Below are 57,671 nucleotides of genomic sequence, written 5' to 3' on the forward strand. Positions count from 1 at the left end.
CCACGATTGTACTGATCGGTCACGATTTAACGACCATTACCCAATGGGCGACTCGAATTACCGTCATGTACTGCGGTCAGTCGGTTGAATCAGCAAACACAGCCAAAATCATTAAGGCTCCGAAGCATCCGTATACCTCTGCTTTACTTAAAGCGATGCCTGATTTTAATGATTGGATCCCACACAAGCAAAAACTGCAATCACTCCCAGGGTCTATCCCTCCATTGCAGCATCTGCCTATTGGCTGTCGTTTAGGCCCTCGTTGTCCTTATGCTCAAAAGCAGTGCGTAGAGATCCCACACACTAGACACATTAAAAGCCATAAGTTTAGCTGCCACTTTCCACTTAATACGGAGAAACATTCATGAGTGCGTTGCTTGAAGTCGATAACCTATCGAAGCTATTTGTCACGCGCTCCGGACTGTTTAAGCGCAAGATTAAAGAGGCAGTTAAGCCCGTTAGTTTTACTTTGGAACCTGGGCAAACTATCGGCTTTATTGGCCAGAATGGTTCAGGAAAATCAACCCTTGCGCGTATGTTGGCAGGCGTGGTTGAACCTAGTTCCGGAGAAATTCGAGTGAACGGTGAACGTTTAGAACACAAAGATTACTCAACACGTTGTAAGCTTATCCGCATGATTTTTCAAGATCCTAATACCTCGTTGAATCCACGCATTCAAATCGGTCGTATTTTGGAAGGACCTCTAAAGCGAAACACCAGCATGCCACCAGATGCGCGCATAAAACGGGTGAAGGATACTTTACTACGAGTCGGATTACTGCCTGAACACGCCTACTTCTATCCCCAAATGCTTGCTGCCGGTCAAAAGCAGCGCGTATGTTTGGCTCGTGCATTAATACTTCAACCATCGATTATCGTGGCCGATGAAGCGCTAAATGGTTTGGATATGGCGATGCGTTCACAGATCATCAACCTGTTCTTAGAACTGCAAGAAGAAATGGGCTTGTCATTTGTCTACGTATCTCAGCACATTGGTATTGTAAAGCACATCACAGATAAAGTGATGGTCATGCATGAAGGGGAGGTGGTGGAGTTTGGTGAGACGAACCAAGTTTTAACCAACCCGCAGCACCCGATCACACAACGCTTAGTTAATAGCCACTTTTACAAAGCGCCAACCCATTAGTATAGGTAAGCATTAGAAACGAAGAAGCCTGCAACATCGCAGGCTTTTTTTAGAACCTAGCGACGGCTTGCTTGTTTTCGCAGTTCAAAGTCAAACTCGTCCGGAAACAGCACTACGCCTTCTTCACTCTGGTTTGGGAAAATCACAACAGACAGCTCATCGTCCTCTAGACCTGAAGTCCAGCGACTGTGCCATTTGTTCAAAGAGATAGCTTCTGGCTGACACTCTTCCCAGTCGCCTGTCGCCCATTGCTGTGCAAACTCTTCGTTTGGCCACACTGGTACACAATCGTCATCTTCTGTGTTTAGCATCACGCAGCCGTGCTCATCTTTCAGAATCCACACCTTGCGGTTAGCTACAATCTCTTTCACACAGTATTTCAAGCGCTGCTCTTCGTTGTAGCGATTGATGGTGTCCATTTGCTCTTGGGTTAACGCTTCAGACATATTCATCTCCTATTCCCATAGAAAAATGCCCACCTATTGGCGGGCATTTACAGTATACGTTGGTAATAATGAAATTACACAAGCTCAGTTTGAAGCCAAGGCCAACCTTGCTTCTTACGGCTTAGTGTATTTTCCATCATTAGCATGCCGTCTTTCTCGTGCTTAACAAGTTTCTCAGCCCACTCACCTTTGTAAAGAAGACGAGTTTGAGCTGTAGTGATATCTGTTAGCATCACAGCAGCAAACGCTAGGTCGTCGTTTGCACAACGTACTTCAAGATCAGCTTCTAGTGCTTCGATCATGCCGTCAACTTGATCAAGAGTCGCAAGTTCAACCTGACCAACGACCACATCACGTCCGTTGAACGGGTAACCTTTAAGGTCTTTTTCAACAAGCTCAGCCGCTGATAGACCTTCAATGTTTGTCTTAGCAATTAGAAGATCTTTAGTGAATGCATCAACGTCTTGTACATCTGCGATAGCCGCTAGCTCAGCAACAGCATCTTTGTCTTTTTGAGTACAAGTTGGAGAAGCGAAACCTACTGTGTCAGAAAGGATAGCTGACATCATTAGCTTAGCGATTTGAGGCTTGATCTCGTGACCTTCAATTTTAAACATGTTGAATAGTACTGTGTTAGTACAGCCAACAGGCCAGATCCATGCTTCCATTGGGTTCACTGTCATCACGTCACCTAGACGGTGGTGGTCAACGATACCCGCGATTTCAGCTTCAGCGATGTCGTCTGGTGCTTGCGCTAGATCTGAGTAGTCTACTAGCCAAACAGTTTCGCCAGCAACTGAAGTACGCAGCTCAGGAACTTCTGCGCCAGCTACTTCTAGGATGTGCTGAGTTTCACGGTTAATTTCGCCCTGGCGAATTGGCATTGCTTCAACGCCACGCGCCTTTAGAAGTTCAGTTGCAACTAGTGCACTACAAATACTATCACTGTCTGGGTTCTTATGACCTACAACTAGAATCATGTTTCTTCCTATTCAAGTCAATTTGATGGCTTCCTAATAGGGTGAATTGCATAGTGAATTACACCGAGGAAGCGAGTTTGCTCACAAAGGTCGATACTTTACCTGATTTGGAGGAGTTTGACACGAAGAAAAGTAAACGTCACCGATTGTAAGGAATGTGGTACCTTTAAACGATACCACATTACGCCACTTCAAATTTACGCCGTCACGATCGCTCTGGCGTTTAACCCTTTATCAACACTGATTAACAGCAATTTACATGGTTCTTGGTTCAGTTTTTCACCTGTCCAAAAATCGTACCAATCTGTCGGCTGCTCAGCGATTAAGGTAAACTCTGTTGCGTCATTGTTCCCATAGTTAAATAAACAATGCAGATCATTCTTAGCAGTTAACGACAAAAACGCATGGTTCAGGCTTAATGCTGTGAACTTAGCTGCTTCTTGATTACGCCGCTGACGCAGCATCAGCTTAGATAGGGTTTTGCTTGCGAAAGGCGTAACTTCTGGTAATGGGTCACCTGAAAGCAACAAACCACCACAGGCCAGAAGTGCATTACGATGAAAATGATAATCTTCTCGTGAGGCAGCTTGATTCGGCAAGGAGACCAGTGTCACGCAATCTGGATCAATTTGCCACAGCTTACGATGTTGCCAGCTACGGAAAAAGGTTTCTTTGGCGATTTGCTCAAAACGGTGGTTATGACGCTCTACATCATCAGAAACACGCATCGCATCGACTAAGCCCAACGATGGCCACATTGGCGCATTACAGCCCAATAGCCAGGCATCCCCTGCCCCCTTAGCGATAGCTTCCATTCCCATACGGTAAGCTTCTACGCCAGTAACACCAGATTGACTACGCTTACCTTTTAGCGTGCCCCAGTAGTTTGCATCGAGTTTAAACAGCTCAACCCCCCACTCATCTCTCATCACAGACACAACGTGTGTGAGATGATCTTGAACTTCAGGATTTGAAGTATCAAGAATATACCAAGGCGTACATCGCCAGCCACTATATGTTACGTCTTCTGCTTTAAGTAATGAACCATCTTCATGTCGAACGAACCAATCTGGATGTGTCCTGAAGATCTCAGACTCAGGTTGAGCGATAAAAGGAGCCATCCAAATAGCGGGCTTTTTACCTTTTGTACGGATGTTCTGAATCAGCTCTTTCACCCCACCTGAAAACTTGTCAGATGGTGTTAACCAATCACCCATAAATACTTGGTAGCCATCATCTAGAAGAACCCATTCCAGATCTGCAAGGCTATCTTGCATACACTCAACGTTTTCTAGGACGTTATTTTCGGTCACCTCTGCATAATACGCATACCAAGAACACCAACCAATTGGCGCATCTTGAGTTACACCTTTACGTACTGGATGATGCGCTGTAATCATCTCACTGTACTCTTGATACAGGTGATACAACGAGTGACCACGCAAAACGGCTACCGACTCAAGCGTGTTGTTCTCCCACTCTGACACTTGCGTCTGTTCTCCGTCAATCGCTGCCGAAAGTACCCAATCTTCACCGATCTTCTGAACTTCAAAATAACCAGCAAAGCGACGACACGTGGTAAATCCAAACAAGGTATACCCTGATGCATCTTCAACAACCAAATAGTTGTAGTAACGCTTCGGCGCATGTGCAGGATAGATGCGATAAGCAGCGTTGTTGTCTGGACAACGGCCAATATCGATGGGTTGAGAAATGGTACCCGAGGTTTGGGCTAGCATTTGAAAACCGTCACCAATAACGGTTGCGCCATGCTCATAAAGGAAAGGCATTTCGAACAACACTTCACGGTTAGTGAAGGTTTTGTTGTGCACACCTGCAAACGAAAAGTGTGCTTGGTTACCAACCACTTCGATCTGGAGATCATGATCGAGTAACGTAATTTCGGTATTATTGGCAAATTGAAAGGTTTGCGCCATTGAGAATCTACTCACTATTATGATGTTGTTTTCTTCATTATCCTCCGCTTCTGTAATCCAATTCGTTATGAACATCACGAATCTATATTTGGTGATAGCAAACAACTCGGTTATTGAGAGAATTCTCATAAAGATTTTAGCTAAAAAAATACCAGCCCGAAGGCTGGTATTTCGTTTAAAACTTAGTAGGCAAATTATGCAACTTCAATTGGACCACCGAATGACGTCACTGGTGGAACTTTGCCAGTGAATTTCTCGAAGTCTACGATACAGGTGTTCGCAGAAGTCGCCTGAGCAAGCTCAGATGTACCAATATCCAATGTTAGTGTGTTTGGATCGCCATAAGTATCAATAGCGCCGACTTTTGCATTCAGAGGACCATACCATGCACCTTCTTGGATACGAACCACGCCACGTGGATAGTTGTCAGTAAGTACAGCACCAGCAAGAAGCTGACCACGATCGTTGAATACGCGTACCAAATCACCATCTTTGACGCCTTTTTCTTTGGCATCAAGAGGGTTGATGTATACCGGCTCACGGCCTTGAACTGTGTAAGTTGCACGAAACTCATCCGATTCACACATCTGAGAGTGCAAGCGCTTATCCGGGTGGCAAGATTGTAGCCAGAACGGATGCTTATCTGAACCAGGACCACCGTGTGAACGTTCGGTCTTTTCGAACCACATTGGGTATTCCTGACAGTGTTCGTAACCGTAACGACCGATCTTACGCGATGTAATCTCGATAAACCCAGAAGGTGTACCCAGTGGGTTAATTTCTGGATCTTCACGGAAGTCCGCATGGCGAACCCACGGCTTACCTTCACCAAAGTCGAGTACGCTCTGCTCCCAGAACTCCGCAAATTCTGGCATTTCAAACTTACCTTCGTTCGCTTTCTTACATTCGTTGTACAGGCTTTGGATCCACTCCATTTCGCTCATACCACGCGTGTATTCGTCACGACGGCCAAAGCGTTGAGTCAGTTCACTCATGATTTGGAAGTCTGGCTTAGATTGGAACAGAGGATCCACTAAGCGGTGCATTGCGATCAGACCTTTGTTCGAGTATGAACCGTAAACGTCGATATCGTTACGTTCCCACTGAGTACATGCCGGAAGCACGATGTCAGAGAAACGACATGTAGCAGTCCAAGCGAACTCAATCGTTACCACTGTTTGAAGCTTCTGGAATGCTTGCTTCATACGGTTACGATCTTGGTGATGACTCCACGGGTTACAACCCGAGATAACCATCATCTTGAAGTCAGGAAGTTTTACTTTACCACCGTTGTAACGGATCTCTTTACCTGGTTCCATCAAACAGTCGATCCAACGCGCTACTGGGATAGTGCGGCTGTAACCATTAAAGTCGTTGTTATCCCACTTCGGCTTCATACCTGTATCTAGGTTACGAGGGAAACCACCAGGGCCCGCGAAACCAGTCGAAGGAACACCGATACTTGAGTAGTGATGACCGTAAGAGATACCACCGCCAGGCAGACCAATCTGACCAACCATGGCAGCCAAAACTGCTGCTGCCCAGTATGGTTGTTCACCGTGCTCTTGACGCTGAATACACCACCCCATCAGGATTTGAGTACGACCGTTAACCAGCATGCGCGCGAATTCACGTATTTTATCCGCTTTAACGCCACAAATCTCTGCTGCCCACTCAGGCGTTTTAACGACTTTGTCTTTTGTCTCACCCTGAACGTACTTAATAAAGTCTTCAAAGCCTAGACAGTAAGTTTCGATAAACTTCTTATCGTATAGGTCTTCGTTGTACAGCACGTGCGCTACAGCAAGCATAAATGCTACGTCTGTTAACGGGTTGATGTAAAGGTGGTCAGTGTTCAGGTAGTTTTGCGTTTTGTTTTTAACCGGATCGACTGAGATTGCGTTGATCTCACCTTTCGCGATTTTTTCCTTCAATTGCTCTAAATATGCATAAGATTGGTGCGTTTCACAGTTCCAACCGACTTGGAGGTTTTTCACAGGATCATTAGCCCAGATAACAATATTATCTGCATGTTCCAAAATTTCAGACCAAGACGTGCCTTGTGCGTAAACTTCTGTTGAGCCAAGTATGTAAGGTAAAATGGTTTGACCTGCACCTGTCGAATAATCGCCGACTTTAGTGATGAAGTTGCCATGCATACCTACTGCGCGCTGCATGTGTGCCGTACAGTTGTTGAACGAACCCGTTTGGTTCCAGCCCGTCTGACCAGCATGTAGAGCCCATGGACCGTAATCTTTCTGAACACGTTCTAGCTCTCGGTAAAACAAGTCTAATGCTTCGTCCCAAGTCACACGGATGAAACGGTTGTTACCGCGCGTTTCTGCGCTGTACTTGTGTTTTTTCAACCAATCTAGACGAACCATTGGGTAACGAACACGTGATGGGCTGTAAATAATACCCTTGATGCCGTTTAACATTTCTGTTGGGTTCTTATCCAACTCTAGCGGTTTGATCTCTTGAACTTTACCTGCGTAAATATGGGCGCGGAATGCGCCCCAGTGAGAACCTGTTACTTTCCAAGTACCCGTGCTCTCTGCAGCACTAGCAGAAGCTGACGCTAACAGGCTAGGACCGATTACTGACGCTGCACTCGTTGTTGCTACGCCCTTAAGAAAACTTCTTCGTGTAATTGCCATCTAAAATTACTCCATCCGACGCGTATGTATTAATGGTGGCCTTCAGCAAAATCTGAAGAGTGCATCTGTAGATATTTCAAGATCAGTGCTTCACTGTCTGTATCTAGGTTAACGAACGCAAGCATACCGTCGAACATTCCAGGCCAAGTATTCGCATCGAAGTGCGCTTCAGCTGGTTGAGTGTGACATACTGAACAGTTTGTTTTGTATGCTTCTTGTGATTTTTCCCATACAGGCGTGATGTCGTTCAGCATAGATTCTTTCCTAATCCATACTTTCGCTGCCACTTTTTCCCAAGGAAGACCAGTCAGCTCATCCACTTTTTTCTCGCCAATAGTCACTACGTTGGTGTCTGTTGATGCATCTTTAAGTAGAGATGCAACTGCAATGTTCTTACCAAAATCAGCTTGAATTACACGACCAAAGCCTTTCGCTTTACGCCAGCCATCAATTTCGATTTCTGCGAAGTCGCCTTTATCAGCAATCACTTTCACGGTAGAGGCTGGGTTAAGAAGGCCTGCTTCTTTCTCGCCTTTGTCGTCGAAGTAAATTGGAAGGTGACGAACACTCACTAACGTTTGACCAACATCATAATTGGTGTTTGAAGCAAGAGCTTCTAGATCGCCAACAATACCGCCGATACTATCCATACCTGCAGGTAGGTTATGCGCGATACCTTTGTGACAATCCACACAGCTTTGATCTTTTTCTGCCGCTTGCTTCATTTGGATACGAGCAGTTGGAGACATTTGCTCGAAATCCATTGAATCATAGTTGTGGCAATCTTTACATTCTTGAGATTTGTTTGCAGAGAAACGATCCCATTCATGTTTTGCAAGTTCAATACGGCGTTCTTCAAAAACACCAGGTTCATCATAATTGCCGAAAATTTGTGCATAAACTTCTTTAGAAGCCTGCATCTTACGTGCAATTTTATCTGTCCAGTTATGTGGAACGTGACAATCAGGGCAAGTAGCACGAACACCAGAGTGGTTTTTCCAGTGAACCGTGTCTTGCAGTTCAACATACACGTTGTCACGCATTGTGTGGCAGCTTATACAGAATTCTTCCGTGTTGGTCGCTTCCAGAGCAGTGTTAAAACCACCCCAGAAAATCACACCAGCGATGAAACCGCCCATAGTCAGCACACCTAGGCTGATATGAACTGCCGGGCGCGTCATCGTACGCCACAGTTTAATGATTAATGATTTCATTATTTGCTCTCTTAAAATCTTTTCAAAAGTGTGGAAATGAGCTCAGTGGCTTACATGCCATGCGCACCAGGAGGCCCAAAGAAGAACACTTGCAGTGCCCAAACAATAAATCCGTAACCACCTACGAATGCCACACTTAGGATAGGAAAGAGAACAACCGCAATGAAGAGGAATGATTTCCACTCCAATGAGCGTTTTTCACCACTCTCAATTTTATTAACATCACTCATACATTTGCCTATTTTGTATCTAGTGTCATGAAAAGCCCACGCTAGCAAGCTTAAGTTTTTTACAATCTCTATTGGAAAATGTTAGACCATACTGATACTAAGGTTCAATTAAATCCGACCCTTCAAGCCTTGTTATTCAGTACTTTTTTGAGTTCATCCAAAGATGTGTTTGATTGATATTTCTTATTAACAAATGTTAATAAATGTGAAAATATAAGTCTTTTGCAGCCTTGTTAAAGATACAACACTTTCTCAACTTTGATTACATTGCAGTGGATTTTTTCGGGCCTCTAAATCGTTCTTTTTTCATCCAAACACAAACATATGTAATCAAAATGCTTCTGCAATGTAGCAATTACACTATAATTTCTCTGGCCGGAATTTATGAAATATCAAACCTTAGTAGTTCAGAAGCCAAACACAATCCATTATGATTTAGTGCATTGATTTAAGGAGGCTTTATGAATTCAGTAGTAGATATTGCATGGCTAGAACTCCTGCTTTTCAGTTCAATTCTATTGATTCCACTCGCCATTAACGTTCGCTATAAACTCGGGATTGCGAAAACAACGGCCATCAGTGTGATTCGCATGACCTTACAGCTCGTACTTGTTGGCATGTACTTAGAATATCTATTTCAGCTTAACAGTCTTCTTATTAACACATTATGGCTTGCGGTCATGATCGTGGTCGGTGCAAGCTCAATTATCGACAAAACAAACTTACCCAAATATCCGTTAATGCTTCCTCTAATTACGGCTTTAACGCTAAGTCTTCTGCCACTACTAATGATAACCACCATAGGGTTAATTAGACCTGAGCCCTTTTACAATGCCCAATACATTATCCCCCTTGCTGGCATGCTGCTAGGCAATAGCTTAAGCAGCAATATTGTTGCTCTACAAAACCTCTTCAGTGCTTTTGAACAACGTAAAAGTGAATACGAAGCTGCCATTTCCCTTGGTGCGACACCTAAGTATGCTTCCTTTCCCTTTGTTCAAGAGGCAATAAGAAAGTCTCTTGCACCAATACTCGCCTCCATGGCAACAACGGGCTTAGTCACCCTTCCCGGAATGATGACCGGACAAATTCTTGCTGGATCAAATCCTATGATTGCCATCAAATATCAACTGATCATCATGTTAGCCATTTTCGTCATGCTTTGCGTTTCAGTTGTGATTTGCCTCGAGATGACGCTGCATTATGTGCAGACCAAAGAAGGTCGAATAAAAGTGACGTTTATCAACAAAAATTAGCTTCTAAGCTGAACAAGAACTGAACACATAAGTCACTTATTTTATGAAATTTTCTCTGTTGAAAAAGATACTCACGATCTTTGAGACAGGTTATCCACAGAAAATGTGGATAACCATAAGAAGAGAGAGGCAACCAAAATCATAGTGGTTCAATTTGGTGCGTAATTTTTAGACATCAATCCGTCATGAATTGAACATTTACTCGCCATTTTTATGCTCTAGTCTCTATGTTAAGCACATAGGGAGCACTCAGTTATGAATAATATACTTAGCGTAGAAATGAGCTCAAAAGCCTCAGAGAATTCACTATTAGACTGGCGAATACAAGAGCCCGATCAGGTTACTCACCTTTGGATTCCAAGAGATGTTGGTGTCAATGAAGAATTGGAGTGACGGAATAAAACAAAGGCAAGCTCATTGGCTTGCCTTTGTTGAAAATTATTTCAGGTATTTGTCTTCATCACGCAGGTAGATCATCCAGTACCACATGCCAACAAAAACACCACCACCGATGATATTACCCAGTGTTACTGGCAACAGGTTATTCAATAGGAAACCTGTCATGTTCAAATCCGCGTAATTCGCAATATCTGCACCAGTGATTGTCCAGAACGCTTCTGGTGCAAAGTATTTAATACCAATCGCCATCGGAACCTGGAACATGTTCGCAATACAGTGTTCAAAACCTGCTGATACAAACATTGCAACTGGCAGAATCATTACTGCAATCTTGTCGGTTAGCGTACGACCACTGAATGTCATCCAAACGGCAATACAAACCAAAACGTTACACATTATACCCAATGCAACCGCTTGAATAAAACCATGATGCAATTTGTGCTGAGAAATCGCCATTGCATTTAAGCCTACTTGCCCGTTATCGAACATGTATTGCTTGGTTAGCAACATACACACTACAAGTAAAATCGCACCGACCATGTTACCAAAGTAAACAACAAACCAGTTCTTAACCAACGTTTGCCATGAAATTTTGCCACTGGCGCGGGCGACCAGAGTTAAAACTGAACTTGTGAACAGCTCGCCGCCTGTTACAACGACCAGAATAAGACCAAGACTAAAAGCCAGACCACCAATTAGGCGGGTGATGCCCCATGGTAAATCACCGGCTCCTGTTGTTACCGTGGTAAAGAAAATGAAAGCGATACCAATATGGATACCAGCAGAAATAGCCAGCAGAAAAGACTTCATTGGAGCTTTAGTCGCTTTGCCCACCCCCACTTCGGCCGCACGTTCAGCTGCCTGTGGTGGTAATAGAGAATCAAACTGATTGAAGTTCATAAAAGTGTAACATTTCGCAACAATTAACAAGGCGCGGATAATCGCTCCATTTCTAGACTTTTTCAAGGGCTATTTTCATGTTTACGAAAAATGTTGTTGATGTAAGTGCAATAGATAAAACTAAACCATGGGTTATTATCTTAATCATCACCAGTATTTAGTTAAAACGTTTACCACCGAATAAAGTTTCTGCTGTCTATGGTGTCGATAGCGCGGTAGTTAACACTTCTCATGCTTTTCTGTTGCTCATCTTTGTTTTTCCGTCTAGCTTGGATAAAAAAGAGCAAAGGAATTACCTATGAAATATTCAGCTGACCACATTACAGAGTTGAACCTACTTCTTCAATTCGACTTAAGCAGTGCAGCAACAGGCATTAAAGTACATAAAGATGCATCTGAAGAAGCGCAGGCGGCTGTCGCACGTCTATACGCTAAACAGTTATGTACGCAACCTGATGGTGGCTACCTTACTGATGAAGGTATCGAAGTCGCGGAACACGCAGACAAAATTATCCGCGTACTCTCGGCATAAACGTTGTCATCTAATCGCTAAAATGCCACCGGATTCGGTGGCATTTTTATTTTCCGCTATCGAATTGTGCGTATATTACGCCATGATCTTTTTCATTTTTCCATATGGTTGGAGCTTGTCATATGCCCAATTAAAGCCTGTTGTATAAAACAAGAAGAAAATCAGGAAGCCTGCTTCCAGCGCCAACGCCTGCAATAGCGTGATTTTCAAGAACCATGCAATCACTGGAATAGTAATGAAGATTAAGCCCCCCTCGAAGCCAATCGTGTGACCAATACGCATCGCCAAGCTTCTTTCTTCACGGTTAGAACCAAACCATTTATCAAAGTACAAATTGTAAATGTAATTCCAAACAACGGTGTATAAACTCAAACCTATACCCACCATCGCCAAATCACTCGATCCTTTCCCTGTAATTAAAGATGTAACCGGAACAATGATCGCCAAAGCAATCAGTTCAAATAATACAGCGTGAAAGATACGTTCGTTACGAGCCATGATGTTTTACCTAAATAGTCCTACTCAATGACGCGTAGCTTATCTACAATTAAGATAAGTAATAGTTAGATACTATCGGTAAAGACGATATGTTTACCATTGAACAACTGCAAGCATTTGTTGCGACCTCTGAAGTAGGCTCTTTTTCTGCAGCGGCACGTAAGCTCGGACGAGCTCAATCTGTCGTGAGCCAACATATTATGAACATGGAACTCGACTGTGGCGTTGATTTATTTGACCGAACAGGGCGCTACCCCAAGCTCACTGCAAAAGGTCATGAACTATTGCCTTACGCATTAGCGACCATTAGCCAACTCGACCGACTGAATAACAAGGCCGCTCAATTGTTTTCACCACAAGCGACTCAGTTCATCCTCGCCGTTGATGAGGGTATCCCGCTCACTAACCTTCCTCAAGCACTCAAAAATTTGGAACAACAATTTCCGTATATCCAAGTTGAATGCTTGACAGGCTCCAGCCCTGACATCATCGAGCTCGTAAAATCTGGCCGTGCAACGACGGGCATCATTCTCAGCGACCTGCAAATGCCACAAAATATTGACTTCTCAAATCTCGGCAATATTGGGTTTGACGTATTTATCTCTACAGAACACCCTTTAGCGACGCAGAAGATTCGCCATATCGACGAGTTAAAGCAGCATAGGCAATTGGTTATTCGTTCAAAAAGTTCTGATACTAGTGGCGTCAATCAGGCGCTGAGCCCCGAAATCTGGTACGCTGATAATTATTACATCTTATTAGAATTGGCAAATAAGGGGTTGGGCTGGTGCTTCCTTCCAAATCATTTGGTATCGCATTCACCCAATACATTAATCAAAATTGGTGAGCAATTCACTAAACTGGCATGGCAAGTCAACATCGATTTGATACAACACCAGAAATGGCACTCCGATCCCCTACACCAACAAGCCAGATTAGAATTACAAACCCTGTTTGAGTCGCAATAAGGGTCAAAAGTAGGAACAACCGATGGCAAATACTTTAATCTTAGGCGCAGGTTGGCTAGGAACGCCAATTGCACAAACATTAGTGGATCAAGGGCATCAAGTTACGGTGACGCGCCGTAGCCAAGCAAAACTGGACGAATTTCCCATTTCTTGCGTCAGCACTGCACTGCTAGATCTCAACGAATCAGATTCGGCACAGCAGCTCTCAGAACTCATCGCGCAATACCAGATCGAGTGCATTGTCGGCACCTTTCCTCCCGGCTTTCGTCAAGGCAATGGGGATGAATACGCTCTACAATGGGAACGCTTGGTTTCGGCAGCAAAAGAAAATGGCGTTGGCAAAGTCTTAATGGTCAGTTCCACCACTGTGTATCCAAATCTTGCCGTCGATATGAAAGAAGAAGACGCGACATTAGCCTTAGCAAAAAACAATGCGCATTTTTCTGACAACGCACGCATCATGCTGCAAGCCGAACAATACGTGATTGATTCCGGTATCGACTATGTCATCGTTCGTTGCAGTGGTCTGATTGGTTCCGATCGCCACCCTTCTCGCTTTGCCATGCGCCTTAAACAAGTCAGCAGCAATGCTCCAGCTAATATGTTGCATCAAGACGACGCAGTGGCAGCAACGGTTTTCGCTCTCAATAACATCGACAATGACGTCGTGAATGCCACGACACCTACTACCGTCAGCAAAGCCGAATTTTACCAAGCGGCAATTTCAAAAAATGATTTAGATATTGCCCTACCGCCAATCACAGACACGCCAGATAAGCGCATTCTCGCAGACAAGCTCATCGAGCTTGGTTACCAATTTCAGTTTAAATCAACATTGGATGCACTATGAAGCTTTATCAACACATCGAAATTTTGTGGGATTACATGCAGCTTAAGCATGACGTAAAACCTGCCGATTGCTTGTTTGTTATGTGTAGCAATGACCTACGCGTTGCTGAGTATGCTGCCAAGCTTTATCAGCAAAACCTTGCGCCATTGATTGTCTTTTCTGGTGGCGAAGGTCGCTTTACCGATGGCTTGTTTGAGAAGAGTGAAGCCGAAACCTTAGCTGAAGTCGCTAAGCTGGCTGGCGTACCAAGTGAAGCGATTTTAGTCGAGACACAATCCAGTAACAGTGGAGAGAACGTCCGCTTCACTGAGCAGCTATTGAAAGAAAAAGGGATTCAATGTGAGTCTCTGATTTTGGTTCAAAAGCCATTTATGGAAAGACGTGCCATCGCAACCTTTGAAAAACAGTGGCAGTCGTCTTACTCACAACTTCAAGTCACTTCCACCGCACATCCTTTCTTTGAGTACATCAATGAAGAGATGCCATTGATGATGGTGCTTGAAGCTTTGATGGAAGATTTTTCTCGCATAAAAACCTACCCAGAAAAAGGTTTTCAAACCGAGCAAGAAATTCCTGATCATGTTGAATACTCTTACCAAGCACTTCGAGAAATGTTTGAGTTTGGGCGAGCGTAATCCTTCGCTCAATCGCCAACAACCAGATAAGAGAAAACCACCGAATTCGGTGGTTTTCTCTTATCTAGATTCGCTTACTTACCAAGCGCTTCTTTGTAGTGCTGGCGACAAACGGATACGTAACGGTCGTTACCACCGATTGCGACTTGATCACCTTCTTTAATAGCAACGCCGTGTTCATCAGTACGGATAACCATGTTCGCTTTGCGGCCGCAGTGACAGATGGTTTTTAGCTCAACCAACTTGTCAGCCCAAGACAGCAGGTACTTACTGCCTTCAAAAAGTTCACCAAGAAAATCGGTACGAAGACCATAGCAAAGTACAGGGATATGCAGTTTATCAACCACTTCTGTTAGCTGGTAAACCTGCTCTTTCGATAAGAACTGACACTCATCAATAAGAATACAGTGACGCTTTTCGACTCCGTGTAACTTAGCAATCTCTTGATACAAGTTAGTATCTGGACGAAACAAATGCGCGTCTGATTGCAAACCGATACGAGAGCTCACTTTTCCTATACCGTAGCGATCGTCTAGTGCAGCAGTAAAAATCACTGGCGTCATACCGCGTTCTTGATAGTTAAAAGAAGATTGAAGAAGAGTTGTCGATTTACCCGCGTTCATTGCCGAGTAATAGAAATACATCTGAGCCACAGAGCACTACCTTCGTTAAAGTTTAGAATTTATAAAAGCTTGTAAAGAAAAGGGCTGAATCATCAGCCCCTTTTTAAGATTGAATCGTTATTTACGACGCCACGTTGTGCCTTCCGCCCCGTCTTCTAGAACGATGCCCATTTCAGTCAGTTTATCACGCGCCATGTCTGCGTTTGCCCAATCTTTTGATGCACGAGAATCGTTACGTAGTTTGATTAGCGCTTCGATTTCAGCCACTTCATCGTCGTTACCTGCGTCGCCTTTTAGGAACGCTTCTGGATCTTGATGAAGAATACCGATCACTTCAGCCAATTCACGCATCAGCGCACCTAGTTCGCTTGCTTTCTCTACGTTTTCTGTCTTCAGACGGTTTACTTCACGTGCCATGTCGAACAGTACTGAGTACGCTTCTGGCGTATTGAAGTCGTCGTTCATCGCGGCAGTAAAACGAGTCACGTATTCTTCACCACCCGCTGGTGCTGCGTTTAAATTGAGACCACGTAGAGACGTGTACAGACGCTCCAGAGCAGCGCGAGCTTGATGTAGGTTATCTTCGCTGTAATTCAGCTGGCTACGGTAGTGACCAGACATTAGGAAGTAGCGAACCGTCTCAGCATCGTAGTGACCAAGAACGTCACGGATAGTGAAGAAGTTACCTAGAGACTTAGACATTTTCTCACGGTCTACCATCACCATGCCGCTGTGCATCCATGTGTTCACGTATTGCGTGTCGTGTGCACAGCATGATTGCGCAATTTCGTTCTCGTGGTGTGGGAACTGAAGATCTGAGCCGCCGCCGTGAATATCGAAGTGGTTACCTAGAATTGAAGAGTTCATTGCAGAACACTCAATATGCCAACCTGGACGACCTGCTCCCCATGGCGATTCCCACGTTGGTTCACCTGGCTTAGACATCTTCCAAAGTACGAAATCTAGAGGGCTGCGTTTTGCTGTTTCGATATCAACACGTGCACCCGCTTGAAGTTGCTCTAGGTCTTGCTTAGAAAGCTTGCCGTACTCATCAAATTTGCCTACTTCAAACATTACATCGCCGTTATCTGCAACGTAGGCAAAACCGCGTTCAATTAGCTTCTCAACCAACTCGATGATTTCAGCGATAAACTGAGTAGCACGAGGCTCAACGTCAGGACGCTTCATGTTTAGCGCATCAAAGTCAGCGTGCATTTCGCCAATCAGACGCTCAGTCAGTGAATCGCAAGACTCTCCGTTTTCTGCTGCACGCTTGATGATTTTGTCATCAATGTCGGTAATGTTACGTACAAACGTTAGATCATAACCTAGGTAACGTAGGTAGCGAGAAACGACGTCAAAAGAAACAAACGTACGACCGTGACCGATATGACAGAGATCGTAGATGGTAACTCCACAGACATACATGCCAACTTTGCCAGCTGTAATTGGTTTGAATTCCTCTTTCTGTCTTGTGAGTGTGTTATATATCTTTAACATGATCTCTATCTATGATTGTGAATGAATGACAATTAAGCCGAGTATATCAACTCCAACCTTATTAGGTAATAGCAATTCACGGATAAAACGATAATCGGCTAAACTTCAAGCACAAAACGTTTATTTTCATGATCCTGAGTTTTGCATGCGTTATAACTTAGGCTAGAATCCCAACTTCAATACAACACAGTAAAGGAAAATAGCATGATCACCCTTCACACTAATTTTGGTGACATCAAGATTCAACTAAACGAAGAGAAAGCGCCAGAGACAAGCGCAAACTTCCTTCAGTACTGCCGCGACGGTTTCTACGACAACACTCTTTTCCACCGTGTTATTGACGGCTTCATGATCCAAGGTGGTGGTATGGAGTCTGGTCTACGTGAAAAAACTTCTCGTGCACCAATCAAGAACGAAGCAAACAATGGCCTAAGCAATAAAGTGGGTACACTTGCTATGGCACGTACTATGGAACCGCACTCCGCGAGCTCTCAGTTCTTCATCAACGTGAACAACAACACTTTCCTAGACTTCCGCAGTGAAAGCCTAGACGGTTGGGGTTACTGTGTATTCGGTGAAGTTGTTGAAGGCATGGACATCGTAAACAAGATCAAAGGCGTTAGCACTGGCTCTTACGGCATGCACCAAGACGTACCACTAGAAGATGTGGTAATCACTGGTACAACAATCGAAGAGTAATTCGCTCGGATTCGAACTAACAAATAAGTTTGTGGGGAGGCATCGCCTCCCCTTATTTTTATGACGACATTATTTATATCAGATCTACACCTCACGCCTGCTCGTCCGGACATTACGGAGTGCTTCGTCACGTTTATGAGATCGGAAGCGATCCATGCTGACGCACTGTATGTATTAGGCGATTTATTCGAATTTTGGGTTGGCGACGATGATAGAACGTCTTTTGCCGACCAAATCCGCTCTGAATTCAAAGCATTAACCCGTTCTGGTGTTTCCGTTTTTTTCATCCAAGGCAATCGTGATTTTCTGTTAGGCAAACGTTTTTGTGAAGAAACGGGTATCACCTTGTTAAGTGACGTTTGTACGATTGATCTCTATGGACGAAAGGTGGTAATCCTTCATGGGGATACGCTTTGTATCGACGACGTAAAATATCAAGAGTTTCGTAAAACCGTTCATAAGCCATGGCTACAATGGCTGTTTAATCGTATTCCTTGGTTCGTTAAGAAAAGAATTGTCGCTAAGGTTCAATCAGACATTCGAGACGACAAAAAAACCAAGTCTCTCGACATCATGGACGTTAACCAAGACGAAGTGGAGCGCGTTATGTCTCAAAACGGCGTCAACCTGATGATTCACGGTCATACTCACCGCCCGAATAGACATTATTTTGACAAAAATGGTGTTGAATATACGAGAATTGTTTTGGGTGACTGGTACACGCAGGGCTCTGTACTAAAAGCCCATGCCAATGAATTTGACCTTCAAACGCGACCTTTTAAGAAAGATTCAAACTAGAGCAAGTGTACAATTAACAGAATACCGTATAGGGCATAGATATTTTGCCAAAAATCGTTATTATCATATAACTTAGTTAAGTCAGAACATATCACCGCATTGAAGTATTCATACGTAGCTCGCCAACCGATACTGGATAGAGAAAAGCGTACCATCGGGTATGAGCTTCTCTTCCGTGACGGTCCGAAAAATACCTTTCCAGAAGTAGAACCTGAGCTAGCGACTAGTCGACTTCTTTCTGACCATTTCCTAACCACGCACTATAGTACTCTGGGTGATAAGCTCGGCTTTGTAAACTTCCCTTATCAAAGCTTGGTTAACCTAGTCCCTACTCTGTTTCCTAATGAATCCCTCGTGGTTGAAGTGTTGGAAGATTGCGAGCCAACAGATGAGTTACTTCATGCAATCAAACATCTACATGCTTCTGGCTATCGCGTTGCGTTAGATGACTTTGTTCCGACTAAAGCTTGGAAGCGTTTTTTACCTTATGTTGCGATCATCAAGTTCGATATTCGCTTAGTCCCTATCGAGAAGGCAGCGATTTACATTCAATCACTTGGCCACTTTGACATCCAGTTTTTAGCCGAGAAGGTTGAAACCTATGAAGAGTTTGAACAAGCGATGGACGCTGGCTTTAACTTCTTCCAAGGTTACTTCTTCAGTAAGCCTGAGATGATTCAGAAGAAGCGCCTTAGCCCGGCGTTTTTGACGGTTATTCAGCTGTGTAAAGAGATTGCAGACAAACCCATCAATTTTAATGAAGTCGAACGCCTGTTTTCTATCGATGTGACCTTGTCTTATAAGCTAATGACTTATGTAAACTCGGGTTACACGCTCACCACTAAGATTAAGTCTTTCCGTCAGGCGCTGGTTTATCTTGGTGAAGAACGTTTAAGACGCTTTATTTCTCTTGTCGCGATAGCTTCAGTGCACGAAGACAAACCGGACTTTTTGTACTCTTTGGCGATTCAGCGCGCGCGTATGTGTGAAATTTTGCTCAGCCAGATGAGCACTAAGCACGACCCAGGCCAAGCGTTTTTAACGGGAATGTTCTCACTATTAGATTCACTATTAGACCAACCGCTTTGCGATGTGATAAGTGACATTCCGGTTGATGAGGAAATCAAGCAAGCGCTCACAAGTCGCAAAGGCGTATTAGGCTATCTGCTCTCGATGATCATCGCCTATGAGAAAGCCGATTGGGAAACAACGGTAAAGTACTGTAGTGCTCTCAAACTGACTGAGCCGCAATTAGCCAAAGCGTTTAGCCAGTCCACTGCGTGGTCTCAAGAACTGCTTTCTCAACCAACTTAAGACGCTATAATAGCCCCTCAAATACCCGCCAACCTCACTTTTGTGAGGTTGCTTATTTTTACTGTTTAATTAAACGAGTTTCCCTTTATGGCTTCTTCTTGTCCTTGCGGCTCAAACCGCACCTACAAACAGTGTTGTGAAATTGCTCACAGCCACCACGCCGATGTCACGACACCAGAGCAATTAATGCGCTCACGTTACAGCGCGCATGTGTTAGGTTTGGTGGATTATGTCGTGAACACGTATCACCCAAGCTGCAACGCAGAAGAACAGCGTGAAGGCATTGCCCAGTCTATCGACAGCAACTGGTGCAAGCTTGAAGTGATAAAAACAGAAACCGGCAGTAATGAAAATGAAGGGTTTGTTGAGTTCAACGCTTATTTTAATGAAGACGGCAAACGCTACTGCATGACAGAGCGCTCACGCTTTGTGAAAGAAGACGGGCTTTGGTACTACATTGATGGCACATTCCCAAAAGAAGAGCCGGAACAAGATCCGCGTCTGAGCCAACCAGTGAGCAGCTTAAAAGTAGGTCGCAACGATCCATGTATCTGCGGAAGCGGTAAGAAATTTAAGAAGTGTTGTGGGTGATCGAAAGGTCCTAGATTCAAAAGACAGGCCCTAGGATCCTAGGGCCTAAAACCTCGTATTACGCGCAAACGTTGTCTTTGAGTTATAAGGAAAATACTTGTCATTCTGAACAGTGAGGAACGAACGAGATTCAGAATCTACTGTCCGAGTTTGACATCTCTAAGGCAATATACCGCAACTAAATAGCCCACTAATAGTTAGTAGATTCGGGATGCTCGCTTGAGCTCGTCCGGAATGACGCTATTAGGTTTGGTTAATGTGCTCCTGTAAGCGAAGCGCTCCGTATTCTGTATTCCAATAACTTTCTCAGAAACTAACAAAACAACCTGCACTCACCATATAGGCCCTAGGTGCTAGGACCTTTTTTCTCTTTATTTGTGACGCTCTTTCAGTTTGTTCACTACGTCATTCATCGACAAGCCTTGGTCTTGAAGCAGAACCATTAAGTGGTAAATCAAGTCAGCAGATTCACACACTAGCTCCGCCTTATCGCCCGACGTCGCCGCAAGCGCGACTTCAACGCCTTCTTCGCCCACTTTTTGCGAAATACGCTTGGTGCCACGGGCATAAAGACTGGCAGTATAAGAGGAATCTGGGTCGGCGCTCTTGCGGGCAGCCAGTAGCTGCTCAAGTTGATGAAGCCACACCATTTGTGACTCCTCTTGAGGGGCCACATCCCAGCAAGTAGTGTTGCCCAAGTGACACGTAGGACCAATGGGATTCACTTTCACCAGTAGCGTATCGTTGTCGCAATCGAGCTGCAAGTTCACCAATTGCAGTACATTCCCTGAGGTCTCACCTTTGGTCCAAAGACGCTCTTTGGTGCGAGAGAAAAACGTCACTTGACCTGTTTCGCCCGTTTTTACCAGCGCATCTTGGTTCATGTAACCCATCATCAGCACCTGGCTTGATTGGAAATCTTGTATGATGGCAGGTACTAGGCCATCCACCTTTTCCCAGTTGATTCGCTCAGCTAGCGAACTTACTTCGGCGGCTTTCACATTCATAGTCGTACCTCAATGCCTTGTTGTTTCAAATACTGCTTCAGTTCACCAATATTGATGACTTGTTTGTGGAATACCGATGCGGCAAGCGCACCATCCACGTTTGCTTTTTGGTATGCTTCTGCAAAGTGATCCATCGCACCTGCACCACCCGAGGCAATCAACGGTACGTTACATACCTCACGCACCATATTCAGTTGTTCAATGTCGTAACCGTTACGCACACCATCTTGATTCATCATATTCAATACGATTTCACCAGCACCGCGCTTTTGCACTTCTTGCACCCAGTCACGCGTTTCCCATTGGGTCGCTTTGGTGCGTTCTTCATCACCAGTAAACTGGTAAACCTGATACTTGCCCGTCTCTTTGTCGTAGTATGAATCGATACCAACGACGATACACTGCACACCAAACTTGTCGGCAAGGTCAGTAATCAGCTGTGGGTTCGCCAATGCTGGTGAGTTGATAGACACCTTGTCTGCACCAAACTCAAGAATACGAGCTGCGTCTTCCGCTGATTTAATACCACCAGCAACACAGAACGGAATATCAATCACCTCTGCAACGCGAGCAACCCAACTTTTATCGACGACACGACCATCGCTTGAGGCGGTAATATCGTAGAAAACCAGTTCGTCAGCGCCTTCTTCCGCATAACGCTGTGCTAGAGGAACAATGTCGCCGATGATTTCGTGGTTACGGAATTGAACGCCCTTCACCACTTGCCCATCACGAACATCAAGACATGGAATTATTCGCTTTGCCAACATGCAAATGCCTCCTCTGCTGTGAACTGACCATCTAACAGCGCACGACCGACAATCACACCTTCTACACCGCTGCCTTTTAGCGCTTCGATATCTGCTAACGAGCCGATGCCACCTGAAGATTGGAATTGCACCTGTGGGTATTGTTTACATAGGTCGACGTAAAGCTCAACGTTTGAACCTTCTAGCGTACCGTCACGAGAAATGTCCGTGCAAAGCACGTGCTGTAGACCTACCGTTAGGTAATCATTGATCAGTGCTTCAATAGTCACGCCTGAATCTTCTTGCCAGCCTGAAATCGCCACTTTGCGTGTGCCGCCTTGGTCGATGTTGATGTCTAGCGCTAGAACGATTTTATCCGCACCATACTTTTCAATCCAACCTTTCACAAGTTCTGGCTGTTTGACTGCTGTAGAGCCCACAACTACGCGCTGTGCGCCTGCTTCAAGTAGATCCACAACGTCTTGCTCTGTTCGCACACCGCCACCGATTTGAATGTTCGCCGGTGTGCTCGCCAGTAGTTTTGTAATCAAATCAAGTTGACGCGCCGTTGTATCTTTCGCACCCGTCAGATCCACCAAGTGCAGCCAGTTCGCACCGGCTTGGTGGTACAAGTTGAACTGCTCTGCTGGGTCGACTTTGTATTCGGTTACTTGACCATAATCACCTTGATAAAGGCGAACCACCTGTCCTTCAATTAAATCAAGAGCTGGAATAATCACACTAAATTCCTTTTATAATTCTAAGAAGTTTTGAATAAGCTTCGCACCCGCTTTGGAAGAACGCTCAGGGTGGAATTGCACACCATAATAGTTGCCACTTTGTACTGCTGCGGTGAACGGATTGCCGTATTCACATTCTGCAATGGTGTAATCACCAACTGGCATAGCAAAGCTGTGTACAAAGTAGAAGTACTCACCTTCTTCGATACCATTGAACAGCGGATTACCTGCTTTTGCAGAGACGGTGTTCCACCCCATATGCGGCAGCGGTAAATCACCAGTTTGAAGTAGCTTCACTTCGCTATCGCAAAGTCCAAGGCACTCAACCGACTCGTCCGCATTCTGCCCTTTCTCTTGAGAAACTTTACCCAACAGTTGCATGCCTAAGCAGATGCCTAGCAGCGGCATTTCTACTTGTTTCACCAAGCTGATAAGTTCGCGCTCTTCTAAGTTCTTCATCGCTTCACTGGCGGTTCCCACTCCCGGTAGAAATAGCTTGTCAGCCGACAATACGATTTGCGGATCTTTAGAAATGGTTACGTCATAGCCTAAGCGTTCAATGGCAAACTTCACCGAAGAAACATTGGCACAGCCAGTATCGATAATGACAACTTTCTGTTCTATCACTGTTTTTCTCCTTGCTAACGTTAGCCTTATAGCACGCCTTTGCTGCTTGGTAGCTCGCTACCTTCTACTTTGATCGCTTGACGTAGAGTTCGGCCAAACGCTTTAAATAGGCTCTCAATGATGTGATGATCATTATCGCCAGCCGAAGAAAGGTGCAGCGTACACGCTAGGGTGTCAGTCAAAGAGCGGAAGAAGTGCACAACCATCTCTGTTGATAGACCACCGACCTGCTCACGACTAAACTGTGCATCGAACTTGAGATAAGGGCGACCAGACAGGTCTAGTGCACATTGTGCCAAACACTCATCCATCGGCAGGCTAAAGCCAAAGCGGCCAATACCGCGCTTGTCACCCAGAGCCTCTTTCAACGCTTGACCCAGCGCAAGAGCGGTATCTTCTACCGTGTGGTGATCATCAATGTGTAGGTCACCTTCCACTTTGCACACCATTTGGAATCCGCCGTGCGTGGCAATTTGATCCAGCATGTGGTCGAAGAAGCCAAGGCCGGTAGAGATATCGTTTCCACCTTGCTGATCAAGATTAACCGCAACTTTGATGTCCGTTTCTTTCGTGGTACGAATCACTTCAGCAACGCGCGCTTTAACCGTCAGATCTTTAAGGATCTGCTTCCAGCCCATGGTTTCTGGGTTGTATTGAATACCGCGAATCGCCATATTTTCTGCAAGTTGAAGATCAGTTTGTCGATCGCCAATCACGACTGAGTTTTGGAAATCAACTTTGCCACCTTGAAGGTACTCTTTCACCATACCCAATTTAGGTTTACGGCAAGCGCAGTTCTCTTCTTCAAAGTGAGGGCAAATCAGAATGTCATCAAACTTCACACCTTGAGATTCGAAGATCTCCATCATCATAGTGTGTGGCGCATCAAAGTCTTCTTGTGGGTAGCTATCTGTCCCCAAACCATCTTGGTTCGTTACCATCACTAGACGGTAACCCGCAGCTTGCAACGACAACAGGCTCGGGATAACAAATGGCTCTAGTTTTAGTTTGTCTAGGCGGTCGACTTGAAAATCAATCGGCGGCTCAACAATCAAGGTGCCGTCACGGTCGATAAATAGGATTTTTTGTTGTTTGCTCACTCGAACTTCCTTATTACTATTCTTTTGCGCCTCACTGTTTAGCGAGAGCGATTCATTCTGTCGCTACTTATGAGTAGTAGTTTCTAATAAATCCGAGTGTTTTTTCGCACTCGTCACGGTTACCTACGCTGATACGCACACAGTTTTCGATGGGCGAATTACGCAAGATAATTCCGGTGTCCCAAGCGGCTTTGAAAAGATCATCGCCATTTGGGAATTTCACCAATAGGTAGTTACCCCAGCCTTCAAACACTTCCAAATCTGGAAACATCGATAAACCAACATGCAAGTAAGCACGGTTTGCGTTGAGGTCAAGAACTTGGAATTTCGTTCGGGCTAAGCCCGCTTCTGACAATGCTTGAATCGCAATTTCAGCTACGGGAACTGGTACCGGGTATGGCGCGATAACTTTAAGAAGTACATTGATCAACTCTTCGTTCGCAAGCGTAAATCCACAACGTAAGCCAGCAAGCGCAAACGCTTTCGACAGAGTACGCAGAATCGCTAAGTTCGGGTATTGCGCGAGCAAATCCACCGTTGACGCTTCTGGGCAAAAATCGATGTACGCTTCGTCCATCACCACGATTGCACGATCTTTTGTCATCTCAAGCAGAGACACAATATCTTCACGTTTAACGAGGTTACCCGTTGGGTTGTTTGGCGAACAGACGAAAACCAGTTTGACCTTATCTAGGTTGGCTTCAATACCGACTAGATCCAGTTGCCAATCTGACGTTAGCGGTACGGTTTTACGCTCTACACCAATGGTTTCAGCACTAATTGCATACATGCCGTAAGTCGGTGGGCAGTATAAAATCGCATCTTCCCCTGGCTCACAGAATGCACGAACTAAGAGTTCAATGCCCTCATCCGCACCACGAGAAGTTAGCGTCTGCTCTGGTTTCACACCCGCATACGCTGCGTAAGCGGAAATCAATTCTTTAGGTTGGCATTCGCAGTAACGATTAAGACGAGCAAAATCTGTTTTGTACTCATTGTTGAAAGGTGATTCGTTCGCATTGAGCCATACGTCACCCGTTCCACCAATTCGGCGAGCCGATAAATAAGGCGTTAGCTGTTGGACTTGTTTACGCGCTAGTTTTTCCATCTTATTGTCCTCTTACTTACTTGCCTTATTTACTACGCGGGTTAATTTTTCAGTACGGATAGTCACCGCACGCTTGTGCGCATCAAGACCTTCCGCCTCAGCCATGGTTACCACCGTTGGCGCAAGGTTCTTTAGACCATCAGCAGACAGTTCTTGAACCGTCATACGTTTAGAGAAATCCGCCAAACCTAAGCTTGAGTAGGTACGCGTGTAACCATAAGTAGGAAGCACGTGGTTAGTACCTGACGCGTAATCACCTGCTGATTCAGGAGACCAATCGCCTAGGAAGATTGAACCTGCGTTATCTAATAGAGGTAGAAGCTCGCGAGGGGTCTTGGTCTGAACAATCAAGTGCTCAGGGCCGTAGTAATTTGAGATTGCAACAGCTTGAGTCAGAGACTCCGCAATGATGATTAGGCTGGAAGCCAGCGCCTGCTGTGCGATATCGGCACGAGAGAGTGCTTTAAGTTGGCGTTGAACCGCATCCGTCACTTGATCTGCAATCACTGGTGAAGGCGTCACAAGTACCACTTGGGAATCAGGACCGTGCTCCGCTTGGCTCAGCAGATCCGCGGCAATGAAGTCTGGGTCGGCCGTTTCATCCGCAATCACAAGCACTTCTGATGGACCTGCAGGCATATCAATCGCTGCGCCGCGGAAATCATTACTCACCTGACGTTTTGCTTCTGTCACGTAGGCGTTACCCGGACCAAAGATCTTATCAACTTTCGATACCGTCTCTGTGCCGTAAGCCATCGCCGCCACCGCTTGACCGCCACCGACGTTATACACTTCATCGATGCCACACAGTTTCGCTACATAAAGGATCTCGTCGGCAATTGGTGGTGGAGAGCAAAGCACCACTTTTCGACAACCTGCTATGTTTGCAGGAACACCCAGCATCAAAACCGTCGATGGTAATGGTGCGCTACCGCCAGGAATGTACAAACCCACTTTTTGAATTGGGCGCGTGACCTGCTCACAAAGTACACCTGGTTGAGTTTCTACTTTGATAGGCTGTGGCTTCTGTGCTTTGTGAAACTTCGAGATATTTTCATAGGCTTGCTCAAGCGCATTCTTCATTTTTTCAGGAAGACGCGCTGAAGCTTTATCAATGTCTTGAGCCGATAAACGAATAGACTCCGGCTTAACGCGGTCAAACTTCTCAGTCAACTCTACTAATGCAGCATCACCTTCATTACGAACTTTCGCGATGATTTCAGAAACTGCGGCAGTAATATTTGCGCCCTCTGTAATTGCTGGACGCTCCAGAATCGAATCCTGCTGTGTTTCGCTCAGCGATTGCCATACAACTGTTCTCATCACGATTACTCCATCATTTTTTCAATTGGTAGTACTAGGATTGAGCTCGCACCCAATTCTTTGAGCTGTTCCATCGTTTCCCAGAACAAGTTTTCAGTACTGACCAAGTGAACCGCCACTTTTTGCTTGTCTGCAGAGAGTGGTAAAACAGTCGGGTCTTCGGCTCCTGGTAACAGTGTCTTAATTTGGTCTAATTTATCAGCGGGAGCGTGTAGCATGATGTACTTCGACTCCTTCGCTTGCTGTACGCCTTGCATACGAGTCAGTAATTTTTCGATCAGTGCCACTTTATCTGCATCGAATTCGCCAGTACGTTGAATCAGTGTCGCTTTTGATTTGAAGATAATTTCAGCTTCTTTTAAACCGTTTGCTTCAAGCGTTGCACCGGTCGACACTAAATCTGCAATCGCGTCTGCTAGGCCAGCGCGAGGAGCAACTTCCACAGAACCGGTCAACATACATGTTGAGAACGATACACCAACTTCATCCATGTAAGCTTTTAGCAATTGTGGGTAAGTCGTTGCGATACGTTTCCCTGCTAAATCTTGCGGGCCGTTGTATTCTTCATCTTTGTCGATAGCGATAGACAAACGGCAGCCACCAAAATCAAGACGACGAAGTTGCACAAACTCGCTAGGCTCGCCTAATGCTTTACGGTCCAGACGAACTTCTTCAAGTTCATTTTCACCAATGAAGCCTAGGTCAACCACACCATCCATAATTAAACCAGGGATGTCATCATCGCGTACCAAAAGCAAATCAATTGGCATATTTTCTGAATGAACGACCAATCGCTCACCCATGACATTGAATTTAACACCACATTTTTTCAATAGAGCTTGGCTCTCTTTACTAAGGCGGCCTTTTTTCTGAATGGCAATTCTTAAGCGTTGTGTTTGCATTGCTTTATCCCTGTGCAAATTCGATATTTAAAATATTTTATAAATCAGCAAACTAAAAAACCCTCGGGAGAGTTGGGTCTCCCGAGGGTTTGAAATCTGTATGTACTTTGATTTTAACCTCCGGGAGTTTCCTGCCTCCCGGGTATGCGTGCATCTCCCGAAAGACTAGGCTGGGTGATGATGGTGATGAATATTCATTGCAAAATTACGCATACTTATTTAAGGCTCGATTGAGTTGCTTCGTTAATGACCACACTAACTAAGCTTGTTAATTTTTTCAATACTGAATTCAAACTTTTCTCAAATAATTTGCTAAACCACTAATTTTACGACCATTGGAGCGACATATTAACCCAGACTCTAAACAACTGAGCGCATTTGCAACGAGAGCATGTTAAAAAAAAACAAATCCATTAATTGATTCTAGAACAACCGGTTAGCGCCCAAGCGTATGTTAACTTGATAAATTCTCAAATATGATACAGCTACTCACTTTTGAGACAACCATTTCGCAACTACGCTTTGATTAGAACCAAAAAAGTGGCTAATCATGAAACTACATAAGAGTCGAACCAAAATAATTACGCAAAACATTGATGCCAATCCATTCACCTTGATTGGAAATAGTGCCTGTATCAACGAGCTAAGTAATATATTAAGGAAGTATGCGCAGTGTGATGCAGAGGTTCTTATCCAAGGTGAGACCGGTGTGGGTAAAGGGCTGTGCGCGAGAATCATCCACCAACTATCAAGTCGACGCTCATCACCTTTTGTGGAGGTAAACTGTGGGGCGATACCCAGCGGTCTTATCGCCTCGGAGCTATTTGGGCACGAGAAAGGGGCATTTACAGGTGCCATATCAGAACATGTTGGGTATATTCAAAAGGCGCACAAGGGAACGCTATTTTTAGATGAGATTGGAGACATGCCTCCTCAACTTCAAATTCATCTTCTGCACTTTCTTGAGAATAAACTGATCCACAAAGTGGGCGCTGATAAGAATATCCATGTGGATTGCCGAGTGATAGTCGCGAGTCACGTAGACCTGAAAAATGAGGTGGTTCAAGGCCAATTTCGAGAAGACCTATTTTATAGGCTCAATATTTTACCGCTAACAATTCCACCGTTAAGAGAACGCGGCAACGACATTCTGATCTTAGCCGAGTATTTTTTGAAAGACCTATCAAAAGGACAGATCAACAACATGTCCAATGAAGTTAAAGCAAAACTACAAAAACACCGATGGCCTGGTAACGTACGCGAACTCCGTAACGTAATTCAAAGGGCAATCGTGATGTGCGAAGATAATACTCTCCTAGTCACAGACTTAGGACTAGACAGTTGCGAGCGGCAATTACTCCCCTCTGTAGAGCAAGTCGACCTCGAATATTTGCTCCATGTAATAGAGGAAAACAAACACAATATAAGTGCAGCTGCGCGGGATTTAGGGATATCCCGAACAACCTTGTATCGCTTAATCAAAAAATACAATCTCAACGTCTGATCCTTTTAAATCGAGTCTGATTGCTACTGTAATACCCATTCGTCCCGTTCGGATATTATGCATACCGACACGTTTAATGCGATACAAAAGGTGCTTTCAATGGGCTGCACGTATCACTTTCAACCTATCTTGATATTGCATAAAAAAACTCCGCCAATTGAGCGGAGTTTTTATTTTAGTTCGCTATATCAAACAATCTAAGCATTCTGACATGATGTCATTTTTGACTTAGACAGCCAGGATAAAATCACACAAACGATAACGAACGTGATCGATGCTGCAATGAAAGAAATTACGGTAGAAGCCGTCATACCAAGCGTAATAAAGCCTACACAGGCAACAAGAGCAACTGACAGAGCATAAGGTAACTGTGTCGCCACGTGATCAATGTGATTACAACGTGCACCTGTAGAAGACAGAATGGTCGTATCAGAAATTGGCGAACAATGGTCACCAAATACCGCACCAGCGAGTACCGAACTCAACATAGGTAGCATAAGTGCGATGTCAGTCGCGCCCGCCATGTCACCTGCGATAGGCAGCATGATGCCAAAGGTACCCCACGACGTACCTGTAGAGAAAGCCATTAGGCCTGACAGCAAGAACAAGATAACCGGTAGCCAATGAGGATCAATATTACCCTGTGCCATCGTTGACAAGTAAGATCCGGTATTCATATCGCTGATAACCAAGCCGATCGTCCAAGCGAAGATAAGGATGAGAATCGCGCCGAACATTGACTTAGCACCAATCCAAAGCGTACGAGTAATCTCAACCATTGGTAAGCCTTGTTTCAATACAGTAAATAGAGCGACTGCAAGACCAAGTAAACTACCGTAAATAAGAGACATACCTACATCAGTGTTCTCAAACGCACCTAACAGCGCAAATTGTTTTCCATCTGCTGCCAGCGCTTGACCACCGGTGTAAAGCATTGAAGCGATCGTCGCCACAATAAGCGTCACGATAGGAAGTACTAGGTCAGATACCTTACCTCTTTCACTTTCGTGAATATCTAGCTCTTCATTAAGATCGTGCGCTTCTTGAATATCGTTCTCTTTATCTTTATCAAAACCACGACCTTGAGACGCTGCAATTTCATGCTCACGCATTTTGCCGATATCTAGACCAAACCACGCCACTGCAAATACCATGAGCAGTGCAAATACAGCGTAAAAGTTCATTGGGATAAGACGAACGTACGCACCAAGTGCTGAGTACTCCGTTACGCCGTGCGATACTAAAATACCACCGATGATCGTGATGATATAAGCCCCCCAACTTGAAGCTGGCATGATCACACACATAGGTGCAGCCGTTGAGTCTAGGATGTACGCGAGTTTAGCGCGTGAAACATAGAAGCGGTCTGTAACTGGACGAGAGATCGCACCAACAGCGAGACTGTTAAAGTAATCGTCGACAAAAATGAATACGCCTAGAAAGGCAGCAAGAAGTTTAGAGCCACGTTTACTTTTTACTCGAGTTTGCGCCCATTCAGCGAAAGCGCGAGTACCACCAGACAGGGTCAACAACGCCGTTGTCATACCTAACAAGATTAGGAAGCCAACAATACTCATATTCCAAGTATTGATACCACCGTCCTCAATAAAAACAGAAGAAACTTGGGCACTGACGTAGCCAGCGGTAGAGCCGATAGACCAGTCGTTAAGTAGAACCGCACCAAGTACGATACCTACACCGAGAGAAACTAAAACGCGTCGAGTCAAAATTGCCAGCGTCAGTGCAACAACAGGCGGTAATAACGAAACGGGAGAATGTGCAAAATCTATTAAATTCATGATCTTCAAAAACCAAAGTTTGGCTAGAGATCTACTGCAGACAAGACACGTTGTATATGACACGTGCTCATGTTGAACTTAGCGACAGGGAAGCGAACACTTCACCCAACCCTACAGTAGCGCTCCATAGTTTAATGTAAATATACTATGGCAGTGTTGTTCCTTTCAGATACAACCCCAGCAAGCAGTTTTGATAGGCTACTTACTTCGGCAATCTTCGCCTTCCACTATTATTCATTGGCATCACCCCAATAATAGCTACTCTTCGAGACTGCACCTCTACGGCAATAACAGACAGTTAACCATCAATTACACAAATCGACAACAAATTATCTGCAATATTGCATCAGGTAACGTCCATTGTACTCATGAAGCCCTCCAATGCAACACATCAAACTAAATTTAGTGGATAAAAAGTTGTCGTAACCGTTTATAAATCAGGAACCAACAAAGGATCAATGTGCACTGCAAGCACTTCAAGGATGATAATTATGAAACTTGACTACTAACTTTCGTCTGAGTTGCTATGAAGTTAAGCCAAAAATAAAAAACCGATACCATCTAATTAGTTGCCTCCTCACCATCAAAAATATTAATGGCAATTTCAATTCAAGCGACAAATAGAGTATCTACAAACCTAAAAGCTTATCGTATCTATAACAAAAAATCGGACTTCAACCTGTATTAAGATAAGCTTTAGTCTATTTAATTTCTCATCTATAATGAAACGATTAAAATTTTCATCAAAATAATAAATTAATATTTGCACATATTGAAAAGATAAAGTTAAATATAAGAACTCTATGCTATATTTCCAGTTTGGCATTTAATTTATCATTTTGATAACGAATGTCGAACCTCTCAACCTATTAATAGGAATCGTTATGTCAGAGCTGACTAAAACACTTCTAAATATCCGTAGCCTTCGTGCCTTTTCTCGTGAGCTGACTCTAGAACAATTGGAAGAAGCTCTAGATAAACTCACTATCGTTGTCCAAGAGCGTCAAGAAGCTGAAGAAGCTGACCGCGCAGCACAAGCTGAGCAAGAAGCAAAAATGGCAGCTATCGCAGAGCAAATCGCGAAAGACGGTATCGATGTTGAAGCACTTATTAGTGCACTAGCGGGTGAGACTAAAACTAAGATGAAAGCTAAGCGTGCTCCACGCCCAGCTAAGTACAAATACACCGATACTAACGGTGAAGAGAAAACTTGGACAGGCCAAGGCCGTACGCCTTCTGCAATTCAAGAGCTGCTTGATGCCGGCAAATCTCTAGACGACTTCTTAATCTAACTCAACCTTATTTAGGGCGGGTCAAGTGAATGTTTAAAGGCTTCAAATGGAAGCCTTTTTGCTTGCTTATCACTATAAGCAGATAAAAAAATGGCGCATTCAACATGCGCCATTTTTTTTGATATATGAAGTTCTCACACTAGGAATCGAATTAACGCTCCCAGTATGCTTCTTCTAAACTATCTTCACGCTCAGGCAAACCACGAGATAGACGTGGGGAATGCTGTACTAACACTTCATAACTTGCACGATTCGCGTATTTACATACTTGAGAGAATGAAGAATAGGTTAAATACTCATTATTGTGCTTGCTTGAGTTAGGCACATTTTCTTTATGATACTTATTTGCAGCCATATCATGCAAAACTGCGGACAGTGCCGCATCACCTGCACCATTGGTATTCTTAATTTTCTCTGGACCACCCATGTAAGGCGAAATGTGTGAATAAACTTTAATTGCATTCTCACACGATTCTTTCTTCGCTGGTCGACTAAATTCGTAACGATTGAACTCTGCGATAGAACCTGGAAGAAGTGGCAGTGAAGTTTCGCGCTTTGCACTATCTTCGGTGTAGCCTGCCATGAACAAGCCAACAGGGCCAGCGGTACAAAGTACCATGTCAGCCCAATCTAACGTCTTGTCAGATGCCGCTAGAGGATCAGACTCACCCGTTAGCGCTTCAGCTTCGTCTTCATTCATCGCGACAACAGAAACATGGTCACGAATAAATGCTTGCCAGAAAATCGGATCATCTTGAATTACAAACTTAGTTCCAAGCGTTAACACCACTGGTACATCGTATTTCTTCGCGTATTCAATCGCACGCATGGTTGCTTCCGGCATTGGATCGCCTTCTTTACAACGAACGAGATACGCTGTCAGGACAAGCGCTGATGCACTTTTGAAGATTTTCTCTGGGATGTTATCTGGATGAAGTTGGTTCATTTGACCTTCGCTGATTGCGAAAGTACGTTCACCGTCTTCAGTAATCAGAGCAAAACAACGACCGATTGCTCCTTGTACCCCTTGTAGATAGTTCAGATCCATACGGCTAGAGGTGTTACATAAGTAACGGTAACCATAGCTGCCGATCTTAATGTCCTGGCTCATTACGCCTAGAAGAGTCGAACGGTCATCCGCAAGCACAGAGTAATTATGTAGTGTGTTGCCAATTGTGCCACCCGCATACTCATTAGTAATGAGGTTCTCTTCTTTTAGCTGTTGGTATAGCGCTTCCGCGGTTGCGTCATCAATAACCAACGAGTGTCCTTTACTCAAACCGTACTTTTCAATCACATCCGTTGTAACTTTAGCTTCAATATCAACCAGAGTCTGATCAATACCGATGATGTGGGTGCGCGTCATCTTCTTGCTTTCTTGTGCTTGGCTCACCAATGGATCACGAGCATGAACAGGAAAATAGTGCTTCGATTTGCGTTGTCCAGGAAATTTCATATTGTTAGTCTGAGTAAGGGGATGAAAAGGAGAACGGATTCTATACCGCTAACAATAAAGCAGCAATAAAAGCAATTATAGCAAACGTTTGCCGCCTATTTTTTCTTTCTTGAGCGCTATTCGCCTTCCATGAAACTCAGGTCAGGAAGCTGATTAAGATGCTCTGTGTAGCGCTTTAGATTAAATTCACCGTCGTTTTTCATCACGTCAAAAACTTCAATCGACATCGCACACGCCATCATCGCTATCGCGTCCTCCCGGGGCGTACCTGTCATCATTAAGCGCATTAGGGTTTCTTTTACTTTTATTGGGTTACCATCTTCTAGTTGATTTTCGATGATTTCAATCAACTCGTCTTCTTGCATAAACTGGTTTTCTTCGGTCATTTAACTTTTCCTCTTGGATTTTTGGCAACTATGCCATATATAGCACTTCTATACTCGTGAAATTGCGAATTGGTGATGCTGTAGCAGAAAAATGCAGCAAAACGAAGTGTGATTTCGATCTCGGATCTGTCACCGGTCTGTGGATTCTGTTAGAATCTGCGTCCCGTTTATTTAAGTGGTGTTTAGTAATGTCTGATAACAGCCAAAAGAAAGTCATCGTCGGAATGTCCGGCGGCGTTGATTCATCTGTTTCTGCGTATCTTCTGAAGCAACAAGGCTACCAAGTGGAAGGCCTGTTCATGAAGAACTGGGAAGAAGATGACAACGAAGAATATTGCACAGCAGCAGAAGATCTTGCCGATGCTCAAGCAGTATGTGACAAGCTGGGCATCCATCTACACACCATCAACTTTGCTGCAGAATACTGGGACAATGTATTTGAGTACTTCCTTGCTGAATACAAAGCGGGCCGTACACCAAACCCAGATATTCTTTGTAACAAAGAAATTAAATTTAAAGCATTCCTGGAGTTCGCTGATGAAGTTCTGGATGCCGACTACATCGCAATGGGTCACTACGTACGTCGTTCTTTCCCTGAGAACGGTGAAAAGCCTCAGATGCTACGTGGTCTAGACGGCAACAAAGACCAGAGCTACTTCCTGTACACACTAAGTCACGAGCAAGTTGCACGTAGCCTATTCCCTGTCGGTGATTTGGAAAAACCAGAAGTACGACGCATCGCAGAAGAGCAAGACCTGATCACAGCGAAAAAGAAAGACTCAACGGGTATTTGTTTCATCGGTGAGCGTAAGTTCACAGAGTTCCTTGGCAAATACCTTCCAGCGCAACCTGGTAATATTGAAACACCAGAAGGTGAAGTGATCGGTCAGCACCAAGGTTTGATGTACCACACGCTTGGTCAGCGTAAAGGGCTTCACATTGGTGGCCGTAAAGGCGGCGGTGGCAATGAAGACCCATGGTTCGTTGGCGAGAAGGATTTGAAACGTAACGTTTTGATTGCGGTACAAGGTAAAGATCACCCAATGCTGAAGTCAGAAGGTCTACTTGCATCACAACTTCACTGGGTAGATCGTGAGCCAATTCGCGATGTTATGAAGTGCACAGTGAAAACACGTTACCGTCAGGAAGATATTCCTTGTACAATCATCCCTATCGATGATGAGAACATTAAAGTGATCTTTGACGAGCCACAAGTTGCTGTCACTCCAGGTCAATCAGCTGTGTTCTACAAAGATGACGTGTGCCTAGGTGGCGGCATCATCGAGCAACGCATTAAATATTCTCAAGCTTAGGAGTCGCTACGTGGCGAATACACTTTATGACCGTACTATTGCTTTCGCTGGCATCTGCCAAGCAGTTGCATTGGTTCAACAAGTTGCGCGAGACGGACATTGTGATCAAGATGCCTTTGAAACGTCAATCAATGCCATATTAAATACGAGCCCGGCAAACACTGTCGGTGTATTCGGTCGTGAAGCCAACCTCAAACTAGGGCTCGAATGCTTGGTAAAAGGAATTGATAGCACGCCATCGGGAAGTGAAGTCACTCGCTATATTATCAGTCTCATGGCATTAGAGCGTAAGTTAACAGGTCGCAACGACGCCATGTCACAACTTGGCGACCGCATCCAGATGGCTCAGCGTCAAACGGAGCATTTTGACTTACTCGACGACCAGATGATCAGCAACCTAGCAAGCATTTACTTGGATGTGGTGAGCCCTATCGGCCCTCGCATTCAAGTAACTGGTACTCCATCCGTGCTGCAGCAAACCTCTAATCAGCACAAAGTCCGTGCGTTGTTGTTATCAGGTATTCGCAGTGCCGTACTTTGGCGCCAAGTGGGTGGCAAACGTCGCCACTTAATTTTCGGCCGCAAAAAGATGGTCGAGCAGGCTCAGATACTTCTTGCTCGAATGTAAGATGGTTCCGAATAAGCAGCAGCTCGCGATAATCGCGAGCTCATTTTTTTGACTAAAACAAATCTCGCGCAAACGATTGCGCAATATTCGTGACAATTGCCATAGTGTTTGGTATAAAGCTCACGAAATTTAGAAACCCAATTCAGGAGAACATCATGGAACTGTCAGCATTGACTGCTGTTTCACCAGTAGACGGCCGTTACGGAAGCAAGACCATTGCGTTACGCGAAATTTTCAGTGAATACGGTTTATTGAAGTACCGTACTATCGTTGAGATCCGCTGGCTTCAAAAGCTTGCTGCTACTGCTGAAATTGCAGAAGTGCCAGCGTTTAGCGCAGAAGCAAATCAATTCCTAGACGACCTTGCTGCAAACTTCTCTGAAGAAGACGCGCTACGCATCAAAGAGATCGAGCGTACAACAAACCACGATGTTAAAGCGGTTGAGTACTTCTTAAAAGAAAAAGTCGCTGACGTTCCTGAGCTTCACGCAGTAAACGAGTTCTTCCACTTTGCATGTACTTCTGAAGACATCAACAACACTTCACACGCTCTTATGCTGAAAGAAGCGCGTGAGACCGTGATTCTTCCAGAAATTCGCAACTTAATCGACGCGATTAAAGCACTTGCTGTTGAATACCGCGACATCCCTCTTCTATCTCGTACACACGGTCAGCCAGCGTCCCCATCAACAATGGGTAAAGAAATGGCCAATGTGGCGTACCGTATGGAGCGTCAATTCAAGCAAATAGAAAACGTTGAGATCCTAGCGAAAATCAACGGCGCAGTCGGTAACTATAACGCACACCTGTCTGCTTACCCAGAGCTAGATTGGCACAAATTCAGCGAAGATTTCATCACTGAGTCTTTGGGCGTTACTTGGAACCCTTACACAACTCAGATCGAGCCGCACGATTACATCGCTGAACTGTTCGACGCTGTTGCACGTTTCAATACTATCCTGATTGATTTCGACCGTGACGTTTGGGGTTACATTGCTCTAGGCCACTTTAAGCAAAAAACCATTGCGGGTGAGATTGGCTCTTCAACAATGCCACACAAAGTTAACCCAATCGATTTTGAAAACTCTGAAGGTAACCTAGGCCTTGCGAACGCTGTGTTCGGCCACCTAGCCCAGAAACTGCCTATCTCTCGTTGGCAGCGTGACCTAACCGACTCAACGGTTCTACGTAACCTCGGCGTTGGTGTTGGCTACGCTATCATCGCTTACACGTCTACACTTAAAGGCATCAGCAAGCTTGAAGTTAACCGCGAAGCACTTCTTGCTGAACTAGACAAGAACTGGGAAGTACTCGCTGAGCCAGTACAAACGGTTATGCGTCGTTACGGCATCGAGAAGCCTTACGAGAAGCTAAAAGAGCTAACTCGTGGTAAGCGTGTAGACGGCGAAGCAATGCGTAACTTCATCGACAGTCTTGAGCTTCCTGAGCACGAGAAAGCACGTCTGAAAAAGATGACGCCAGCGAACTACATCGGTCAAGCAATCGAGCTGACAGATAAGCTGTAAGAGAATCGTGTATCGGATAATTTTGAGGGTTGACGTGAGAGCGTCAACCCTTTCTTTTTTTGAGCTGGAAGCGGGAACGGGCTTCGCCCTATGGAATGTTTCGCTACGAGATAAGGGATAAGGGATAAGGGATAAGGGTCGACTATATCCTTCTAGGATGGCAAGTCCTGTCGACACATTCTAAATTCAACTTCCCTTCACTAAACTTCTAGCGCCCCCATTTCGATCCCTAAAGCGAAGCGTGGACGATTCCCGACTCTTTTATTGCCTCTGAAAGAAAAGCGTAATCGTCCCTACCTCGACACCAAACTTCTTAATCTTGGTGAGGTTAAACACGTGCATGTCATCTTGGCGGTAAAGCCAGTCATCGAACGATACTGTGATGGTTGAATCATCCATCTTTAACTCGAAATCGTATTGCCATTGCAACGCATTACCCATCTCTTTACCCGTAGCAACGCCAATAATGTCATCCGCTTTGCCTTGATAAGTACCGTCTTCGAGTTGAGTAATTACCCATGTACGCTGGTCGTGCTCTCCATCATCAAAGACAAAGTCTTCCACCAGCGTTAGTTCATTGCCTTCAACCGTCCCAACGATGTCGACTTCAAATCGACGAGTTTGTTTCTCGGTGTAGTCCTGCACCATCCCCCATGCCTTGACGTCACCTTCGAAATAACCAAACAGGTCAAAGGCTGGCGATGCAGCTTGATAGTTATCAATGTCAGCAGAGCATGCGCTAAGTAGCGTAACCGCAGCAATCACTGGAGCTTTGAGCATACGTTTTAATAATTTCACTATCTTACCTGCCCTATCAGTTGTTTACGAAGTTTAGGAAACTCTGTTTTCGGTGATAACCAAATGGAAAGAAACGCATCATTAAGTCGCTCATCCTTCACATATCCGACGGTTTGATAAGGCTTGCTCCCCGCTTTTCGATAAATAAGTTGTCCATTTTTACCATCAGTAAGGTAGGTGAGCTCATCCCCCTTCTTAATGTTGGGGAACATAATGTTCAGCTCAGAAATCCACTGTTGGCGGTAAGACTCCGTAAAGCCTAGCTTTTGCCACTGCTCATCAGTCACATCGAGCAGTTGCTCTTTACTAATATCACGCTGATAGTTAATCTCTAGAGCAAAGGGATGGGGGGAAACGTCACTAGACACCAAGTACTGTCCATCGGGCGCTTTAAGGCGAGACTTGTAGATATCAAAAACAAACCAAGTGAGTTGAGCTTCGCCGACCGTTTGCCATTGTTGCCAGTTGCTTGTGGTCATTGTCTCACTTGAACCCACCACATTTTGAGCTTGCAAAGGCACCGCACAGAACAAGGACGCGGCCATTACACTACTGGTCAGCTTTTGTTTCCAATTTTTTTTCAAGCTTTTCATTTCCGTACACCTTGAGTATCAAAAGCATCATTGCACACCATTCGACGAACAAGATCGTGAGGGTGACACCAACGCTAAATCCAAATTCAACGGCTTGGAGTTTGTAGCCAGCAAAGTAGCTCGCTGTTCCTCCGATACCGCCTACTATTGATACGTAGGTTTTGGGGAAACGGTACAAGATTGACTTGAGTTGGTAGGCATACCAAGAAAATAAAACCCACAAGCAAACAAGCCATATCGGCAACCAAGTGGTTGGGAATATAAAGACGGAAAATTGCTGATTGAGGGTATCTAGCACCAAACCAATGGATACAATGAAAGTGATATTTTTGAGCGCAGAAGGATCCACTCTCCAGCAATATACAAGGGTAAGTAACGTGAGAACTAAGGTCAGCCACTGCCATTGATAGGTTCCAAGCACAGCTGCGAACCAGCAGAGTTGGAACCATGTCGATGCAAGAAACACTCTCATAACGAACTACGGACGCTGAAACGTCATGTGTACGGCACTGATCGTGCGAGCTAAGAAGCCACCCTCACAGTAGCTCAAGTAGTAACGCCACATGCGCACAAAGCGATCATCGTAACCGAACGAGCGCACCTCACTCTCAGCTTGATTAAAACGATGATGCCACTCATTAAGCGTTTTAGCGTAATCAAGCCCGATATCAAAAAGATCTCGCGTGACCAAGTCACTGTACTTCGTCGTTGCTTGAGTCAGCGATGTAACTGAAGGTAAGAAACCTCCCGGGAAAATATACTTCTGAATAAAGTCGACATTGTTGCTGTAATACTCGTAACGCTGATCCGCAATGGTAATCGCTTGAATCGCCATCAAACCACCGGACTTCAACAAAGACTCACACACCTTAATGTACGAAGGCAGGAATTGTTTGCCCACCGCTTCTATCATCTCAATAGAAACCAGCTTGTCATAGGTTCCCGTTAAATTGCGATAGTCCTCTTTAAGCAAAGTGACTTTATCTTCTAAGCCACGCTCTCTGATCTTCTGTTCAGCGTAAGCGTGCTGCTCTTCTGATATCGTGGTCGTAGTAACATGACAACCGTACTGCTCGGCCATATAAATTGCCATAGCACCCCAGCCGGTGCCAATCTCGATAACGTGATCGCTAGGTTTGAGTTCGAGTTGCTGACACAGACGATCCATTTTGTTAACTTGTGCCTGTTCTAAAGAATCATTCTCTTGGTTATACAGCGCTGATGAATACAACATGTTGGTATCAAGAAATGCTTCATAAAGATTATTTCCTAAATCATAATGGGCATGGATATTCTTACGCGAATTCTCTTGAGAGTTACGATTTCCCCAGTGACTGAACTTATACAATAGCCTCGTCAGCCAACTGCCCTGCTCTTCAAGTTTGTCTAACGCACGTAGATTCAGCGCCATTAACTTCATAAGTGCTGTCAAATCTGGGCTATCCCACCAGCCATCCATGTAAGCTTCACCTGCTGCGATGCTGCCGCCTTGCAAAATACGTGAATAAAAGCCTGGATGCTTCACCTCAATCGTCGCAACGACTGGCTTACCTTTATCATCAACATTTGAAGTGGCAAATCGCTCACTGCGCTCGGTGGTTTCTGTCTTGAAGCTTTCAATTACGGTTAAGCAGCCGATTTCCATTTTCTGTAGACACTGAAAAAGAACTCCACGCGCCGCTTTCTGGGTCGTCGACAATTCACGAGGCATTGCCATTGAAGTAGTGTTTAACATGCTGAGTTCTCCTTGTGTTTATTATTTTTTTTTGTGTTCACTCACGTGCTCAGGTTCGTATTTTTTAGGTTGAGCGTATTTAGGGTGTGAGTAAAACGGCGCACCTTTAATCCAAAGTTTTAGAGCGTGCCAATAAATACCAACCATGACTTTTACCGTTTGGCTCGGTGTGACGATCAAGCATTTAAGTAAGCTTTTGCTGGAAAGCGGCTTGGCTTTCATTGCCATCGTCGCATCGAAATGCTTTTCACCTTTGTGACACTCCAGATGAATATTAAGTTTGTCGGTCAAGGGCTTGATCTTCCAATGGTAGCGCTGGTCAATTGGATTAAATGGCGACACATGAAAAGCTTTATCTTGTTTCCAACCATACTGTTCGTCATTTTCATCCGCCGCGACTGCGTAATAATGGCATTCATTCCAAGGTGTATTACTCACCTCGGCTAATAGATATTGCCATTCGCCTTGCTCATCATAAACGTAGTAGAAATTCACCGGGCTGAAATAGAGCCCGAAATAACGCAAGTGGCAAACGGCCACAACTTTGCCAGAGCAACGGATGCCAGTCAGTTCTTCTACCTTGTTTTGTACCGCTGCTTTAATACTACCTTCACCAATGTAATCACTACGCTTGAAACGCGCCCAGTGCCACCAACGGGAACCAAAACCCCAAACCTTTTTTTCTAAGTCTTCCAGCTCATCAACATCAATCGCTGGCATAAATAGAGAATAGTTCAGCTCATGGTTGACAGGTACAAATCGGCGATGACGAACATTGCCAATAAACAGCCTACTGTTCATCTCGCTATCCATATCACGCCGCACCTTTCTCAAATGGAATCATGTTTTGATCACGATATTTTGCTTCTATACTCTCTACAGCATCAATTGCACTACGCACGCCGTCTTCATGAAATCCGTTGTACCAATAAGCGCCACAAAACCAAGTGTTCTTAACGCCTTGCACTTCGTTTTTTCGTTGTTGGGCCGCAATCGACTCTGTAGTAAACACTGGATGATGGTAAGTGAATGCCCGCAAAACCTTGTTTGGATCTATCTGTTCAGTGCTATTCAAGGTGACACAAAAAGTATGCTCAGATTTAACGTGTTGCAGAATATTCATGTTATAGGTCAAAGAAGGTAATCGCTGCTGCTCGTCCTCACTACCATCTAGCAAATAGTTCCATGACGCCCATGCAGCACGATGTTTTGGCAACAAATTAGTGTCGGTATGTAAAACCACTTCGTTCGCTTGGTACGTCATATCCCCCAAAATGTCTTGTTCTGCTGAAGAAATGTCATCAAGTATTCGCATTGCTTGGTCACTGTGACAAGCGAAGATAACATCATCAAACCAATGCATTTCACCATGAACCTGAACACCGACGCCGTTTTCACTGCGAACGACTTTATCAACAGGGCTATTCAGATGAATGCTATCGGCAAAACCCGCTGTTAATGGTGATATGTAAGATCGTGAACCACCTTTGATCACATACCACTGTGGGCGGTTAGTGATATCTAACAAACCGTGGTTTAGGAAGAAACGTAAGAAGAACATGAGCGGAAACGCTCGCATATCGGCCAACGTTGAAGACCAAATTGCTGCGCCCATCGGCAGAATGTAGTTATCGGTAAAGAACGCACTAAAGTTGTGCTCGTCAAGAAACTCTCCAAGTGTTTGTAAATTTGTTGATTGCTCGTACGCGAAGCTTTTCGCCAATTTGTTGAAGCGGAGGATCTCGAATATAAATCGATAAAATTTGGGGTTCAGCCAGTTACGCTTTTGCGCAAATAAAGTTGATAGAGTGTGACCGTTATATTCCAGACCATTACCATTATTTCTGACGCTGAAGCTCATTTGGGTTGGAATACCTTCAACACCGAGTTCGTTCATCATCTTGATGAAGTTTGGATAAGTGCGGTCGTTATAAACGATAAAACCCGTATCAATGGCGTAATCTCTATCATCCAGGCTGACATCGACGGTCGCGGTATGTCCACCGATGTAATCGGTGCATTCAAACAACGTAACGTCATGCTCTTTGTGCAAGTAATAGCCGCAAGTGAGACCAGAGATCCCAGTCCCAATGATGGCGATTTTCTTTCTTCCTACAGTGTTCATGCCTCTTCCTTCTTATGATACGAGTTTTGCTGTGAGCCTAGCTTGCCAGCTATAGGGAAACAACGAGATAAAGCGCAAAATGCCGGTGAATCTCGCTGGAAAATAAATATGACTTTTGCCCGCATCCAGTTGTTTTCGGATAGCGTCAGACGCCCGATTAACCGAAACGATCATAGGCATATCAAACGTATTTTTATCAGTAAGAGGGGTCTCGACGAAGCCGGGAAACACAGTGACAACTTTGATACCTTTCGGCTTCAAATCAACGGCTAGAGTACGCGCGAAATAACTGACAGCCGCTTTTGATGCACCATAGGCTTCTGCTCTTGGTAATGCGACTTCAGAGGCAATGGAGCCCACCATAACGACACGGTGCCCTCGTTCGAACTGCGACTGGCACGCCTCAACACAGTTGGCAACACCTACGACATTAACGCTCATGATACGCGCCATGAGTTTCGCATCTACGACACCGTCGTTCATATACTCACAATCACCTGCGTTGAATATCCAAGTATCTGGAGTAAACGGCAGTGAGCGAAAAGCTAGTTGAGTTTGTTCATAGTCCGTCACATCGAACTTCAGAGTAGCAATGTTTTGAGATGTAGCTTCGAGCTCTGATAGAACTGATTGATTTCTACCGCAAGCAATGACCTGCCACCCAGTCTGGGCATAATCGATAGCAAGTTGCTTGCCAATGCCTGATGTCGCTCCAGTAATCAGTACTGTTCTCGTCATTGCCCCAACCTCTGTTTAATTGTTTTAATTACCGCTCCAAGTAACGGTAAATTTTCATACAACATCTCACCCAAGTCGAAATAATCTCGGTGGTAAATAACCCGCCCTTCACAGAATTTAAGGTGTGAGACGCCATTCACCGAAATAGGCGCACCTTTTTGAAGTTTTGGGTGTTGTAAGTCCATCGTCCATGTGAGGAAACCCGTTTCCCCGACTTGTTGGTGGTCGTGAACAACAAAATCACAACGAATGACATTGGAATACAAAGATTGGAAGTAATCAGATAACGCAGGCCAACCTTCTAATCGATGAGCGGCGTCTTCAAAAACCACGTCCTGGTGGTAAACCCCTTCAAGCAAATACAAATTTGCTTTGCTCAATTTCTGATAAATGTTGCCAACTGACTGAATATCCATTTCATGACTCCCTTTCATCTCAACAGCTGTACAAAATATAATATGTACAAGGTGGTTGATTAACGCAAAGTTGTACGCTGTTAAATGTCTTGTCGATCAAAAGACAAAAAAAAAGCTTGGTTAAAAACCAAGCCTTTTCAGAAGATTAATAATTAGTACTGTTGGCTGCGTAACGCTGTGATACGTTTATCAAGCGGTGGGTGGCTCATTAGTAATTCAGTAAGAGATTGCTTACCATTAATACCAAACGCCATCATAGAGCCATCTAGCTTCGACTCTTGACTCATTTTCAAACGCTCTAGAGCCGCGATCATTTTCTCTTTACCAACGAGGCTCGCTGCGCCTGCATCTGCGTGAAATTCACGATGACGGCTGTACCACATGGTAATAAAGCTTGCCAAGAAGCCGAATACCAACTCAAGCACCATAGACACACCAAAGTACACCATCATGTTTGTACCTTGACCTTCTTCATCATCATTTGATGCAACAATGTTTGCGATAAAGCGAGATAAAAAGATCACGAAGGTGTTCACAACACCTTGCATCAGAGTCATGGTTACCATATCACCATTCGCAATATGGCTGACCTCATGCGCCAGTACCGCTTCTGCTTCATCACGAGTCATGTTATGTAGAAGACCGGTAGACACTGCAACTAAAGAATCATCACGTTTTGCGCCCGTTGCGAATGCGTTAATGTCTGGCGAATCGTAGATTGCAACAGTTGGCATACCAATACCCGCTTGCTGTGACTGACGGCCAACCGTTTCCAGTAACCAATGCTCCGTCTCATTTCGTGGGCTTTCGATAACCATTCCACCGACGGAACGTAGCGCCATGCCCTTAGACATCATCAATGAAATTAGTGCGCCACCAAAACCAAATACAGCGGCCATGATAAGTAGACCAGACAAGCTGCCCGGCTGCATTCCAGTTACAGCGTAAACAATATTCAGAACAACACTAAGTACTAGCACGACCGCTAGGTTAGTTGCTAGGAATAACATAATTCGCTTCATTACTTTTCTCCAAGGAAGCTTATAGTCGTAAAAGCCAAATCCACTGGGTTTGAGCTTCGTTGCGTTATAGATATAGTCTATCCGCGATAAAAACAAGGTTAAGCAATAAATTGCAACATTTGTTTTCTAGAATGAACTAATCATAAAATTTAATCAGCCTAAAAACAGCGCCTTAACCAAAGTTTAGACTTTAGTCTTATTGTACGTTAGCTCTATCGTGCTAGATTCAGGATAGATGAACGAAACGGAGCCTGCTTTACTGACATTCACGCAGCTCTACACTTCCATGTCTTGAGGGAAAAATCATGGTAGAAACTAACAACTATCAAATGGCTATTGATTTATTGTGCTGTCATCTGGGTATCTCAGAAGATGAGGCTAAACAACAACTTGGCATTTCAACCGATGTGCAAATGACAAATCGTGTTGCGGAAACTCAACAAGCATTAATGGGCCTTAGCCAAGAAAAATAGCCACGTTTTTAGACACAAAGTTTTACATGAAAAAAGGGCTGCATAGTGCAGCCCTTTTGGTTTCGCTTTCTGATTTGGATGAATCGAGTCTCAAACTTACGCGTTAAGCAAAGGTTCAACGTTGATATACTTACCAAGATCTTGGCGCTTTGCACTTGGAATGTATGGGATTTCACCTAGCTTAGGTGCATCCAAACGGTCTTCAAGCATGTCGATGATTTCAGCGTAGTGTTCCGTGCCTGGGTTTACTCGGTTAGCTACCCAGCCAACTAAGTTGAGGCCATCTGCTTTTATAATTTCAGCCGTCAACAGTGCATGGCTCAGACAGCCAAGCTTAATGCCCACAACAAGTACGACTGGCAGTTGCTCTTGTTGTACCCAGGTAGACAAACTGTCTGTGTCCGAGACAGGAACACGCCAGCCACCTGCCCCCTCAACTAACACAATGTCTGATTGTTCTTTGTGTTGAGCAAGCTTTTCACTGAGCACTTGGTATTCAATCACAACATTTTCATGCTTTGCAGCGATGTGCGGAGACGCTGGCAACTCTAAGGCGTAAGGGTTTACATCTTCGTAAGCAATATCTAACGTGGCTGCTTTTTGCAAATGCAGTGCATCTGAGTTGCGTAACCCTTGCTCTGTTTTATCGCTTCCTGATGCCACTGGTTTATAACCAATGGTGTTAAGCTCTTTTGCCGCCAATGCTTGCAGAATCGCTTTTGACGCTACCGTTTTGCCTACATCCGTATCCGTACCAGCAATAAAAAATGCATCAATCATATATGTATGACTCCAAAACAAACCTGATAACTTGCAGGTAGAAGACCGTGATCGTTTTTGAATGCTTGGTACGCACGCTCAACTTGCAATAGAGTGCGACGGCTCGTTAGGCCATGTGAGCGACCGCTAACATGATTTGCACCAATACCTTTGAGATCACGCATGACAGAAAATGCCGAATCGTACCAAACTGTGATAGAGGTCAAGTTTAGTTGATGGCTGTGACAACAAGATTGCGCTAACGCAACTTTTACCTGATTGAGGGTAATAAACTGATTCACGTGTTGATATGTGTCAATTTTTGACCACGATTGGCGCAATTCATCAAGTGAGCCATCAACCAAGGTGGAGAAACACCCTTTCCCGCCCGTTTTTACTACACGACGAATTTCGCTTAATGGGTCGCTCAAGTCTGAACACCACTGCAGCGCCAAACTAGAAAAAACATAATCAAAGCTACTATCATCAAAAGGAAGATGCTCTGCATCCGCCAAAACGTAACTCATGCGTTTATCGCCACACCGCTCATGAGCTTTATGCAACATAGCTTGAGAGATATCCGCACAGACGACTTCTGCACCACGCTGCTGAAGTAATTCGGAAAAATAGCCGGTACCACATCCAAGATCCAAAATACGCTTATTCGCAAGATCAAGTGGCAGCTTCTCCAATAAGCGATGGCCTACATCTCGCTGAAATGCAGCGTGCTTATCGTAGGTACTGGCTGCTTTGCCAAAAGATGAAGCAATCGCATCTTTATCTTGAAAAGCACAATCCAATACGATGTTTTCCGCATACTCCATTACTGTGCTCCTAATGCTTGCTTCAATGCCATTGAAAGCGTTTTAACTTGCTCATTGGTGTGATTGGCAGTGAGCGTAATACGAAGACGAGACGTCCCTTTTGGTACGGTTGGTGGACGAATTGCCGTAACCCAAATGCCGTTTTGACGACAATCGCTTGCTATCCGCAAAGCCAACTCTGAACCACCAAGCACAAACGGCTTTATCGAGGTTTGTGTTTCTACGAAACCAGCGAGATTTTTGAGACTATCTTGATAAACTTCACTTAGCTCTGCGAGTTTTTCACGTCGCCAAGATTGCTCTTGAACGATAGAAACCGCATGCGTTAGTGCATAAGCTTGAGCGGGAGGCATCGCCGTCGAGTAGACATGATGTTTTGCAAACTGTGTGAGGTAATCGCCAGTGGCTTGATCACATAAAATAGCGGCACCAGACATGCCAAATGCCTTACCAAAAGTGATCACCAATAACTCCGGTTTAACTTGGCTAAGCTCACAGGCCCCCCCACCAGATTCACCAAGAACACCGATACCATGGGCATCATCGACCGCTAACCAAGCGTGATTAGCTCGGGTTATCGCCTCAATATCTTTAAGCGGTGAACAGTCACCATCCATACTGAACACCCCTTCCGTCACGACAAGATGATTATCTTCTCTATTGATAAGCGATTTTAGGTGTTCGATATCGTTGTGCTTAAAGCGTTTCATTTTGGCTGAGGATAACGCCCCCGCTTCCATCAAAGAAGCATGGTTCAAACGGTCTTGAATTAATACGTCTGATTTTTCTAGCAGGGTGAACAGCAGCGCTTGGTTGGCACTGAACCCAGAGCCAAATAGGATTGCTCTCTCGTAGCCCAACCACTCAGTCAACGCGGCTTCTAAATTACTGTGCGCCGCACTAAAACCCGTGACCATCGGAGACGCACCACTGCCGCTACCGTATACGCTCAAGCCTTGTTGCCACGCACGAACAAGCGCTTGGTCATTGGCCAAACCCAGATAATCGTTACTTGAGAAGTTGATATAACGCTTACCTTCGTGCTCCAAAATAGATTGGTTACCGGCAAAAACGACGTTCATTGAGCGATTGAGCCCCTGCTCCTTGCGTTGAGTTAGGGCTAATTTGATACGAGACTTAAACACTGGCATCGTAGAAAAGGTCATCTTTCGTCGGACGAGCTGCAACACGCTCTACCACGCGATCAAGCAGTTCATTTTCTTCGATTTCATCCGGTTTCTGCGACACTTCTTGACGATTAATGCCCAGCTTATTAAACAGCATCATATCTTTGTCTTCAGAAGGGTTTGGTGTGGTTAACAATTTGCAACCGTAGAACACCGAGTTTGCCCCTGCCATAAAGCACAGCGCTTGCATCTGCTCGTTCATGTTTTCACGCCCGGCCGATAAACGAACCGCCGATTGAGGCATCATGATTCGCGCAATCGCAATCAAGCGAATAAAATCGAATGGCTCGACATCGTCCACTTCTTCCAGTGGCGTGCCCTTAACCTTGACCAGCATGTTGATTGGCACACTTTCAGGGTGTACTGGTAAGTTAGCCAATTCAACCAACAAACCCGCACGGTCATTGGCGCTTTCACCCATACCAATGATGCCACCGGAACAGATCTTCATGCCAGCATCACGAACATGAGACAAGGTATCTAAACGGTCTTGGTAAGTACGTGTGGTAATGATATTGCCGTAAAACTCAGGAGAGGTATCAAGGTTATGGTTGTAGTAGTCCAAACCCGCATTCGCCAGTTGCTTTGCTTGCTCAGGTGTCAACATACCCAAAGTCATACACGTTTCTAGCCCCATGCCTTTCACACCTTTGATCATGTCGGTCAAATGAAGCATGTCGCGCTCTTTCGGGTTCTTCCACGCTGCGCCCATGCAGAATCGCGTTGAGCCCGCATTTTTCGCTTTTTGTGCGGCATCGAGTACACGCTCGACTTCCATCAATCGCTCTTTTTCAATGTCCGTAGCATATCTAGCACTTTGAGGACAGTATTTACAATCTTCTGGGCACGCCCCCGTCTTAATTGACAGCAATGTGCTGACCTGAACATGGTTAGTTTGTTGGTATTGACGGTGAACAAGCTGAGCTTCGAAAAGAAGATCCATGAATGGTTTTTCCATGAGGTCGCGCACTTCAGCATGTGTCCAGTTATGACGAACTTCCACGTGTATTCCTTTAATCGCTTTGTTGTTGTGTTGACAGTCTACTGAGTCTCGATAAACTGTCAACACAACACAAAACAACAAAGTTTACATCTGTTTATAATTTAAACTGAACATTATTGGAATTGCACATGGACCTCGCCTTCGACCGCCAGCATATCTGGCATCCTTATACTTCTACACTGACACCTCTGACCTGCTACCCAGTAGCATCAGCAAATGGTGTACACATTAAATTGGAAGATGGGACAGAGCTTGTCGATGGCATGTCTTCTTGGTGGTCGACGATCCACGGCTATAACCACCCGCACTTAAATCAAGCCGCGCACCAGCAAATCGACCAGGTGTCGCATGTAATGTTTGGCGGGATTACCCACCAGCCAGCTATCAGTTTGTGTAAGAAGCTATTGGCCCTTTCACCAAGTAATCTTGAGCATGTCTTTCTTACTGACTCTGGCTCTGTTGCGGTAGAGGTAAGCTTGAAAATGGCGCTGCAATACTGGCATGCTAAAGGCGAACGCAGGCCGAAGTTTCTGACTTTGCGACACGGTTATCACGGCGATACCTTTGCTGCGATGTCGGTCACCGATCCAGATAACTCGATGCATTCCCTCTACAAGGGCTTTTTACCAGAGCATATTTTTGCAGAGTCACCAACATGCGGTTATTGGGATGAGTGGAAGCCGGAAGACTTGGCCGATTTTGAACAAAAGATCTCACAGCACCATCAAGAGCTCGCAGCGGTGATCCTTGAGCCTATCGTGCAAGGCGCTGGCGGAATGCGCATCTATCACCCAGAGTTCTTAAAAGGCGTGCGTACACTTTGTGATAAATACAATCTCCTGCTGATTGCTGATGAAATCGCCACTGGGTTTGGCCGTACAGGTCTGTTGTTTGCTTGTGAGCACGCTGACATTCAACCAGACATTCTGTGTGTCGGTAAAGCACTAACAGGCGGCTACATGACCCTCTCTGCTACCCTAACAAGTAAACACGTCGCAGATACCGTTTGCGGTGGCAAGGCTGGTTGCTTCATGCATGGTCCAACCTTTATGGGTAACCCACTCGCTTGCGCCGTAGCGACAGCAAGTTTAGAGCTCATAGAACAAGGCGAATGGAAACACCAAACAAAACAAATTGAAATGCTGTTTTCTGAGTTATTACCGAAGTTAGAACAATACGATTTAGTTAAGAATACGCGCTGGCTCGGTGCAATTGGTGTGGTTGAAACTCATCGCCCAGTGAATATGGAAATAATCCAAGCTCTGTTTGTTGAGCAAGGCGTGTGGATTCGTCCATTTGGCAAGTTGATTTATATGATGCCGCCATTTATTAGCAAGCCAGAAGATATTGAAAAGTTGGTTAAGGCGATTGATGCCGCGCTGCAACGTGAAGATTGCTTCGCTTAACACGTTCTTAGTAAATTCAAGCACTGTTGTAAAAGAGAAAGCAAGAACGGTTTGGGCATGCCACTCAAACCGCTTTTTTTAATAAGCATTGTGCTCACAAGAGCAATGCCAAAGCGAAATAAGATTAACGTAATTGGCTATCTTTACTCGCACGCCGATTGAACAGCGATTGGCGTTGTGACAATAACTCTAGTGTTGATTGACACTCAATACACAAACGAACACCTTTCATTGCAATGCGACGAGCGTCAGGAATCTCATTCCCACACTCATCGCAATAATGTGCGCTTTCACCATGAGTGATATTGCCACGCACTCTCGATATTTCGTCGTCTATTGTGTTTTGAATTTGTTGGCTGACACTGTCGTCATTTGCCCACCCTACGGCCATAAGCCCTCCTCGTTACTTGAATGAGAAAATCTACTTACCGTGGTAAGGTGGATGATTATATCGCTTACAGATGAGTCGATAATCCACACGAATTTAAAAACACTATTACGCCTGGGTAAAAGTTAGAACTTTCACGCCATGGAGATAACAAAAAACCCAGCTTAAAAAGCTGGGTTTTGGTGTTTTAGTGGTTAATGAATTAACCGATGTGCGTTGCGCCGCCCATGTACTTCTGAAGTACTGTAGGGATTACAATGCGACCGTCTGCTTCTTGGTTGTTTTCTAGAATAGCAACCATGGTACGACCTACTGCTAGACCAGAACCGTTTAGCGTGTGTACAAGCTCAGGTTTCTTCTCGCCTTTACGACGGAAACGCGCTTGCATGCGACGAGCTTGGAAGTCCCACATGTTAGAACATGAAGAGATTTCGCGGTAAGTTTCTTGAGCAGGAACCCACACTTCTAGGTCGTAAGTTTTACGTGCGCCGAAGCCCATGTCACCTGTACATAGAACCACTTTACGGTAAGGAAGCTCTAGAAGTTGTAGAACTTTCTCAGCGTGACCTGTTAGCTCTTCTAGCGCGTTCATTGAATCTTCTGGCTTAGTGATTTGTACTAGTTCAACTTTGTCGAATTGGTGCATACGAATCAGGCCACGAGTATCACGACCGTAAGAACCAGCTTCTGAACGGAAACATGGTGTGTGAGCAGTCATCTTAAGTGGTAGATCCGCTTCGTCAGAAATCGTGTCACGAACTAGGTTCGTTACTGGCACTTCTGCCGTAGGGATAAGAGACAGTTTACGTGGCTCTTCGTCGTTTACTTTTTCCGCTAGAGGTTCTGTGTGGAAAAGGTCTTTACCGAACTTAGGAAGCTGACCAGTACCGAATAGGCTGTCAGAGTTGACTAGGTAAGGTACGTACATTTCTGTGTAACCGTGTTCTTCGGTGTGAAGATCTAGCATGAATTGAGCGATTGCACGGTGTAGACGCGCGAATTGGCCTTTCATCACGATGAAACGTGCACCGGTGATCTTAACTGCGCTTGCGAAATCTAGACCGTCACCCATTTCGCCTAGGTCAACGTGGTCTTTCAGTTCGAAGTCGTAAGATTTAGGTTCACCCCAACGAGAGATTTCTACGTTGTCGTTCTCATCTTTACCATCCGGCACTTCATCCGCTGGAATGTTTGGAACAGAAAGCGTGAAATCGTCTAGTTGAGCCATCACTTGCTCAAGTTCCACTTTCTTCGCATCAAGATCGCTACCTAGCGTACCGATTTGTTTCTTGATCTCTTCTGCGCCTTCTTTGTCGCCAACCGCCATTTTTTGGCCGATTTGCTTGGAGATGGAGTTACGCGTGGATTGTAAATTTTCTACTTCTACTTGAATGGACTTACGTTGTTCTTCAAGTTTACGAATAGTATCTACGTCTAGCTTAAAGCCGCGACGCGCCAGTTTAGCAGCTGTTTCATCCAGCTCTGTACGAAGTAATTTAGAATCCAGCATTGTTAATCCTATGCTTTTTGTTGTGAAATCACGCGCCGTTTCCGAACAGACACGTTTTAAAATCTATCGAATAAATGTATCCAAAAAAGCCTACTTTTCATAGCGCTTTTGTAGGCTATTTGCGTCTAAAGTAGCCAAGTAATCCAACTTTTCGCCAATTTTGGTCTCTAGACCACGATTTGTCGGCTGATAGTACTTACGATCGCCCATTTCAGGCGGCAGATATTGCTCTCCAGCTGCATACGCACCTGGCTCATCATGAGCATAACGATATTCTGCTCCATAGCCCATATCTTTCATCAAGCTCGTTGGTGCATTTCTCAGGTGATGCGGTACTTCATATTCCGGTAAATTGTGAGCATCAGTGAGCGCTTGTTTCCACGCCACGTACACCGCATTACTCTTAGGTGCGCACGCTAGGTAGACAATCGCTTGAGCAATCGCACGTTCACCCTCTGCTGGGCCAACGCGAGTGAAGCAATCCCAAGCGGATAGCGCCACTTGCATTGCGCGTGGATCTGCATTGCCCACATCTTCCGATGCGATGGCAAGCAAGCGCCTTGCGATGTAAAGCGGGTCACAGCCAGCTGCTATCATGCGTGCAGACCAATACAGTGCCGCATCTGGGTTAGAGCCACGGATCGATTTGTGCACAGCAGAGATTAAGTCGTACCAAATATCACCTTTGTTGTCGAAGCGAGAAACTTTCTCCCCTGCTACTTCTGCAAGCAGCTTGAGAGTGATCGCTTTTTCACCTTGATCGTTATCCTCTGCCATATCGTAGAGTAGCTCAAGGTAGTTAAGTGACATACGTGCATCACCGTTTACCAACTCGGCTAAGCGATCTAATACATTATCAGCAAAGTGTGCGGGCGTTTTACCTAGACCACGGTCTTTGTCGTTGATCGCTTGATTCAAAGCGAGTGAGATTTCACCTTTGTCGAGAGAAGTTAACTTGTACACACGTGCTCGTGACAGCAATGCGTTATTCAACTCAAAAGATGGGTTCTCTGTTGTCGCGCCAATAAAGGTAACCGTACCGTCCTCAATATGCGGTAAGAAAGCGTCTTGCTGGGACTTGTTGAAGCGATGTACCTCATCCACAAACAAGATAGTGCGACGCCCCGCCATTTTGTTCTCACGCGCTTTCTCGATAGCGGCACGGATCTCTTTCACCCCCGATGTCACCGCAGAAACACGCTCGACCTCAGCATTGGCATAGTTTGCAGCCACTTCTGCTAACGTCGTTTTCCCGGTACCCGGAGGCCCCCAAAGAATCATTGAGTGAATATGGCCGGCCTCTAGCGCACGGCGCAGTGGCTTCCCAGGACCTAAAATATGCTGCTGACCGATGTACTGATCAATGGTTTCCGGTCTCATACGAGCAGCAAGGGGACGAAAATCTTCGTCCCCCGAGAAATCTAATGTGTAATTGCTCACTACCAATTAATTCCTTTGGTCATCCACTTCCACACCCTCTGGAATCGTGAATGTAAATCTATTTGCTTTTGGTTTACCCAGCTTCACATTGTTAAACTCAAACAAGCCTTTTTGACCATCTTGCTCAATCACATTAAAGCCTTTTACCACACCTTTAATATCAATATTAATCTGGAATTGGCCCTGAGTAGAGTCGATTGCGGTAGGAATAAGCGTAAACTGATCGCCCTTCTGAAAAATTTTATAATTACCCCAATCACTTGCACGATTACGGGTTAACAGCACAAACGGGGTTTGTTCGGTGGCTTGCTCTTGATCATAAATACTGACTTGCTCAATGAAAGGACTGTAGTACCAAAGCGTTTTACCATCAGAAACCAACAAGTTCTCATCCGGAAATGTCGTACTCCAACGGAACAGGCTCGGACGAGAAATTTCAACGGTTCCTTCCCCTTCCATTATCGTTTCACCGTCTGGGCTGATCACTTGTTGTGAAAAATCGGCTTTGAACCCTTCATTCATCGCAAGGCGTTTGCTCAATTCGTCTTTTGGAGATGCGGCGTATGCAGTAGTAAAGAGAGAAAAGCTAAAAACAAGTGCTGAGAACATTTTCGCTGAAAGTTGTTTTTTCATTCAGATACCTATCAAATGGGTCAAAGACCTAAAGTGACTCACCTCAATTGGACTGAGGTGAGTAAAACAAGTTCATTAATCTTTTGGTGGCGCCGGTGCTAAGACCTCGCGGTTACCATTGTGACCAGGCGCACTTACAATACCTTGCGCTTCAAGCTGCTCGACAATACGTGCCGCTCGGTTGTAACCAATCTTGAATCGACGTTGTACGCCCGATACCGAACCACGACGAGACTGCACCACATGCTCGACAACTTGATCGAACAGCGGGTCCACTTCTTCGTCTGATTCCATCTGTTCACCAGGGAGCAACGCTTCAGGACCTTGATCGCCGCTGATGATCTCATCGATATAGTTTGGCTTACCACGTGCTTTCCAGTTATTGACCACCGCATGAACATCATCATCTGATGCAAACGCACCATGAACACGTGTGGTATGACTTGAACCCGGTGGCAGATAAAGCATATCACCCATCCCCAATAGCGATTCTGCACCACCTTGGTCAAGGATAGTACGCGAGTCCGTCTTAGTAGAGACGGTGAATGCCACACGTGTTGGGATGTTCGCTTTGATCAAGCCGGTAATAACATCAACCGATGGGCGCTGCGTCGCAAGGATCAGGTGAATACCTGCCGCACGCGCTTTTTGAGCCAAGCGCGCGATCAGTTCTTCAACCTTCTTACCCACGACCATCATTAGGTCAGCAAATTCATCGACAACTACGACAATGTATGGCAGTTTTTCTAGCAACGGGGGCTCAGTGTCCATGCTGTCGCCTTCTTGCCAGAATGGGTCATGGATTGGGTGACCCGCTTCTGCTGCCATTTTCAGTTTCTCGTTGAAGCCTTTCACGTTACGTACGCCAAGTGCCGACATCAGTTTGTAACGACGTTCCATCTCACCCACACACCAGCGTAGAGCATTGGACGCATCTTTCATGTCGGTAACGACTTCAGCCAGAAGATGAGGAATACCTTCGTAAATCGAAAGTTCCAACATTTTCGGGTCAATCATGATAAAACGGAGATCTTCCGGTGATGCCTTATAAAGCATACTCAAGATCATCACGTTTACACCCACAGACTTACCGGAGCCCGTTGTACCGGCCACCAGCACGTGCGGCATTTTAGCAATATCGGCGATCACCGCTTCACCTGCGATGTCTTGACCTAGCACCACTGTCGTAGGTGACGTCGCTTGTTCAAACTGCGGGCTGCTGATTACGTCTGACAGGTAAACCGTTTGACGGCTCATGTTTGGCAACTCTAGGCCAACATAAGGTTTACCGGGAATCACTTCTACAACACGTACTGCCATGGCAGACAACGCACGTGCCAAGTCCATAGACAGACCAGAAATGCGACTTACTTTTACGCCCGGAGCCAAATCAAGCTCGAATCGAGTGATCACTGGTCCGGGATAGATACCCACCACATCGGCTTTAATTTTGTAATCTGCTAGCTTAGTTTCCACTAAACGAGCGACTTGCTCGAGCGCTTCGCGGTCAATGAAATTCTCACGCTTTTCAGGATGATACAAAAGCTCCAGCGTTGGGAGAGGCTCAGTCGGCACAGGCAAGTTATGTTCTTGCTGCACTAAGAATGGGTTTTGCTGTGCGACCACTTTTGCTTGTGCGCTAGCGACCAAATTCTGGAAAGCCACAGCGTCTTGATCGCCTTCTTCCGCTGCTTCTATTTCCGTATCACTCGCCACCGGTGCCGGTTCAAATGTCGCCGTAACTTGCGATGAAGGAGCAGCCTGTATTGATTCCGCATGCTGATATTGAGGCTGAGGTTCAACTTGAGCCGGTTGAAGTTGTTGAACCACTTGTGGCACCACATACTCATCTTCTTCATCCACAACATCAAAATTGGAGATGATTGGCTCAATATGCTGGCTCGGTTCAGTTTGCTCGATGATATTGTCTAGCGTATCCGAATCAATCACAGGTTCTTCATGCTGACGTTGTTCCGCATAAATTTGACCAACTTGAGGCTGCTGTGCTTGTTCAGCTTCAAATTGCGAGTACTCAGCGTAGTTCGGTTCGTTATCAAACTGTCCTACCTCCGAATATTCTGGTTGAGCGAACGGCTCTGGTTGAGAGACCGGATCTTGCTGAACAGTTTGCTGCGCTTGCACAGCGTTATCATCTTGAGCTAAAGCAGACGCAACAAATTCTGGTGTTGGGATTTCAACCGGTTTAGCGACGAGCTCTTGAGGCACAGTGACTGGCTGACCATCTTCCGCCCAGTCATCTGCTTGCTGAGCTGCAGCTTCTAGCTCTTCAATCGTAACATTAAGCTGCTTAGTACGTTCGACCATTGGGTCAACGTTCTCGATAGTTACCGCATTGATAGGTTGCGGTGTCACTTGTTCTGCGATCGCTTGAGGCATATAAATTGGGTACTCATGAGTCGGAACCACGTCTTTCTCTTCTTCAACGTCATACGCCGTCAGATGTGGCAAAGTCTCATCTTCAGACGGCTCAGCCACATGCTGAGTTGGGACTTTATCTTCTGCAAATGAGTCCAGTTGAGGCTCAAGTGTCTCTTGCTCTGTACCGCGAACTTTGTTTGCAACCACACCAACTAAAGCCAGTGCACTGTCACCTAACCACTCAACAATGCTCAACCAAGAGATACCTGTAAACAAAGTAAAACCTGCTCCCCATAGGAAAAGAAGCACAAGCGTCGTACCCAGCACATTCAGTGTAGGTAGCGCTAGACTGGTGAGAACGTCACCAACAACGCCACCAGACGAGAAGTACCAAATGTCGTCAAAGTTGATATCAGCAAGACCACAACTGGTAAGAATAAGGATAACTAAACCTAGTAGACGAGTGCCCCACAGCATTAAGTCAATAGGTTCGTCCTCGCCACGCTTACGGCAAATGACCCAAGCCCCTGCGGTTAACAGAAAAGGTAATGGGTATGCGAGTGAACCGAAGGTAAAAAAGAGTGTGTCGGCAAGCCAAGCGCCGAACA

The 57,671-nt window shown here is 45.1% G+C and carries 56 protein-coding genes, 1 pseudogene, 1 riboswitch and 1 other annotated feature (2 of these 59 only partly in view); of the genes and pseudogenes, 18 read left to right on the plus strand and 39 right to left on the minus strand.

Translation table 11 applies throughout. The features are described from left to right. Nucleotides 1-368, plus strand: partial view of an oligopeptide/dipeptide ABC transporter ATP-binding protein gene (locus tag AK966_RS00745; protein ID WP_099080582.1) — the end only. Its footprint begins 628 nt before the window's first position; only the last 368 of its 996 coding nucleotides appear in the window; the start codon falls outside the window, past its left edge; it ends in the stop codon at nt 366-368. After that, the gene (locus AK966_RS00750; RefSeq protein WP_099080581.1) at nt 365-1,147 is read left to right on the plus strand and encodes an ATP-binding cassette domain-containing protein; all 783 of its coding nucleotides are present in this window, start codon (nt 365-367) and stop codon (nt 1,145-1,147) included. Before AK966_RS00745 ends, AK966_RS00750 begins: the two co-directional genes overlap by 4 nt. A 56-nt stretch (nt 1,148-1,203) precedes the next feature. Here the strand turns inward: AK966_RS00750 and AK966_RS00755 are convergent, their stop codons facing one another. The 6 genes from AK966_RS00755 to torE form a co-directional block, all read right to left on the minus strand. Further along, nucleotides 1,204-1,593, minus strand: a complete 390-nt coding sequence (locus tag AK966_RS00755) for a DUF2750 domain-containing protein (protein WP_099080580.1) — start codon at nt 1,591-1,593, stop codon at nt 1,204-1,206. Nucleotides 1,594-1,667: 74 nt separating this feature from the next. Beyond that, on the minus strand, nt 1,668-2,573 hold the full coding sequence (locus AK966_RS00760) for a manganese-dependent inorganic pyrophosphatase (protein WP_119463353.1): 906 nt from the start codon (nt 2,571-2,573) through the stop codon (nt 1,668-1,670). A gap of 197 nt (nt 2,574-2,770) precedes the next feature. Beyond that, on the minus strand, nt 2,771-4,510 hold the full coding sequence (locus AK966_RS00765; protein WP_099080578.1) for a glycoside hydrolase family 36 protein: 1,740 nt from the start codon (nt 4,508-4,510) through the stop codon (nt 2,771-2,773). Between the two features lie 194 nt (nt 4,511-4,704). Beyond that, entirely contained in the window at nt 4,705-7,167 is a 2,463-nt protein-coding gene (torA, locus tag AK966_RS00770; RefSeq protein ID WP_119463354.1) for a trimethylamine-N-oxide reductase TorA, read from the minus strand. A 29-nt stretch (nt 7,168-7,196) separates the two neighbouring features. Then, nucleotides 7,197-8,381 (minus strand): pentaheme c-type cytochrome TorC, encoded by a 1,185-nt coding sequence (gene torC, locus AK966_RS00775; protein ID WP_119463355.1) that lies wholly within the window; start codon nt 8,379-8,381, stop codon nt 7,197-7,199. Between the two features lie 50 nt (nt 8,382-8,431). After that, nucleotides 8,432-8,611, minus strand: coding sequence for a trimethylamine N-oxide reductase system protein TorE (torE, locus tag AK966_RS00780; RefSeq protein ID WP_005450728.1), 180 nt, complete (start codon nt 8,609-8,611; stop codon nt 8,432-8,434). A 461-nt stretch (nt 8,612-9,072) separates the two neighbouring features. Between torE and AK966_RS00785 the strand changes: the two genes are divergently transcribed. Next, nucleotides 9,073-9,867, plus strand: a complete 795-nt coding sequence (locus AK966_RS00785) for an ABC transporter permease (protein ID WP_099080575.1) — start codon at nt 9,073-9,075, stop codon at nt 9,865-9,867. A gap of 438 nt (nt 9,868-10,305) precedes the next feature. On the opposite strand, the gene focA is transcribed toward AK966_RS00785, so the two are convergent. Next, complete coding sequence (gene focA / locus AK966_RS00790) at nt 10,306-11,166, minus strand: formate transporter FocA (protein ID WP_099080593.1); 861 nt, start codon at nt 11,164-11,166, stop codon at nt 10,306-10,308. Nucleotides 11,167-11,464: 298 nt separating this feature from the next. Here focA and AK966_RS00795 point away from each other — a divergent pair, with 298 nt between their 5' ends. Next, entirely contained in the window at nt 11,465-11,698 is a 234-nt protein-coding gene (locus tag AK966_RS00795) for a TIGR02647 family protein (RefSeq protein ID WP_099080573.1), read from the plus strand. Nucleotides 11,699-11,773: 75 nt separating this feature from the next. Here AK966_RS00795 and AK966_RS00800 read toward each other — a convergent pair whose 3' ends face one another. Next, nucleotides 11,774-12,196 (minus strand): PACE efflux transporter, encoded by a 423-nt coding sequence (locus tag AK966_RS00800; protein ID WP_119463356.1) that lies wholly within the window; start codon nt 12,194-12,196, stop codon nt 11,774-11,776. 89 nt (nt 12,197-12,285) lie between these two features. Here AK966_RS00800 and AK966_RS00805 point away from each other — a divergent pair, with 89 nt between their 5' ends. From AK966_RS00805 to AK966_RS00815, 3 genes are read left to right on the plus strand one after another with little or no spacing between them, the layout of a single operon-like run. Then, nucleotides 12,286-13,164 (plus strand): LysR family transcriptional regulator, encoded by an 879-nt coding sequence (locus tag AK966_RS00805; RefSeq protein ID WP_099080571.1) that lies wholly within the window; start codon nt 12,286-12,288, stop codon nt 13,162-13,164. Between the two features lie 22 nt (nt 13,165-13,186). After that, nucleotides 13,187-14,014, plus strand: a complete 828-nt coding sequence (locus tag AK966_RS00810) for an NAD(P)H-binding protein (protein WP_099080570.1) — start codon at nt 13,187-13,189, stop codon at nt 14,012-14,014. Further along, the gene (locus tag AK966_RS00815) at nt 14,011-14,649 is read left to right on the plus strand and encodes a YdcF family protein (protein ID WP_119463357.1); all 639 of its coding nucleotides are present in this window, start codon (nt 14,011-14,013) and stop codon (nt 14,647-14,649) included. The genes AK966_RS00810 and AK966_RS00815 overlap by 4 nt, the downstream gene beginning before the upstream one ends. A 74-nt stretch (nt 14,650-14,723) precedes the next feature. Here the strand turns inward: AK966_RS00815 and AK966_RS00820 are convergent, their stop codons facing one another. Both AK966_RS00820 and cysS read right to left on the minus strand, forming a co-directional pair. Beyond that, nucleotides 14,724-15,302: a thymidine kinase gene (locus AK966_RS00820; RefSeq protein WP_119463358.1), complete on the minus strand. Its 579-nt coding sequence runs from the start codon at nt 15,300-15,302 to the stop codon at nt 14,724-14,726. An 87-nt stretch (nt 15,303-15,389) separates the two neighbouring features. Beyond that, nucleotides 15,390-16,772: a cysteine--tRNA ligase gene (cysS, locus tag AK966_RS00825; RefSeq protein ID WP_119463359.1), complete on the minus strand. Its 1,383-nt coding sequence runs from the start codon at nt 16,770-16,772 to the stop codon at nt 15,390-15,392. Nucleotides 16,773-16,976: 204 nt separating this feature from the next. Between cysS and AK966_RS00830 the strand changes: the two genes are divergently transcribed. From AK966_RS00830 to AK966_RS00845, 4 genes are all read left to right on the plus strand, one after another. Beyond that, nucleotides 16,977-17,471 carry a peptidylprolyl isomerase gene (locus tag AK966_RS00830; RefSeq protein WP_119463360.1) on the plus strand — a complete coding sequence of 165 codons (495 nt, stop codon included), beginning with the start codon at nt 16,977-16,979 and terminating at the stop codon, nt 17,469-17,471. Nucleotides 17,472-17,531: 60 nt separating this feature from the next. Beyond that, nucleotides 17,532-18,269 (plus strand): UDP-2,3-diacylglucosamine diphosphatase, encoded by a 738-nt coding sequence (gene lpxH, locus AK966_RS00835; protein ID WP_099080565.1) that lies wholly within the window; start codon nt 17,532-17,534, stop codon nt 18,267-18,269. 99 nt (nt 18,270-18,368) lie between these two features. Further along, nucleotides 18,369-19,583 carry an EAL and HDOD domain-containing protein gene (locus tag AK966_RS00840; RefSeq protein WP_119463361.1) on the plus strand — a complete coding sequence of 405 codons (1,215 nt, stop codon included), beginning with the start codon at nt 18,369-18,371 and terminating at the stop codon, nt 19,581-19,583. An 87-nt stretch (nt 19,584-19,670) separates the two neighbouring features. After that, nucleotides 19,671-20,174 (plus strand): YchJ family protein, encoded by a 504-nt coding sequence (locus tag AK966_RS00845; RefSeq protein ID WP_099080563.1) that lies wholly within the window; start codon nt 19,671-19,673, stop codon nt 20,172-20,174. 371 nt (nt 20,175-20,545) lie between these two features. On the opposite strand, the gene hisIE is transcribed toward AK966_RS00845, so the two are convergent. The 8 genes from hisIE to hisG form a co-directional block, all read right to left on the minus strand. Continuing rightward, nucleotides 20,546-21,181, minus strand: a complete 636-nt coding sequence (hisIE, locus tag AK966_RS00850; protein ID WP_099080562.1) for a bifunctional phosphoribosyl-AMP cyclohydrolase/phosphoribosyl-ATP diphosphatase HisIE — start codon at nt 21,179-21,181, stop codon at nt 20,546-20,548. After that, nucleotides 21,178-21,951, minus strand: a complete 774-nt coding sequence (gene hisF / locus AK966_RS00855) for an imidazole glycerol phosphate synthase subunit HisF (protein ID WP_099080561.1) — start codon at nt 21,949-21,951, stop codon at nt 21,178-21,180. The genes hisIE and hisF overlap by 4 nt, the downstream gene beginning before the upstream one ends. Further along, nucleotides 21,933-22,670, minus strand: coding sequence for a 1-(5-phosphoribosyl)-5-[(5-phosphoribosylamino)methylideneamino]imidazole-4-carboxamide isomerase (gene hisA, locus AK966_RS00860; protein ID WP_099080560.1), 738 nt, complete (start codon nt 22,668-22,670; stop codon nt 21,933-21,935). The genes hisF and hisA overlap by 19 nt, the downstream gene beginning before the upstream one ends. 12 nt (nt 22,671-22,682) lie before the next feature. Next, nucleotides 22,683-23,297 carry an imidazole glycerol phosphate synthase subunit HisH gene (gene hisH, locus AK966_RS00865; protein WP_099080559.1) on the minus strand — a complete coding sequence of 205 codons (615 nt, stop codon included), beginning with the start codon at nt 23,295-23,297 and terminating at the stop codon, nt 22,683-22,685. 26 nt (nt 23,298-23,323) lie between these two features. After that, nucleotides 23,324-24,397, minus strand: coding sequence for a bifunctional histidinol-phosphatase/imidazoleglycerol-phosphate dehydratase HisB (gene hisB / locus AK966_RS00870; RefSeq protein ID WP_099080558.1), 1,074 nt, complete (start codon nt 24,395-24,397; stop codon nt 23,324-23,326). Nucleotides 24,398-24,464: 67 nt separating this feature from the next. After that, nucleotides 24,465-25,505: a histidinol-phosphate transaminase gene (gene hisC, locus AK966_RS00875; protein WP_099080557.1), complete on the minus strand. Its 1,041-nt coding sequence runs from the start codon at nt 25,503-25,505 to the stop codon at nt 24,465-24,467. A gap of 12 nt (nt 25,506-25,517) precedes the next feature. Then, the gene (hisD, locus tag AK966_RS00880; RefSeq protein ID WP_119463362.1) at nt 25,518-26,828 is read right to left on the minus strand and encodes a histidinol dehydrogenase; all 1,311 of its coding nucleotides are present in this window, start codon (nt 26,826-26,828) and stop codon (nt 25,518-25,520) included. Nucleotides 26,829-26,833: 5 nt separating this feature from the next. Continuing rightward, the gene (gene hisG, locus AK966_RS00885) at nt 26,834-27,730 is read right to left on the minus strand and encodes an ATP phosphoribosyltransferase (protein WP_099080555.1); all 897 of its coding nucleotides are present in this window, start codon (nt 27,728-27,730) and stop codon (nt 26,834-26,836) included. A gap of 51 nt (nt 27,731-27,781) precedes the next feature. Next, nucleotides 27,782-27,920 (minus strand) — a sequence feature (His leader region). Nucleotides 27,921-28,280: 360 nt separating this feature from the next. On the opposite strand from hisG, the gene AK966_RS00890 reads away from it, so the two are divergent. After that, complete coding sequence (locus tag AK966_RS00890) at nt 28,281-29,234, plus strand: sigma-54-dependent Fis family transcriptional regulator (protein WP_119463363.1); 954 nt, start codon at nt 28,281-28,283, stop codon at nt 29,232-29,234. 197 nt (nt 29,235-29,431) lie between these two features. On the opposite strand, the gene tet(35) is transcribed toward AK966_RS00890, so the two are convergent. Continuing rightward, nucleotides 29,432-31,033 (minus strand): tetracycline efflux Na+/H+ antiporter family transporter Tet(35), encoded by a 1,602-nt coding sequence (gene tet(35) / locus AK966_RS00895; RefSeq protein ID WP_099080553.1) that lies wholly within the window; start codon nt 31,031-31,033, stop codon nt 29,432-29,434. 109 nt (nt 31,034-31,142) lie between these two features. Then, nucleotides 31,143-31,323: riboswitch (Lysine riboswitch) on the minus strand. A gap of 594 nt (nt 31,324-31,917) precedes the next feature. Between tet(35) and AK966_RS00905 the strand changes: the two genes are divergently transcribed. Continuing rightward, entirely contained in the window at nt 31,918-32,325 is a 408-nt protein-coding gene (locus tag AK966_RS00905; protein WP_099080551.1) for an H-NS family nucleoid-associated regulatory protein, read from the plus strand. Between the two features lie 151 nt (nt 32,326-32,476). On the opposite strand, the gene AK966_RS00910 is transcribed toward AK966_RS00905, so the two are convergent. Together AK966_RS00910 and AK966_RS00915 are read right to left on the minus strand one after the other, a co-directional pair. Next, nucleotides 32,477-33,781, minus strand: coding sequence for an inosine/guanosine kinase (locus AK966_RS00910; protein ID WP_119463365.1), 1,305 nt, complete (start codon nt 33,779-33,781; stop codon nt 32,477-32,479). Nucleotides 33,782-33,897: 116 nt separating this feature from the next. Beyond that, on the minus strand, nt 33,898-34,167 hold the full coding sequence (locus tag AK966_RS00915) for a hypothetical protein (RefSeq protein WP_119463366.1): 270 nt from the start codon (nt 34,165-34,167) through the stop codon (nt 33,898-33,900). A 188-nt stretch (nt 34,168-34,355) separates the two neighbouring features. Between AK966_RS00915 and mnmA the strand changes: the two genes are divergently transcribed. From mnmA to purB, 3 genes are all read left to right on the plus strand, one after another. Continuing rightward, nucleotides 34,356-35,480 carry a tRNA 2-thiouridine(34) synthase MnmA gene (gene mnmA / locus AK966_RS00920; protein ID WP_099080548.1) on the plus strand — a complete coding sequence of 375 codons (1,125 nt, stop codon included), beginning with the start codon at nt 34,356-34,358 and terminating at the stop codon, nt 35,478-35,480. A gap of 10 nt (nt 35,481-35,490) precedes the next feature. After that, nucleotides 35,491-36,108 carry a high frequency lysogenization protein HflD gene (gene hflD / locus AK966_RS00925; RefSeq protein ID WP_099080547.1) on the plus strand — a complete coding sequence of 206 codons (618 nt, stop codon included), beginning with the start codon at nt 35,491-35,493 and terminating at the stop codon, nt 36,106-36,108. A 155-nt stretch (nt 36,109-36,263) separates the two neighbouring features. Further along, the gene (gene purB / locus AK966_RS00930; RefSeq protein WP_119463367.1) at nt 36,264-37,634 is read left to right on the plus strand and encodes an adenylosuccinate lyase; all 1,371 of its coding nucleotides are present in this window, start codon (nt 36,264-36,266) and stop codon (nt 37,632-37,634) included. Between the two features lie 261 nt (nt 37,635-37,895). On the opposite strand, the gene AK966_RS00935 is transcribed toward purB, so the two are convergent. From AK966_RS00935 to htpX, 9 genes and pseudogenes are all read right to left on the minus strand, one after another. Next, nucleotides 37,896-38,414: a DUF3833 domain-containing protein gene (locus tag AK966_RS00935; protein WP_119463548.1), complete on the minus strand. Its 519-nt coding sequence runs from the start codon at nt 38,412-38,414 to the stop codon at nt 37,896-37,898. 17 nt (nt 38,415-38,431) lie between these two features. Further along, nucleotides 38,432-39,025, minus strand: coding sequence for a chalcone isomerase family protein (locus AK966_RS00940; protein ID WP_182852548.1), 594 nt, complete (start codon nt 39,023-39,025; stop codon nt 38,432-38,434). Continuing rightward, a complete protein-coding gene (locus AK966_RS00945) occupies nt 38,982-39,497 on the minus strand; it encodes a DUF2878 domain-containing protein (RefSeq protein WP_099080545.1) in 516 nt (171 codons plus the stop codon). The genes AK966_RS00940 and AK966_RS00945 overlap by 44 nt, the downstream gene beginning before the upstream one ends. Nucleotides 39,498-39,503: 6 nt before the next feature. Next, nucleotides 39,504-40,760 (minus strand): cyclopropane-fatty-acyl-phospholipid synthase family protein, encoded by a 1,257-nt coding sequence (locus AK966_RS00950; RefSeq protein ID WP_099080544.1) that lies wholly within the window; start codon nt 40,758-40,760, stop codon nt 39,504-39,506. Next, nucleotides 40,754-41,573: pseudogene (locus AK966_RS00955) on the minus strand (DUF1365 domain-containing protein). Before AK966_RS00955 ends, AK966_RS00950 begins: the two are co-directional and overlap by 7 nt. 1 nt (nt 41,574) lies before the next feature. Then, the gene (locus AK966_RS00960; RefSeq protein ID WP_119463368.1) at nt 41,575-42,885 is read right to left on the minus strand and encodes an NAD(P)/FAD-dependent oxidoreductase; all 1,311 of its coding nucleotides are present in this window, start codon (nt 42,883-42,885) and stop codon (nt 41,575-41,577) included. A 12-nt stretch (nt 42,886-42,897) separates the two neighbouring features. Next, complete coding sequence (locus AK966_RS00965; RefSeq protein WP_099080541.1) at nt 42,898-43,623, minus strand: SDR family oxidoreductase; 726 nt, start codon at nt 43,621-43,623, stop codon at nt 42,898-42,900. After that, a complete protein-coding gene (locus tag AK966_RS00970) occupies nt 43,620-44,039 on the minus strand; it encodes a nuclear transport factor 2 family protein (RefSeq protein ID WP_099080540.1) in 420 nt (139 codons plus the stop codon). Before AK966_RS00970 ends, AK966_RS00965 begins: the two co-directional genes overlap by 4 nt. A 152-nt stretch (nt 44,040-44,191) precedes the next feature. Continuing rightward, nucleotides 44,192-45,061: a protease HtpX gene (htpX, locus tag AK966_RS00975; RefSeq protein WP_099080539.1), complete on the minus strand. Its 870-nt coding sequence runs from the start codon at nt 45,059-45,061 to the stop codon at nt 44,192-44,194. A gap of 305 nt (nt 45,062-45,366) precedes the next feature. Between htpX and AK966_RS00980 the strand changes: the two genes are divergently transcribed. Then, the gene (locus tag AK966_RS00980; RefSeq protein ID WP_119463369.1) at nt 45,367-45,534 is read left to right on the plus strand and encodes a hypothetical protein; all 168 of its coding nucleotides are present in this window, start codon (nt 45,367-45,369) and stop codon (nt 45,532-45,534) included. Nucleotides 45,535-45,630: 96 nt separating this feature from the next. On the opposite strand, the gene bioD is transcribed toward AK966_RS00980, so the two are convergent. Genes bioD through bioB form a run of 4 tightly spaced genes read right to left on the minus strand, consistent with a single transcriptional unit; the run spans nt 45,631 to nt 49,307 of the window. After that, entirely contained in the window at nt 45,631-46,314 is a 684-nt protein-coding gene (gene bioD / locus AK966_RS00985) for a dethiobiotin synthase (RefSeq protein ID WP_172438173.1), read from the minus strand. Next, on the minus strand, nt 46,311-47,117 hold the full coding sequence (gene bioC, locus AK966_RS00990; RefSeq protein WP_119463370.1) for a malonyl-ACP O-methyltransferase BioC: 807 nt from the start codon (nt 47,115-47,117) through the stop codon (nt 46,311-46,313). The genes bioD and bioC overlap by 4 nt, the downstream gene beginning before the upstream one ends. Next, nucleotides 47,117-48,268, minus strand: coding sequence for an 8-amino-7-oxononanoate synthase (gene bioF / locus AK966_RS00995; RefSeq protein ID WP_119463371.1), 1,152 nt, complete (start codon nt 48,266-48,268; stop codon nt 47,117-47,119). Before bioF ends, bioC begins: the two co-directional genes overlap by 1 nt. Further along, the gene (bioB, locus tag AK966_RS01000) at nt 48,255-49,307 is read right to left on the minus strand and encodes a biotin synthase BioB (protein WP_119463372.1); all 1,053 of its coding nucleotides are present in this window, start codon (nt 49,305-49,307) and stop codon (nt 48,255-48,257) included. The genes bioF and bioB overlap by 14 nt, the downstream gene beginning before the upstream one ends. 128 nt (nt 49,308-49,435) lie before the next feature. On the opposite strand from bioB, the gene bioA reads away from it, so the two are divergent. Next, nucleotides 49,436-50,713, plus strand: coding sequence for an adenosylmethionine--8-amino-7-oxononanoate transaminase (gene bioA / locus AK966_RS01005; protein ID WP_119463373.1), 1,278 nt, complete (start codon nt 49,436-49,438; stop codon nt 50,711-50,713). 124 nt (nt 50,714-50,837) lie between these two features. Here bioA and AK966_RS01010 read toward each other — a convergent pair whose 3' ends face one another. From AK966_RS01010 to AK966_RS01030, 5 genes are all read right to left on the minus strand, one after another. Further along, nucleotides 50,838-51,104, minus strand: a complete 267-nt coding sequence (locus AK966_RS01010; protein ID WP_099080532.1) for a DksA/TraR family C4-type zinc finger protein — start codon at nt 51,102-51,104, stop codon at nt 50,838-50,840. Nucleotides 51,105-51,303: 199 nt separating this feature from the next. Continuing rightward, entirely contained in the window at nt 51,304-52,611 is a 1,308-nt protein-coding gene (serS, locus tag AK966_RS01015; RefSeq protein ID WP_119463374.1) for a serine--tRNA ligase, read from the minus strand. A 90-nt stretch (nt 52,612-52,701) separates the two neighbouring features. Next, a complete protein-coding gene (locus AK966_RS01020) occupies nt 52,702-54,057 on the minus strand; it encodes a replication-associated recombination protein A (protein ID WP_301182230.1) in 1,356 nt (451 codons plus the stop codon). Continuing rightward, nucleotides 54,058-54,684, minus strand: coding sequence for an outer membrane lipoprotein chaperone LolA (gene lolA, locus AK966_RS01025; RefSeq protein WP_099080530.1), 627 nt, complete (start codon nt 54,682-54,684; stop codon nt 54,058-54,060). A gap of 75 nt (nt 54,685-54,759) precedes the next feature. Then, a protein-coding gene (locus AK966_RS01030; RefSeq protein WP_099080529.1) for a DNA translocase FtsK 4TM domain-containing protein crosses the window boundary here: on the minus strand, nt 54,760-57,671 show its 3' portion. It continues 220 nt past the right edge of the window; only the last 2,912 of its 3,132 coding nucleotides appear in the window; its start codon lies beyond the right edge, outside the window — the gene reads right to left on this strand; the stop codon is at nt 54,760-54,762.

Origin of the sequence: Vibrio sp. PID23_8, from assembly GCF_003584965.1 — a bacterium.
Taxonomy (GTDB): Bacteria; Pseudomonadota; Gammaproteobacteria; order Enterobacterales; family Vibrionaceae; genus Vibrio.

Excerpts from the sequence above, each read along its gene's own strand:
- lolA (WP_099080530.1), bottom strand. The coding sequence starts at position 54,684 with ATGAAAAAACAACTTTCAGCGAAAATGTTCTCAGCACTTGTTTTTAGC.
- AK966_RS00785 (WP_099080575.1), top strand. The coding sequence starts at position 9,073 with ATGAATTCAGTAGTAGATATTGCATGGCTAGAACTCCTGCTTTTCAGT.
- AK966_RS00750 (WP_099080581.1), top strand. The coding sequence starts at position 365 with ATGAGTGCGTTGCTTGAAGTCGATAACCTATCGAAGCTATTTGTCACG.
- lpxH (WP_099080565.1), top strand. The coding sequence starts at position 17,532 with ATGACGACATTATTTATATCAGATCTACACCTCACGCCTGCTCGTCCG.
- AK966_RS00905 (WP_099080551.1), top strand. The coding sequence starts at position 31,918 with ATGTCAGAGCTGACTAAAACACTTCTAAATATCCGTAGCCTTCGTGCC.
- AK966_RS00915 (WP_119463366.1), bottom strand. The coding sequence starts at position 34,167 with ATGACCGAAGAAAACCAGTTTATGCAAGAAGACGAGTTGATTGAAATC.
- htpX (WP_099080539.1), bottom strand. The coding sequence starts at position 45,061 with ATGAAGCGAATTATGTTATTCCTAGCAACTAACCTAGCGGTCGTGCTA.
- hisG (WP_099080555.1), bottom strand. The coding sequence starts at position 27,730 with ATGCAAACACAACGCTTAAGAATTGCCATTCAGAAAAAAGGCCGCCTT.
- bioF (WP_119463371.1), bottom strand. The coding sequence starts at position 48,268 with ATGCCAGTGTTTAAGTCTCGTATCAAATTAGCCCTAACTCAACGCAAG.
- AK966_RS00810 (WP_099080570.1), top strand. The coding sequence starts at position 13,187 with ATGGCAAATACTTTAATCTTAGGCGCAGGTTGGCTAGGAACGCCAATT.
- hisC (WP_099080557.1), bottom strand. The coding sequence starts at position 25,505 with ATGGAAAAACTAGCGCGTAAACAAGTCCAACAGCTAACGCCTTATTTA.
- torA (WP_119463354.1), bottom strand. The coding sequence starts at position 7,167 with ATGGCAATTACACGAAGAAGTTTTCTTAAGGGCGTAGCAACAACGAGT.
- purB (WP_119463367.1), top strand. The coding sequence starts at position 36,264 with ATGGAACTGTCAGCATTGACTGCTGTTTCACCAGTAGACGGCCGTTAC.
- AK966_RS00760 (WP_119463353.1), bottom strand. The coding sequence starts at position 2,573 with ATGATTCTAGTTGTAGGTCATAAGAACCCAGACAGTGATAGTATTTGT.
- AK966_RS00795 (WP_099080573.1), top strand. The coding sequence starts at position 11,465 with ATGAAATATTCAGCTGACCACATTACAGAGTTGAACCTACTTCTTCAA.
- AK966_RS00910 (WP_119463365.1), bottom strand. The coding sequence starts at position 33,781 with ATGAAATTTCCTGGACAACGCAAATCGAAGCACTATTTTCCTGTTCAT.
- AK966_RS00805 (WP_099080571.1), top strand. The coding sequence starts at position 12,286 with ATGTTTACCATTGAACAACTGCAAGCATTTGTTGCGACCTCTGAAGTA.
- mnmA (WP_099080548.1), top strand. The coding sequence starts at position 34,356 with ATGTCTGATAACAGCCAAAAGAAAGTCATCGTCGGAATGTCCGGCGGC.
- AK966_RS00755 (WP_099080580.1), bottom strand. The coding sequence starts at position 1,593 with ATGTCTGAAGCGTTAACCCAAGAGCAAATGGACACCATCAATCGCTAC.
- AK966_RS00940 (WP_182852548.1), bottom strand. The coding sequence starts at position 39,025 with ATGAAAAGCTTGAAAAAAAATTGGAAACAAAAGCTGACCAGTAGTGTA.
- AK966_RS00950 (WP_099080544.1), bottom strand. The coding sequence starts at position 40,760 with ATGTTAAACACTACTTCAATGGCAATGCCTCGTGAATTGTCGACGACC.
- AK966_RS00800 (WP_119463356.1), bottom strand. The coding sequence starts at position 12,196 with ATGGCTCGTAACGAACGTATCTTTCACGCTGTATTATTTGAACTGATT.
- torC (WP_119463355.1), bottom strand. The coding sequence starts at position 8,381 with ATGAAATCATTAATCATTAAACTGTGGCGTACGATGACGCGCCCGGCA.
- serS (WP_119463374.1), bottom strand. The coding sequence starts at position 52,611 with ATGCTGGATTCTAAATTACTTCGTACAGAGCTGGATGAAACAGCTGCT.
- hisD (WP_119463362.1), bottom strand. The coding sequence starts at position 26,828 with ATGAGAACAGTTGTATGGCAATCGCTGAGCGAAACACAGCAGGATTCG.
- bioC (WP_119463370.1), bottom strand. The coding sequence starts at position 47,117 with ATGGAGTATGCGGAAAACATCGTATTGGATTGTGCTTTTCAAGATAAA.
- focA (WP_099080593.1), bottom strand. The coding sequence starts at position 11,166 with ATGAACTTCAATCAGTTTGATTCTCTATTACCACCACAGGCAGCTGAA.
- AK966_RS00960 (WP_119463368.1), bottom strand. The coding sequence starts at position 42,885 with ATGAACACTGTAGGAAGAAAGAAAATCGCCATCATTGGGACTGGGATC.
- hisIE (WP_099080562.1), bottom strand. The coding sequence starts at position 21,181 with ATGAATGTGAAAGCCGCCGAAGTAAGTTCGCTAGCTGAGCGAATCAAC.
- cysS (WP_119463359.1), bottom strand. The coding sequence starts at position 16,772 with ATGTTAAAGATATATAACACACTCACAAGACAGAAAGAGGAATTCAAA.
- hisF (WP_099080561.1), bottom strand. The coding sequence starts at position 21,951 with ATGTTGGCAAAGCGAATAATTCCATGTCTTGATGTTCGTGATGGGCAA.
- bioA (WP_119463373.1), top strand. The coding sequence starts at position 49,436 with ATGGACCTCGCCTTCGACCGCCAGCATATCTGGCATCCTTATACTTCT.
- AK966_RS00965 (WP_099080541.1), bottom strand. The coding sequence starts at position 43,623 with ATGACGAGAACAGTACTGATTACTGGAGCGACATCAGGCATTGGCAAG.
- AK966_RS00830 (WP_119463360.1), top strand. The coding sequence starts at position 16,977 with ATGATCACCCTTCACACTAATTTTGGTGACATCAAGATTCAACTAAAC.
- AK966_RS00890 (WP_119463363.1), top strand. The coding sequence starts at position 28,281 with ATGAAACTACATAAGAGTCGAACCAAAATAATTACGCAAAACATTGAT.
- bioD (WP_172438173.1), bottom strand. The coding sequence starts at position 46,314 with ATGATTGATGCATTTTTTATTGCTGGTACGGATACGGATGTAGGCAAA.
- torE (WP_005450728.1), bottom strand. The coding sequence starts at position 8,611 with ATGAGTGATGTTAATAAAATTGAGAGTGGTGAAAAACGCTCATTGGAG.
- AK966_RS00945 (WP_099080545.1), bottom strand. The coding sequence starts at position 39,497 with ATGAGAGTGTTTCTTGCATCGACATGGTTCCAACTCTGCTGGTTCGCA.
- AK966_RS00815 (WP_119463357.1), top strand. The coding sequence starts at position 14,011 with ATGAAGCTTTATCAACACATCGAAATTTTGTGGGATTACATGCAGCTT.
- AK966_RS01010 (WP_099080532.1), bottom strand. The coding sequence starts at position 51,104 with ATGGCCGTAGGGTGGGCAAATGACGACAGTGTCAGCCAACAAATTCAA.
- AK966_RS00765 (WP_099080578.1), bottom strand. The coding sequence starts at position 4,510 with ATGGCGCAAACCTTTCAATTTGCCAATAATACCGAAATTACGTTACTC.
- AK966_RS00980 (WP_119463369.1), top strand. The coding sequence starts at position 45,367 with ATGGTAGAAACTAACAACTATCAAATGGCTATTGATTTATTGTGCTGT.
- AK966_RS00845 (WP_099080563.1), top strand. The coding sequence starts at position 19,671 with ATGGCTTCTTCTTGTCCTTGCGGCTCAAACCGCACCTACAAACAGTGT.
- AK966_RS00935 (WP_119463548.1), bottom strand. The coding sequence starts at position 38,414 with ATGCTCAAAGCTCCAGTGATTGCTGCGGTTACGCTACTTAGCGCATGC.
- AK966_RS00970 (WP_099080540.1), bottom strand. The coding sequence starts at position 44,039 with ATGGATATTCAGTCAGTTGGCAACATTTATCAGAAATTGAGCAAAGCA.